Source organism: Coralliovum pocilloporae (assembly GCF_030845175.1).
Lineage (GTDB): Bacteria > Pseudomonadota > Alphaproteobacteria > Rhizobiales > Cohaesibacteraceae > Coralliovum > Coralliovum pocilloporae.
Window position 1 is genome coordinate 3,722,664 of record NZ_CP132542.1, and the last position, 57,671, is coordinate 3,780,334.

Below are 57,671 nucleotides of genomic sequence, written 5' to 3' on the forward strand. Positions count from 1 at the left end.
CCAGCCAAACGGAACAACCAACAAGGCGCTCTCAACCTGGAAGGCCCTGACATCGCCGCAACCGGTGGAACGGAGCGGTGTCCCCGATACGGGGGTCTGACCAGCCTGTCCATGATGAACCCGTAGGGCGGGGCGATTTTAAAGCTCGGCTTTGTTGAAGGTCTTCGAAAACCTGCCAGGTTTCCTTCAGATCTTCGCCACGCCGAACAGAAAATCTCCCCCGCAGTATGAATGAAATTAATGGGTCCTGACCCGAGCTTTGATGAGATAATGAACACTACAGTCATTGCCGCTAAAAACCTGTCATTGACCTTCCAGACCAACGATGGACCGGTCCATGCGCTCAGCGATGTGTCCCTGGACATAGAGCAAGGCGATTTCGTCAGCTTTATCGGCCCGTCCGGATGCGGGAAGACGACCTTTTTGCGTGTTATGGCTGACCTTGAGCAGCCCACGGACGGCTCGATTACGGTCAATGGTGTCTCGCCTCATGATGCGCGCCTGGCGCGGGCTTATGGCTATGTGTTTCAGGCGGCGGGCCTTTATCCCTGGCGCACGATTGGCGGCAATATCCGCCTGCCGCTGGAGATTATGGGCTACAGCAAGTCCGACCAGAAAGACCGGGTGCGTAAAACACTGGAAATGGTGGACCTGGCCGGGTTTGAGAACAAGTTCCCCTGGCAATTGTCCGGCGGCATGCAGCAACGGGCATCAATTGCCAGGGCGCTGGCTTTTGATGCCGATATCCTCTTGATGGATGAGCCGTTCGGCGCGCTTGATGAAATTGTTCGCGATCACCTGAATCAGAAACTGCTGGAGCTGTGGAGCAAGACCGGCAAGACCATCGGCTTTGTGACCCATTCGATTCCCGAGGCTGTGTTTCTGTCCACCAAGATTGTTGTGATGTCGCCGCGTCCCGGCCGTGTCACAGATGTCATTGAGAGCCCGCTGCCCCGGGAGCGCCCGCTGGATATCCGGGATACGCCCGAGTTTCTGGAAGTCTCACACCGTGTGCGAGAAGGACTGCGGGAAGGGCATTCCTATGACTGAGATCAGGCCTATGACTGAGATCAGGTGTGCACTCAGACAGCGGAGCAGGTGCCATGCGTAGTGTGATGCCTGTCTTGACGGTTCTCTTGATCCTGCTGGGCGTCTGGTGGGCCGCCGTTGCGCCCATGAATATCCGCCCTGCTCTGGACATCGCCGAGCGCAGCGGCAGTGTTGTCACCCCGGAAGGCTCGGTTGCCCGGCGCGATGTGTCTGTCTGGGTTCTGATGTTTCAGAATGCGTCCCATATGGCGGGCAGCTATGACCTGAAACGCCCGCGTCTGCCGACGCCTGCCCAAGTGGGGCAGGAGCTATGGAAAACGACGGGAGCGATGATCCTCAAAGGGCGGGCCTGGTCGAAACGGTCGCTGATCTACCACGCATGGATTACGTTGCAATCAACCCTCTGGGGATTTTTATTGGGCGCAAGCTTTGGCATTTTATGCGCCATAGCCATTGTCTACATCCGGGTCTTTGACCTTAGCGTGATGCCCTGGGCCATCATCAGCCAGACAATACCCATTGTTGCGCTCGCGCCGATGATCATCGTGGTGTCAAACCAGATCGGTATCGAAGGGCGCGGTGTGCCAAAGGCCATCATATCCGCCTATCTGTGTTATTTCCCGGTGCTTGTGAGCATGGTGAAGGGGCTGCGCTCTCCGTCATCCTCAGAGCTGGATCTGCTGAAAACCTATAATGCAAGCGGGCTGCAGAGCTTTCATATGCTGCGCCTGCCAGCCAGCGTGCCCTATCTGTTTACGGCGTTCAAAGTAGGCATTGCCGCCGCACTTGTTGGCACCATCGTTGGCGAATTGCCGACAGGGGCCATCAGCGGTCTGGGCGCGCGCATTCTGATTGGTGACCAGTTCGGCAATCCCATGGCCATCTGGGCTGCGCTGTTTGCCGCTGCGATCCTGGCGGGTGTTCTGGTCTCACTTGTTGATGCAACACAACGGCTGACGCTGCGAAAAATGGGGTTCCGATCATGATCTGGCTCGTGAGCGCTGTTCTGTTCTGGGTCGTCATGCTGGCGCTCAACACCTGGCTTGCCAATTCAAAATTGTCCGGCACACGGGCCGTCCGGATCTGTGTGCCTCTGATTTTTGGCATGACCCTGCTTGTGCTGTGGGAAGGTCTGGTACGCGGGCTTGAGATATCCCAGGTTATTCTGCCTGCGCCCAGTCTGATTGCGCAGACCTTTGCAACCTCAGTTGACACATTGTGGGTCGACTTCCATCAGACGGTTCTGAAGGGTGCCTTGCGCGGGTTCATTATCGGGGCGCTTGCAGCCTTTGCGACCGCTATTCTGATAGACCGCAGTGCATTCCTGACCCGGGGACTTCTGCCGATCGGGAATTTTGTCGCCGCGCTGCCCATTGTCGGAATAGCACCCATTCTGGTGAACTGGTTTGGTTTCGACTGGCATTCGAAGGCTGCGGTTGTGGTTGTGATGGTGTTCTTTCCCATCCTGGTCAACACGGTGCAGGGCCTGCGTGAAACCGATGCGATGCAGCGGGATCTGATGCGGACTTATGCAGCGGACTATTTCCAGACCCTGATCAAGCTTCGCCTTCCCGCAGCAATGCCGTTTGTTTTCAACGGCCTTAAAATTGCGACGACGCTTGCGCTTATTGGTGCCATTGTTGCGGAGTATTTTGGCTCGCCTACCCGGGGTATGGGGTTCCGGATTTCTACAGGCGTAGGCAGCCTGTCAATTGACCTGGTCTGGGCCGAGATCGCGGTTTCAGCACTGGTTGGATCCGTCTTCTATGGCGTGATCAGTATTTTCGAAAAGCGGGTTACCTTTTGGCACCCGTCACAAAGAAGCTGATATACAGCTCGATACATAACTGAAATGGAGGAAGGACAATGCGAAGCATCAAGACGACAGTGGGGGCCCTGGCACTGTCCCTGTTTGCAGGGACAGCCTCGGCGGCGGATGACGTAACGCTTCAGCTCAAATGGGTGACCCAGGCTCAGTTTGCCGGTTACTACGTGGCGCTGGAGAACGGGTTTTATAAAGACGAAGACCTGAACGTCACCATCAAGCCGGGCGGGCCGGATATCGCCCCGACCCAGGTGTTGGCGGGTGGAGGCGCCGACGTGACGGTTGAATGGATGCCGGCTGCCTTGTCAGCGCGCGAGAAGGGCCTGTCGATGGTGAACATCGCACAACCGTTCAAAAGCTCCGGCATGATGCTCACATGCCGCAAGGATGCAGGGGTGGCATCCACAGACGACTTTGCGGGCAAGACGCTCGGGGTCTGGTTCTTCGGAAACGAGTTCCCGTTCCTGAGCTGGATGTCCCAGCTGGGCCTCGGCACCGACGGTGGCGATAAGGGCGTGGAAGTTCTCAAACAAGGCTTCAACGTTGACCCGATCCTGAATGGTCAGGCGGCCTGTGTATCCACCATGACCTATAACGAATACTGGCAGGTCATCGATGCGGGGCTGACGCCTGATGATCTGGTGACCTTCAAGTATGAGGACCAGGGTGTTGCGACGCTGGAGGACGGTCTCTACGTTCTTGAGGAAAATCTGAAGGATGCCAAATTCTCAGACCGCATGGTCCGCTTTGTCCGTGCATCCATGAAGGGATGGAAATGGGCAGAGGAAAATCCCGAGAAGGCGGCTCTGATCGTTCTGGAATATGATGAGACCGGTGCGCAGACCGAAGCCCACCAGACCCGTATGATGGGCGAGATTGCCAAGCTGACCGCGGGCTCCAATGGTGCACTTGACCCGGCTGATTACGAACGGACAGTTTCGTCCCTGCTGGCGGGTGGCTCTGACCCGGTTATCAGCAAGAAGCCGACCGGTGCCTGGACCCACACCATTACAGACGCGGCCCTCAAGTAAGGGCGTCGTGTGACCGATCCCGGCGGCATGAGCTGCTGCCGGGATTTCTGCTCTCAGGACGATAAAAAAGGTAGAGTGCTATGGATATTGCTCCCAACAACATTGAATCCATTGTTGAAGCCGACCGTGCCCATGTCTGGCATCATCTGACGCAGCATAAGCCTTTTTTTGAGAGCGCTGATCCGCGCATCATGATTGAAGGCAAGGGTCTGCGTATCTGGGACGGCAACGGCCGTGAGCATCTGGATGCGGTGTCCGGAGGCGTCTGGACGGTCAATGTTGGTTATGGCCGTGAGCGGATCGCCAAAGCCATTTATGACCAGGTGTTGAAAATGCCCTTCTTTGGCGGTGTTGTCGGCACGATCCCGGGGGCACAATTCGCCGAGCAATTGCTTGAAAAGATGCCCGGTATGGACCGCATCTACTACTGTAATGCAGGCTCGGAGGCCAACGAGAAAGCCTTCAAGATGGTGCGCCAGATTGCCCACAAGCGATATGGCGGCAGGAAACACAAGATCCTCTACCGTGACCGCGACTATCACGGTACGACCATCGCCTGCCTGTCTGCAGGCGGGCAGAAGGAACGCAATGCGCAATACGGCCCCTTCACACCGGGCTTTGTGGAAGTGCCCCATTGCCTTGAATACCGGGCGCAGGTGGAGACCGAGAATTACGGCGAATGGGCTGCAGACCAGATCGAACAGGTTATCCTGCGGGAGGGGCCGGATACGGTTGGCGCTCTCTGTCTTGAACCGGTGACAGCAGGCGGCGGGGTGATTGCTCCGCCCGAGGGCTACTGGCCGCGGGTTCAGGAAATCTGCGACAAGTACAACATACTGCTTCACATTGATGAGGTAGTTTGCGGTGTGGGACGCACAGGCACCTGGTTCGGCTACCAGCATTACGGGGTCCGGCCCGATTTTGTGACGATGGCCAAGGGCGTTGCATCAGGTTATGCCGCCATTGCCTGTATGGTCACCACAGATGAGGTCTTTGACATGTTCAAGGACGATTCTGATGATCCGCTGAACTATTTCCGCGATATTTCCACCTTCGGAGGCTGTACGGCAGGCCCGGCGGCCGCGCTTGAGAACATGGCCATTATTGAGGAGGAAAACCTGCTCGATAACACCAACGCCATGGGAGCCCGGCTCATTGCAAACCTGCAGGAGCTGCAGAACCGCCATCGCGTGATTGGTGATGTGCGCGGCAAGGGGCTGTTCTGCGGTGCCGAGCTTGTTGCTGACCGTCAGACCAAGGAACCGCTTGCGGAAAAACAGGTTCAGGCTGTGGTTGCCCATTGCATGGGGCAGGGCGTGATCATTGGTGCGACGAACCGGTCGCTGCCAGGCATGAACAACACCTTGTGCTTCAGCCCGCCGCTTATTGCGTCTGAAAGCGATATCGATGAAATCACCACAGCCGTTGATAAGGCCCTGACAGCCGTCCTGGGATAACAGCCAGCTGTGCCGGGACAGCAGCGCTTCAAGGCGGAAGCGGGATTGCTCTATCACCGTGACGTGGCCTTGAAGCGCGCTGTCCGGGACCTTCTGCGATCCGGGCCGGTTTCTTGATTTTTGCATTTAGGTTTCATATATTAATTTTGTGAAACAGAAATGCAAAATGAAGAAAAGTTCAGTCGCAGAGACCATCGCGGTCTCAAGCGCGACGCAATCCATTGCGCATTTCAATCGGGTGGGTAACGCCCACCGATGCCCTTGTGCTGACCTTGCAATTGTTGGTCTGGTGCCAGGCCCGGTGCGTGCTCAGGAGTGGAAAACAAACAGATGAGCACGATGTTGAAAACGGTCCCGAGATTTCTCAACGAGCTGAATACCGAAGGTGGGCTCAAGGGAACAGATATTGCCAATATCACTGAGGTTTCCAAAGCGACGGTTTCCCGCTGGAAAGCCGGAGATATCAAGCCACAACCCCGCAATGAGCTCATTCTGTCCGATCTGCATTATGTTGTCGGTCGTTTGCGGGATTTCTACGAGTCTGACGAAATTAGAACCTGGCTCTACGCACGCCATCCCCAGTTAAGCGGAGAGCGAGCCATTGACCTGATTCATGAGGATCGAACGGTCGACGTCCTGAATGTCATCGACCGTCTCGAGAATGAGGTCTTCCTGTAAGATATGGTTCGCATCCGGAAGCGCCGTGACAACACCCTGATTGATGCAATTGAGGCAATCAGTCCGCTGCCGTTTTCAGGTTCGGTCTGGCGGGTCACCAGAGAAGGACGTGATCCGACCCAGTGTTCCAGATCCGGCGGTCGGTGGGATGATGGGACGTTTGATGTTCTCTACACGTCAGCTGAACGGCTCGGTGCGATCAGTGAAATGAAGTTCCACATCATGCGTGGGCAACCGGTGATACCGTCGCGGGTGGCTTACAAATTGTATGAGATTGATGTGGCGCTTGATAGAACGCTGCAGCTTCTTGATCTGGCTGCACTCAAGTCCATTGGCCTTGATATAACCCGATATGGCCAGCTCTCCTACGACGACAAGGGTGCCGAATACCCGCGGTCGCAGGACATAGCCGAGGTGGCCCATTTTCTGGATTATGACGGGCTTGTGGTGCCGTGTGCCCGATATGACTGTTCCAACGTTGTTGTGTTCTGTGATCGTGTCCTGCCTGAAACGCTGACCGTGACAGCAGACCATGGGCCTGTGAATTTGGCCCGTGAACTGACCCGCGAACTGAAATGAGGTTTGATCGGGACTTTCCGGTATGGTTGCCCTGATTGACGTTTCTGACTGGCGCCCCATGTGGCTTTGCAGGTAGCCCGGAGATTGTCCACAGGGACAGACCGGATGCCTGCAGAAATGATATTGCTCAATTTGAGGTGATAATCTGCTATGTTAGAGTGATCCGGCAGAGACTGGATACACTTGGGACGTGTTTGTTGCTGCGATGGACAATCTACATCGGCAGATATTGAAACAGTGAAGTGGAGGGGGAAAATGTCAAACAAACTCCTGGTGGGCTATGATGGGAGTGACGTTTCCAGACGTGCACTCGACCTTGCCCTGACGCAAGCAAAGCTGACGGGGGCGTCTCTGATGATCGCTCACGTTCTGGAATGGTCTCCATATTCCTTCCTGACACAGGAAGAGATCGAAGAACGGCATAAACGGCGGAATGACGAGCTCGAACGGGCCCATACAGTCGTTCTGAATCCTGTTCTGGATGCTGTCAAAGAGTCCGGGGTTGCCGTTGATGGAGTGGTCAAGTACGGGCAGATTGCTGATGTAATCTGCAAGCTCGCCGAAGAAGAAGGCGCCAGCCAGATTTATATTGGCCGGCATGGTCAGGGAAGTCTGTCCGTCCGTGTCTTCGGATCGGTTGCCGGCAAGCTCGCGCAGACAGCGCCTGTGGCCTGCACCATCGTTCCATAACACCATCAGCTGAAGCGAGTTGCTGAAAGTCTGCCCGATTTTCAGCGGGGCGTTCGCATAAAAACAAGGGTTTAAGGCACTGTTGGCGTTTCAGGGCCGGCGTTCTGGTCAAAGGCCCGGTGCTTTAAGAGGGGAGAGAAATCATGTTTCGGAGAATTTCGCTTGTCGCGCTTGCTCTGACAGTTCTCAGTCTGGCCGGTGTTCCGGCTTTTGCTCAATCACTGGATGAGCGTGTCAACGAGGTCTTTTCCAGCTCTACCGGCTGGTTTGTGAGCCTTATCTTCAGCCCGTTTCCCGGGACTTCCTTTCCGTGGATTGTGGGCTGGCTGGTTGTCGCCGCGACTGTGTTTACGCTCTATTTCGCGTTTATTCAGTTTCGCGCGTTCCGACATTCCATCTCACTGGTCAAGGGCGATTATTCAGACCCGAATGATGCCGGTGAAGTCAGCCATTTCCAGGCGCTGGCAACTGCTCTTTCAGGCACGGTCGGGCTTGGTAACATTGCCGGTGTCGCCGTCGCGGTGGGTATCGGCGGCCCCGGTGCCACCTTCTGGATGATCCTGGCCGGTCTTATGGGCATGGCATCCAAGTTCACCGAATGTACGCTCGGCGTGAAATACCGCAATGAATATGAAGACGGGACCGTATCCGGCGGACCGATGTATTACCTCTCAAAGGGGTTCCGGGAGAGGGGCCTTCCGGGCGGCGGTGTTCTGGCTGTGCTGTTCTCGATCTTCTGTATTCTCGGGGCGCTTGGTGGCGGGAACATGTTCCAGGCCAACCAGGCTCACCAGCAGATTGCCGGTATCGTTGGTGATTATCCGGGCTGGATTACCGGTCTGGTTTTCGCGGGCGTTGTTTTTGCAGTGATCGTTGGCGGTCTGAAATCCATTGCCCGCGTTACGGAAAAAGTCGTGCCATTCATGGGCGTTCTCTACGTGCTGACGGCTCTGGTTATCATCGCCATCAATTACGACAAGATCGGCTGGGCTTTCGGTCAGATCTTCGCTGGTGCCTTTACCGGCCTCGGTGTTGCCGGTGGCATGGTCGGTGCTCTGATTCAGGGCTTTAAACGCGCTGCATTCTCCAATGAGGCAGGTGTCGGTTCTGCGGCGATTGCGCACTCTGCGGTGCGGACGAAAGAGCCGATCACGGAAGGGTTCGTCTCGCTTCTCGAGCCGTTCATCGATACCGTCGTGATCTGCACCATGACCGCTCTGGTAATCATCATCACCCAGCAGCTCATCATTGACCCGGCAACAGGCAATTATGTGCTGAATGATGCAGGTTCCGCCATTGCCACGGTTGATGGCAATACAGGTGTCAGCCTCACATCGGCGGCCTTTGGCTCAGCGTTCGGGTTCTTCCCGTTCATTCTGGCGATTGCGGTGGTTCTGTTTGCCTTCTCGACAATGATCAGCTGGTCCTATTACGGCCTGAAGGCCTGGACATATCTGGTCGGCGAGGGGCACACGAAAGAGCTGGTGTTCAAAGTCATCTTCTGCATTTTCGTGGTCATCGGGGCCGCGGCCAATCTCGGCCCGGTCATTGACTTCTCAGATGCGGCGATCTTTGCCATGGCGGTCGTGAACGTCTTCGGTCTCTACTTCCTCATGCCGATCGTCAAGCGTGAGCTGGACAGTTACTGGAACCGTCTGAAGTCCGGTGAAATCAAGAAATTTGATTAGACCCCGCTCCAGAAAACAGTTTCCTTGAAACGGAATCGACCGGTGCCTCTGTGCACCGGTCTTTTTTGTGAGCCACGGCCTGCAAGACCCGGGAGAACATCAGAGGCTCAGGTCAGGGTGTAATCCAGACGGGTGAAAGCGATCAGAGGCTGCTTTCTGCTCGGCAACAGGCCTGAGAAGACCTGCATGTCAAAACTCAGGAAGGCTGTCTGTCCGGTCTCTGGCGTATGGGTCGAGAACCAGTCTGTCACGGCCGACTGGGTGTCGGTGACAACGGATGAGGAATAGCTGAACAGCGGGCGGTAGAACATGGGCACAAGCGAGACAATATCCTCAGCCCCAAGCGGTCCGCTGTCCGGAGCCAGCCTGTAGCCATACCGTCCGATCAGTTTTTCCTCCGTGCGGGCGCTGGTCGGCGGTGAACCCAGGATGGCGGTAAAGATGGTTGTCAGGCTGCTTGAGAGCTGTGTTGAGGAACCGCTGCCGAACAGAATGGACTTGTCCCACCGGAGCCCCGGAACCGACAGGTTGCTGAAGGTGAGCGCCGGTGTCTGGTAGACAAAGGCGGATGCGGTTTCCTTGCCCGGCACCAGGTTCTGGTTCCGCAGAATGGAAAGGCTGGCGCGGGCATTCTGATAGGTGGTGACATCCAGATCATCATACCAGATCACATAGATGCGCTTGCCTTCGTCCGGAACAGGTTCCTGGAAGCTGTAGAAGATATAATCTGGTGTGGGGGTGCCGAGCGTCTCCCGCTTCAGTGGTTTCAGCACACCCTTGGCATCATAATAGCCAAGAGACGGAACATGGCTGGCTGGTCCCCAGCTTGCCGTGCCAGCCTCGCGGATAAGCACCAGAGCATCCAGCAGCAGTTCGCCATTGGCACCGGATTTGGTGCGCTTCTGCATGCGGAAAGTGTAGCTCGATTCAGGCACCAGATTGTCGCCATTGCCACCGGAGAAGGTTCCGTTCTGCACAAAGCCCCAGTTGGTGGAGACTTTCGTTGCCAGATCAGCCATGGCCAGAACGGCTGATTTGGCCGGTGTGGTGGTGGAACCGTCACCGGGGCTGGTCAGCAATGTTGTCAGGTCTGTCTTGATGGCTGCCGCATTTGTGGAGAATTCCGCCAGTGCGTCGAACGGGTCCTTGACCACGGCCAGCATGTCGGCATGCGGCGCTTCCGTGAAGTTGATGCCGATGGTGATCCGGGCTGTATCCTGGGCGGCAAGCTGCATTTCCATCGCCGCATAATAGGACCAGGCCTTGGCCTTCCGGATACGCTCGTTGAGTGAATCAGATGGCTTGATATCCAATGGTTTGTAGGTGGCCTGGGCCCGCTGATTGGCCAGGCGCGGCGTGATCGGATAGGCCCTGAGCGGGATCGGAATATCGAGCTGGCCGATGGATGTGTCGATGTCTGCCCCGCCGATCTGTGACGGGGTGGAGGGGAGCGGGTTGACGAAGGTCAGCCATTTCGACGTCTCATAGCCGTCCACATATTGTGCGGGCTCAACGGCATATTCGAGCGCGGTAATATCAAAGGACAGATTGAGGAACAGACGTCGGTAATGGGCACGGTTGCGGGTGCTGAGCAGGGTCGTCAAAGCCTTGCTGCTGGAGGCAAGATCGATCTTGCCTGCGGTCAGGCTGTATTCCGGCACCCAGCGGGCGGTATGAAGCGTGACGTCGACCGCAAGAACCGCCTGCTCGGCAATCAGGCCCGACAGGACCTCCACGGTCAGGGACTGGCTGGCCGCCAGGCCTGACAGGCTTGAGGTTGCCGGTGTGATGGTAACGGACGTACCGCGCAGATAGACTGTGCCGGTCAGCAGACCATCCACATCCATATTGGCAAGTGCCAGATAGCGAAGGCTGACGTCGAGCGCATTGGCCATGGAGGTGAGGGTGGAGCCGAAGACGGTCTTTGCAGTATAGCCGTCGACTGTAAGCGATGTGCCATCCCGGAACAGGGGTTTTGTATCCTTGAAGGCCGTGGCGAACTGAGCCGCCGTTGCAGCAAGCGTCGTCATGCCGATGGCCAGGGTATCATGGGCGGCAATGTGCCACTGCTTGTTGTTGAGGTTTAGGGTCTGGCCGGTTTCAAGGATGTTCGGGGTTGCGGCCAGTAGCTCGATAACTCCCTCAAGGGAAATGCTGAACTCGGTGGCCAGGCTCTGCAATGTTGTGGTTGTCGAGAGGCTGTGCCCTGGGGCGTTGATCTGGCCGCTCAGTCGGTGGCCGCCTTTATCTGATCCCGTTGTGGCGAAATCCGCTTCAACAGTTGCGGGCACCTGGATCACCGCGTCCGTCTGATAGCCCTGGGAGAGGTTGGCCCGTAGCTGCTGCTCTATGGCCGACCGGGCCGCCTGTGCGTCAATGGCTGCTCCGGATTGCTCGATGGGGGTAAGCTGCCCGGCGATTGCTGTGGCAAGTACCCCCTTGGCTGTTGTCAGCGCATTGAATGTGTCTGATCCCGCTGCCGCCTTCGTGATTTCGTAAGCGGGGCTCGCATAGGCCGGAGACAGAAGCAGGTCCAGTGTGGCGAGGAAATCGACGACCCAGTCCATCACGTCGATGGACTGAAAGACGGTGGCGGACGCATCCTGGCTGAAGGGCGGGTTCTGCCCGGACTGATAAGTCCTTATGGATGCCTCGCGGGAGATCAGCGACGTGGCCAGTGGCGGCAGGGCCAGATAACCCGGGGCTGGCGTGTTCTCACCCAGCTTCACCTTGCGGATGGTCTTGACGGATGACGGCTGGCCTGACGCACCGAAATGAACCGCATATTGCCGCTGGTTGCCGCGATTGGCCAGCGCCGTATCGGTCGGGCCGGTGCTGCACCACAGCGCTCCGCCATAGGCGGTTCCAAGAGCTGTAGCAAAGTCAGTGAGGCTGGCCGGAACGCCTTTTGATTTTGGCGGTATAGGACTGGTGGATGTCCCGACCTCTGTGATCTGCGTGAAATTGGTATCGATCTCGTTTGCGGGCCGCGTCAGGATGACCGAGGTCTGCAATTGCGAGATAACCGAGGTCACTGCGGGGGACGCGGGCAGGGCCCCGCCGAAGCTGAGTGCGGGCGCAGGCAGAAGCACTTTGGCAGACGGGTTCACAATGGCCTGGCCCAGCAGAGCGGTGAGGAAGGCATCATAGTCCATCGCCTGACCAAGTGTGGCATTCACCAGCGCAAGGCTGTTGGCCAGCGTCTGAGATGGTCCGACGGTAAATGTGTGGTTCGATATCGTATAATTCGCGCCCTGTTTCAGGAAGCCGTCAAGCGCGCCATTGGCCTTCGCCAGCCGGATGGCATCGGACTGGGATGCGGTCAGGAAGGCTGTTGCCAATGTTGTGAGACTGAGAGCGGAACCTGATCCGGCCTGGCTGGCCAGCGGGGCCGGGCACACCATCTGGCTGCCCTCCTGCATCAGTCCGGTCTGGGCCTGGATGGCAGAAACAAGCTGGGCCAATGTGGGTGTGCTGGTCGGGAAGCGGGGCAGCAGGGATGCAAGCGAATCCTCAGCCGTGGTGGTGACATTGCCTGAGCCGGAAACCGTGATGGTCTGTCCGGGGATGAACAGGCCACCAATGGTCTCCACCTGACCGGCCAGAGCGTCGGCGGTGACCCCGAATTTGCTGGCAATGCCACCAAAAGTCATGCCCGACTGGATGCCATAGGGCACAGCTGCAAGCGCACCTGCATCCAGAAGCGCGGGCAGGATCAGAAGGCTGTCTGTGGTCATGGTGCTGGTGAGATTGGCGGCGGTGAAATCCGCAAGGGTTACACCACCGGCCTGAGCCAGATAACCGCGCAGGCTTTCCCCGGCTGGCACCGTCTCACTGCTGCTGCCGGTCTGCATGCGGCTGTCCTGGGTCATCATGCCCGGCAGATCGCCATTGAGACTGATGAAGGTTGCCGTATTGCCGCCGAAGAGGTCGGTCACCACCTGGCTGATGGTCTGGTCCTTGTCTGTAACCCGCCGGTCCACCGCATAGGTGGCAGGAGTGTGGGCAGGATTGAAGAGATCAACGATCAGCTTGTTGCTGACGGCGATTTCCTCAATCGTGGTGGTGACGCCCTGATTGGCAAAATCACTCACAAGAGACGTAAAGGTCGCGTTTTGGCTGGTTACGGATTTGGTGCCGACGAACAGGGTCAGACCATCGCTGATCAGCCCGGTCACATCCTTGTTGGCCCGGCCCAGATCCCCGAGAGAGCATTTCGAGGCCGCAGCATAATCACTGAGCGTCTTGCCCTGCGAGAGGGTGCCGGTGGTTGCCGGAATGGCCAGATCGGTTCCGGACGGGATGACGGTCACATCCGTATTGTGCCACTGGCTCAGCAGCGTGGCGGCGGAGACATTCACCCGTGTGGCAAACGCGTTCAGGGTTTCGTTGTGCTTGACCTGCTCGAACCTGGGCAGGGTAATGCTTGAGGCAAAGAGGCTGGAAATCGGCCGGTCGATATTGTCCTTGAGGAAGGCTGCTGCGGGCACACTGTAGGTGTTGGTGACCACCTGCAGACTCTGCCCGGAGGTGACCTTGTGGGTCTTGATCGTCAGGCCCGCAATCTGGCTCGTGAACACATAGGCCGTCGACAGATAACCGATGAGCGGAGCCAGGGGCGGGGTCAGGTTGGCGGATGACAGGCTGGTCTTGATCGCCACACCCATGCCCGGTTGTCTGAGCTGATAGAAGGCGGACTTGAATTTCACCGCATGCGCACTTGCCGAACGAAGAGCCTTCTCGGACGAGAGGTCCGGCCCGGGCAGATAGGAATTGATCTGCAGGGCACCCTCGATCATCAACTTGGCGCTGGGGCTTGTGCCGCTGAATGTATAGTCCCATGTGGTGCCCGGCCAGTCGCTCAACCCGGTCAGCCGGTCCGTATAGCGATCCGGCACACTAACGCCGGACAGCGGGTCGGAGATCACCGCCTTGTTGCCGAAAATATCATGGGCCAGGAAACTGAGAGACGCCATGGATGTGGAGGAAACGCCTGTATAGGGGTCGTCGGTCACGGCTGGCAGCCACGGATTGCTCTGGGCGGTCCGGGCCGACGGGTTGGCACGCGGATAGAGACTGATTGTCTGGCTGTAGGTGACCTTGTCGCCGGTCCCGTGCGTATCGCCTGCCGTTGGCGCAGGGCCTTGCGGAATGGCTTCATTGCTGGCTGTGAACCCACCGCCACTGCCAAGCTTGTAGCCGATCAGCCCGTACAGCATGCCGGAAAGATCAGCTGCGGTCGGATTGGTGACGGACGACGGGTCGGTCCGTTCGATAGAGAACCCGCCAGTGCCCGGCGGGATGGTGGCCAGCCGTGTGGTGGGGGCATTGGCTCCGGTCTGTTCCCCAAAGACCTGGGATGAGGCCGCATCCACATTGTCACCCACAATCGCCACATTGTTGAAGGACATCAGCGGCCCGCCGGATGTGTTGCTCGAGCTCTGGCTGTGGAGCAGACAGACCACCTGGATGGTGCCCTGTCCGTTTTCATCAAATACGAAGTCGGGCAGGCCCGCGCCATCGGCGTCGTAGCTCAGATAGAACCCGCCTTCCACCACAACGGAAGCCTCCCAGAGCAGCATCAGAAAATCACCTGCTGCGCTGACCGCCGCACTGTAGGTCTCGGGTGTTACCGCCAGAGCATCTGCTTCCAGCTCTGCCTGACTGCCAACGGTCGGGTTGCGGGTGGTGGTCGACAGATTGGTTTTCAGCAGAACGGTCTTTGACGCACTGACCGCATCTGAGGCATAACCCTTCGGTGTCGAGCTGGTGGCGTTGGGCGGATAAAGAAGAAAGAGATTGCCGGTGTCGGTTGCTGAAGCACCGAGATAGGTCCAGAGCTGATAGAGCCGGTCTGTATGGGAGGCATCAGTGCCCTTGCAGAGATAGAGCCCGTCAATCCAGTCACCCTGCGCGGGGCTGTCGCCCGCCGCAGCGCCTGACGTATTGTCGGACGCGCCCGGATTGGTCACCCGGTGCAGGGCAACAGGAATCTGAATGGCCCAGGCATAGGATTTGAGCGCTGAACCCTCATCATCAGGCGGAGCATTCAGGGCCGTCACCCGGAGGTCGAACGGCAGGTTGCCGCCTGCATCGGTCAGCTGCTGAAGGTTTGATGGCAGAGGCCAGAGGCTGGGCTCACCCGGCGCATGATCCGCATTGCCTGCCGCTGCCGGCAGTGTCGGCCGGACGCCCGCCTGCCAGTGCTGAGTGACCTGGAAATTATAGTGGACCTTGGTGTCTTCGTAATTGCTGAGGACCTGGGGGGCGCTGGCATTCAGTGTCACGGTTTTGGATGGCAGTGAATTGCCGAATGTGGCGTGATCAATGGTCAGCGTGATATCGGTCAGGGTTCCCGTTGCCAGCAACTGGCCTGCCCGGATGGTCTCAAGGTTCTGCAGGCCCGGATTGTGAGCCAGAAGCTCCTCTGCGACTGTGGCGTTGGGCTGAGTGTTGACGGTCGCTGCGGAAAAGCTGATCCAGTCGGCTGAGGAATGGCTGAGTGTCACATCAACCGGCGTGGTTGACGGATCCGTCCAGCCTGTTTGTTGTCCGGTGAGATCAACAATGCCGTAGAGCGAGCCGGTGAAATCCCCGGCCAGCACCTGAGCTGGTGTCAGGCCGGTGAATGTGGTGTCATCAGGGGCGGGCACGCGCAGGCCATGGGCGAGGAAGTTCGACACCTGCATGGCCACCGTATTGAGCTGGCCTGTTGTCTTCAGGGCCGTGACGAACTGGTCCACCGGCAGAGCAGGCACATCGCGGATGGTCAGCCCTGCATTGCCTTCGAACAGGCCGGTCAGATTCTCAAGGATCGGCACCAGATCCGCAATCGCCAGATCATAGGCATCAGAAAGGGTCTGAAGTGTCTGGTCCTTCGGCAGTTTTGCGGTAAACGGCGCAACCCAGGCGGCGTGCAGCGGCGTCAGGACGTCCTCAGTCAGATTGTTGGTGATGAGATCGTTCAGGGCGAGCCCCGGGAAGGTGGTGCCCGCCAGCATGTCCAGCGTATCGGTTGAGGTGATCGTGTGGTCCATCGCCGGAATGGTGACAGGGCTTGTCACCGCCGGATTGGTGGCATTGTCCATGGCCTGGAAGCGGGCAAATGTGGCCGCGATGGTGGCCAGCGTGTCACCCGTGTGCACCGTATAGGTGCTGCTTGCCGGGGTGGAGTTCAGATAGGCGGTCGGAATGGACAAGGGCGCGCTGGATGGGGACAGGGTGTCCCAGTTCACATTCGGATTGAGCGTGGAAATCGCCTGCTCGTACCAGTCGAGATTGGGGGCGCCCGTAACCCCTTCATTGCGCACCTTGAAGAAGGCGGTGATGAAATGCTGGGTATCTCCGGCCACCGGCTGATAGGTGAAGGCGGGGATCTTCAGCTTTGTGCCCTCGCGGAGGAAGCCCTGGACGCTCTTGTTGGCAGTGCCGATCTGCAGACCGGTGAGCGGATGAGCCGGGTCCACAAACGGAATGGCTGTGGCCACTTCGTTCAGTGTCTGGCCGGACCGGACCTGATAGGCCAGACGCGGCATGGCGATCTGGAGATCTTCCGCCAGCTTCACCCCCGTATTGTCTTCGGCAATCGACAGGGCGGTCACGCCGACAGGGATATTGACATCCAGACTGTCACCGCGTGCGGCCAGCGGGTTCATGTCCGCCAGTGTCTGCGGGTGATGACCAGTAAAGAGGGCGAGGTCGGCCAGCGTCTGGCCGCGGGACAGCCGGGCTCTGGCTGTCAGGGTCGGGAACCCGCCTGCAAGGGTCTTGAGACTTGGCCCGTTCGTCTGGGGATAGGTGTAAGGGTAGTTCTGTAAAAGGGCGACAGCATTCTGCAAGGCCGCCTGGGTCAGAAGCAGGAAATACTCGCTGAAAATCAGCTCGGCCAGACTGGCGGTGCCGCCCGCACCGGCCCCGCTGCCTGATTGTGTGCTGCCCGAGACCGATGGTGCGTCAGCCACGCTCTGGGTGGCATTGGTCATCAGCTGTTTGAAGTAGGCCGCGAGATTGGTGGCATAGGCCGTTGATGTGGGATTGTGGCTGGCAAAATCGATGTTGGTGGTCACCGTACCCTGTACGAGCCTTGCCGAGATTTCCGGACAGACCGGCACGAATGTTCCGCTGGATGCGGCAATTGTGCCGGGCTGGGTGCCCTGCGGATAGGCGATGATGTCCAGATGCAGGCTGTCACTCATGAAGGATGAGAGATTGCTGTAGGCGAAGGTTCGCTGCTGGAAATCAGGGTCGGAAGTTTCTTTCAGCAGATCCTCAAGCTGCAGCAGGCTGAGCGGATCGGTGCCGGTCTTACCGGCCCCCGCCTGGGCCGCCCAGCGGAAAAAGGCCTCCACCATGGATGCCAGAGGCGGGTCGCCGCTTGCGTCCAGATGATGCACGTGATCAAGGCTGTGCGCCCCACTCTGAACATGGCCGTGAGCCTGCGGGTTCACCGCATTTTCTGCAATGAAGCCGAGCACGATCTCGGTCTGGTTGCCATTGCTGGCCCCTGTGTGACCATAGAGGCTTGCCGGATCGGCAACAGTGAACATGGGCAGGAACTGGACCCGCGCCGTCTTGTGCTGGCCTGCACCGAACACAGGCACCGGCGTCCAGGTATCCGCGCTTGGGGCGTTGAACGCCATCTCCGGCATCAGCAGGGATGTGCGCATATGCTTGATCTGGTGCAGGCTGCGATGATCGGGATGCTGCATCAGGCCTGGCAGATAGTGGCGGGCATGGCGCAGGCGCGTCAGCCTCAGGCGCGGCTTCTGGCTGCGCTGTTGCCTCAGCCGCGGTGTATGGTGGTCGCTATGGCCAAGACTGACAAAGGCAATTGCGTCCCGGTTTTCGTGATGGGACGCGAGGCGCTCGTTCTGGGTGCCGACAATCCATGGCGTGGCTGTGGCGCTGCCGATTTTGAAGCTCTCCTCAATCGTCAGACTGAAGCTGAAATGGACCGTGACGAACAGCACCTTGACGCTGGCTTTGGCGGTGACCTCGACTTTTAGTTCCACATCGGATGGCTTGTGGGCTTCCAGAACCAGCGTGACGCTGGCTCTGGCCACAATGCTGACGGACGCCTTGATAACGACGAAGTCCACCGAACCATAGAGCGTCCCGACGATACCTGCGGTGCCCTGGACCCAGAAATAGAAGCCCGGATCTGAAGCTTTGTCATAGGGGTTGAATGGTGCAAAGACGCCTTCGAAAATGCCGTAGACTTCCACCTTCAGCCCGGCTTTCAGCGGCCCGGCCTGGAAGTCCTTGCCAAGGCCGACAGACAGCCCGACACCGGCCTCGATCACCGGGTCGAACTCGCCATTGGTGATCAGCGGCACCCGGTCTGATGTGGCTCCGGTCAGATAGGCGAAATAGAGCCCGCCCTCGCCGATGAACGGGAAGACCTCGACCGCAAAGGCGATGGAGAAATCCTGATTGTGCGGGAAGCCCAGATCGACGCGGAAATTGCCATTGGTAAAGATATCCACGTGAATAATGCCGAGCGTGACGCTGACTTCGCCGAATTCCAGATGGCGGAACATGTCCGGCACGCGCAGATCGACCGACAATTCTCCGATATCGTCCGAGATCTTCCTGTAGAGCAGCTCAAACCGCAGGCCGTTGAGTGCTCCGCCCCGTTCACCGGAAACCTTGATCAGCGCCCCGTAGATTGTGGGGTCGAAGAACACTGCTGACAGGGACAGGGTGTCGAGAACGGTGGCGTCCAGTCCGAACATCCATGTGCTGTTGCCGCTGTATCGGAGGCTGGCGGCCTTGGGGTCCGTCAGCGGATTGCCGCCACCGGTGACCGGCTGCATGGATGCTTTCAGTGCCGTTATCACCTTCTCGACTGTATCAAGCTCGCTTGCAGGTACCGACAGGGCAATATGCTGGCCCATGCCCACATAACGGAGGTCGATCAGTTTTGGCCCCTTGCCGGGAACCTCCGGTGCCTCGTCATTCAGCACATCCCAGCTGAGCGGGTCATCATTGGTGCCGAAGGGCTGACCGAGAAACTGGCCGTAAAGCTGTACATAGACTTTCCCCTCGCCATTGACGCTCTTGTAGAGGAGGCCGATCTTGTCGAACTTGGCAAAGGTCAGGTCCAGGTTGAGGCGATAGTCCACCTCCACATCCGATGTGGTGAGATTGACCACCAGCTCCAGGTTCTTGAAGTTGATCTGGTAGAGAATATCCCACGGAGCGGACAGGGTGCGATGCTCGCCGGGCAGGGCCAGATTGATGAGATATTCGATGATCTCGCCAAAGGACAGGTCACCCAGCCGGATGGTCAGGAAGGTGTTCTTGGTGGTGCCCTTGACCACCTTCTGGGTGACGGTGGCCTGAATGCCCCGCTGCTTGTACCAGATGCCGAAGCTGAGAGCCGAATTGTCGGGGGCGAACTGATAGGCGGCTGAAATCAGCAGATTGAACAGCGAGAATGTGCCTTTCACCTCGCCGGAAATGACCCATTCATTACTGGCCTGGCTCACGTCAAGAGAGACCGGCAGAGCGGTGATGTCCTCATAGGTGAGCGCCTGCGGAGCCGAGTGGTGAGGCTGGTGCTGGATGGTCCCTGGCGGTTGGTGAGGTCGAGACAGGCGCGGGTTCTGCTGCTGGCCTTTTGTGCCTGTCAGCGACAGGGAGGCGGTCAGCTTGAAGGTCGGGCTGTTCTGGTCGTTGAAGATCTTGAAATCCCAGGCCAGTGACATGCTGCCGTCAAAAGTGTAGCGGAGCGGATTGTTGCTTTTGTCTGTCGCCAGCGTCGCCTGCAACTTGTCGACCACCAGATCTGGCACGCCGTAAGACCTGCCGGGGATCGGGCCGTTCGGATACATGAGTGCAGTCAGCAGCTTGGTGATGCTCAGCGAGCTGCCCCGAACAAGGCCGCCCGCAAACCCCCAGCCGTAGTCATTGCCGGGTGAGGTGCCGGTGAAATAGAACTTGGCCTGATCGATATGGGTAAAGGCGGTCAGCGAGCCCTGCAGCAACTGGCCGTCATAGTCGATATCAAAACTGATGCCATCAAAGCCGAGGTCAATCAGGGCCCCGCCATTGGCCTGTCCGAGGCTGATGCTCCAGTCAGTGAAGATATCGGTGCCGAAGCCGAAGGCACCGGTGTGGATGTTGACCGACATGTCCAGCCGGGTGATTTCCATGTCGATGGGCGGTGTGTAGGTCTTGCCTGTGAGTTTCTGCATGACAGAGGCCATCAGCGCGGCCATGGAGACGGTCATGTCTGGCTCCAGGCTGGCCGTCAGGTCAAGCCGGGGAATGCCCAGCGCGGCCACCATCTGCACTTCCTCAACAATGGAGAAATGCGTGTAGAGTTCACCGTTTGCCTGCGGCGCAAGCCCGTCGATGAACTGGATGCTCATGAAAGCACCGACCTCGGAGACGGTGAGAATGTCATTGGGCAGAAGCGGCCAGGAGCCCACATTCATGGCCACGTCGAACGTCAGATTGCTGACGGTGGGCAGACCGGAGCCATCGGAGACATAGAGCGTCATCGACAATTGCTTCAGCTCAAGCGAGACTGCTGCAGGCACGGCGGCCGGAACCAGGGCCCCGAGATTGATACCACCGGTAAGGCTGTTGAGGTCTGACCAGGAGGACAGCGGCACAGAGGCTCCGGTGGTGGCCAGTGTGTATGAATCGCTTTGCGGCAGAAGCGACAGGGTGAAGGCCAGCGGTGCGCCACTGCCAAAGGCGAGACTGGCCGTCAGATGGGCCGAGGCAAAGGGGCGCTTGGTGGTGGTCTTGCCCGGATTGTTCGGGTCGTAATAGGGCAGCTCCTTGTATTCGCTCGTGAGGTTGGCCCCGAACTGAAGTTTCAGCCCGGCAAGGGTGATTGGTGTGCTCCCCGCGGGACCAAGACTGACTTCCGGCATGTCGCCTGCGGTCAGGTTGACTGGTCCGGCCACTGTCTGGCTGTCTTCTGTCACCAGCAGCGGCTGGGCCATGGCCAGTGCGCCTGTCAGTTTCAGTCGCCCTTTGAAATTGATGCCGGGTGTTGTCACCAGCGGATAATCGGTGACAGTCACAGCCGTGCTGGTGAGCAGGAAGAAGGAGGACTGGAACTTGACCTCTGCAAGACTTGTCGGCCCGAGCCCTGCAAGGCTCTCGGTCAGCGTCCAGCCGCCCGCGCTTGCAGGCACATCGGCACTGAGGACGAGCTGGGGATTGCCGTTTGCATCCACCGAGAAATTGGCCGTGACCGACAAGACGGTCTGTGTGCCGCCACCGGACCAGGGAAACAGCGTCGCGCTGCCCTGATAGCGGATGATGTTGGCCGTTGGCGGGGCGGGGAAGGTCTGGACACTGGTCAGTGACAGGGTTGCGCCTGCCAGCGTATCGGTCAACAGGCGATGGATATCGGTCCAGCCGGTAATGGATGTGGCGGGTATGGTCAGCGTCTTGCCGGATGTGTTCTGGAACGGCTGAAGGGCGGTGTAGAGTTGCTGGATATCCATCTCTCACCTCACACCGGTATTGTCGCGACAAGCGGCAGATGGTCGCTGACAAATATGTGGTAATATTCCGCTGCCCGGCGGGCATCGGTCACAGCGCCTGCACCAAACTGGGCCCGGGTGGTGGCCCAGTTGACAAACGTGCCGCCCCAGGCCCCGGATATGATTGGTGACCATTGATAGACAAACCCGCCGCCGTGATTGCGCTTGCGGTGGCGTTTTTCCGGTCCGGTCACGGCAGCAAACCGGGTGTCGGGTGCCGCAACGGCCCCGGCCACATGAGCCATGAAAGCGTCTGTGGCGGTGAGGCAGCCTGCATAGGCAGCCCCGCCGGCACCAGTCAGCACCGTGGGCAGGTTGATCCGCTGGGCCGTGATAACCTGGGGAGCGGTCCGTGGGAAAAAGGCCAGGTCAATCTTGTGGCGGAGATAGTCATTGGGGTCGGCTGAGATGATGGGCGTGTCATGGGCGGCGCCGGTCATCAGCTGGACTGTGGTGCGCCGGGCTGTGTCTGCTGCGGTGTGATCAGGTGCCTGGGTCGTCTGCGCGCCACCGGTAAATTGCTGGGCATGATTGGCATTCATATAAGCGTAGTCACCGGGCCAGTCTGCCTGATCGACCGAATGGTTGAAATCACCGCCGAAAACAAACTTGGTTAGTGGAACAGTTGTGGCAGCAGTGGGAACACCAGCCGCCAGCCCGTTGGTTGCATAAACCTCGCGCGCCAGGCCTGACATGAAAGCTCCCCAGGAGGCCCGTGTCGCATTGCTCGGGGCATGGTAGGCCGCAACGGGGCAGAGTGTGTCGTGACCGTCATTCAGTTTCAGCACCACATAGGCCGGACGGCGGGACTTGTGCCACTGGACCCCCAGCACATCATAGGTCGAGGTGGGCGGATAGTTCAGCTTTGGCCAGTGATCCATCAGACCATAGACCCCGTGAGCATCGGCCTGATATGGAAAATTGTTGGCAGGAAGATAGCCGCCGGTTGCGCCGAACTTCTCAGGTCCGCCGCCAAGGGTGTTGTTGTCTGTGGGTCTGCCAAAGAGAGAAATATTCAGCGGTGAATTCCCGGCTGGAACCGTGCCGCTGGCAATCTGGTTCAGCCCCTGAAGCATGTCAAAGCGGGCGGCCTGGTTGTCGCGCCAGACCACCGCATAGCCTTCCGTCCGGGCTCCGGTCATGAAGATCAGATCATCCTCTGAGGTCACGGTGTCAGTATCACTGTGGGCAACCGCACAGGCGCACCAGCTCACTTTCCAGTCCTTGCTTCCGGCAGGAAGCGGATGGTTGAGCTTGTTTCTGAGATCAGTCAGGGCGGCCTGAGGAGTGGAGGACACCTCCTGAATAAGCAGGACATCAATGTTGTTCTGCTGGATGAAGGCGGTAATGAAGGCATTGCGCATGGCATTGCTGGCTGAGCCCGGCAGGCCATTATATTTGGGGCTGCTTGATCCGTAATTCTGGATATTCCAGATGCAGACGACAACATTGGGCATCAGGTGTCATCCTTCTTTGCATAGGCCGCATACCACCCGAGAGCACCGCGATCGGTGGCGATATTCTGGGTGGCCGCATCCGGATTGCCGAACAGGGCGATGGTGTTCTGGCCGGGTGGGAACTTCCAGCCGAGAAAACGCAGATAGAAATTGCGGAACCGGAGCACATAGGCCGGATCAGGTGGCGTGTTCAAAGCACCGTCGGCACTCAGGTCGATGGCCTGAAAACCAAGATCAATGACCCCCTGAAGGGGCAGAAGGGATCTAGCGGATTCAACACCCGGCAGTTTCAAGCCGATATTGATGTCAGACCCGGTTGGTGTCGGCGACCAGGCCGCAAGAATTTCAGCGCTGAGGGCGGATGAGGATGACAGGGCTCCGAGTGTTCCCAGATCCACGTTCAGCACGAGCCCGTACCAGTCTCCGCTAAAGCCCGGCTGGGCCAGCGGTGTTTCCAGCGCCATATAACCCAGATCGGCCGGTTTGGTGCTGGCCGGGTTGTAAGTAAGCCCGCCAATCTGCAACGGGAACCGCTGGAAGAAGCTTGTGGGTCGTGTCTTGCTGGCTCCTGCATCAAAAGCAATCGCATCAAGATTGAAGACAAAGGTCCGGGTGGAGGGAGTGGCGACCGGGAAGCTCATATCGATCGAGAGCCCGGAAAAGGTCAGATAGCCATCCTCGATCTGGGCTCCGTTGCGGCTGTAGGTGGGGCCAAAGGAAAAGGCGTCAAAGGCCGGAAAATCGGCAAACCGCAACTTCCCCTGCAGCAGGAAACGGGTCTGTGTTGTGGTGCTTGTGGCAGCGTCCGCTGTCTCGGTGACAAACTGCGCCTGATCGAATTCAGTGCTGATCAGCACGGTTGTATTGGTATCCCCACCCTTGCCGACGGTGCTGTCGGTGAACACATCCGCATGGCTGGAGGTGAAGGAATAGTGGCCGGAAGCCCCCTGACGCTGATAGCTGCCATCCAGAATGATGTTGTTGTAATGATCACTGCCCTGCAGGGTGACCAGAGCGCCGAACAGCCGGTTGATGAACAGCTCGATCCGCCCGGCGAAATTGGCGATGGCTGAATTCTCGAACAGCACCTGCAGGAGCAGGACTTTGAAATCAAAATCGCTGCTGATATGGGCGATATCCTTGGGCTGGTCATAATTGATGAGGCCGAAAATCGAGCTTTTCGACTGGCTCAGGGTCCGGTGACTGGTGTCGACCGATATGGGTGTTACCGAGATCCCGACGTGATGGGCGAGGAAGAGGTCCGGCGAGATCCCTGCAGCCAGCCCGGACAGTTCAGGCGGCACAGAACTGAAGGGCACATTGGCATTGAGAAACAGAATGCCGGTCCAGCCGGGATTGTTCAGCACATTGGTGACGAAATCATAGAACGGGCTTTCGGTCTTCTTTGCCGCAACATCATCGGTTGCGGTCTTGAAAGCCTGGTTGAGGATCGTCCGGGTATCGGCGAGTGAGCCGTTGGTCTTGCCCACATCCGGCCAGGCCCAGGACTCCGTGTTCTGGGCAAAGTCATACAGACTGCCCGATGTGAACTTGAAGATCATCACTGTCGGATAAGTATGGTTGTCTGCCCAGAGCGCGGGAGACAGCCTGAACCGCCAGCTTTCAATGTCGAGCTGGAAATAGGCCGCGTATTTCGTCACTGTCGGGATATACTGGGCGTTCGTCCCGGTCAGAATACCCTGCAGCATGGTGGTGAACGCGGCTTTTGAGGTTTGCGGTGCGCGCGCCGACTGGGATGACAGCAGAGAAATCACCGCTGCCGGGATGGCTTCTGCACCGGTCAGCCGGGTGAGGTCACCCAGTACATCCTGGGTAATCCAGTAATTCAGGTCCACATTGTTCTGGAGCAGGGTACCGTCTGCTGCGACAAGAAAGAGCTGATTGCTCTGCAACGCCTGGCGAAAGGTGTCGCTGGGGGTATTGAAGGCAAGCTGTGGCAATTGCGCTCCCGCTTGCTCCGGGCTCAGCAGCAGAGCTGTCATGGTGGTGCTGTTGAAGCGGGCCTTGATGCCTTGTGGTGTCACGGCATCATAGTCTCCGGCAGCAAGAACGGTGCAATCGGTCTGGATATCCGCCAGCGCCATGGCAGAGGCTCTCGGGTGGTTGTTCAGCCCGTCGGTGATGCGGGTGCGCCGTAGCGGGCTGAGAATCTGGGCCTCAAGCGCCTGCATCAGAGAGAGGTCGCTGGCGCGGGCACCGCGATAGGGCAGGAGCGGGTAGAACGCATCTGCATTGGCACCGAGTGTGCTTGTCACCAGTTCCAGAAACGTCAGATAGGGCAAGAGCGCCGAATTGTTCTGGTTGTCCGGCCGGATGGCAAAGAAGGAGCTGTCATCGGGCTGGGCATAATAGGCCGCCTGTCCGGATGCGGGAGATGCGATCAGCGCATATGGTGCGGTTGCCCTGTTGGTGAGTTGCGGTGTCTGTAAGGCATTCTGTACGCCACCGCCGAGCTGGTTCTGACCGGCGGCTGTATCCGGCGCGGGCGGGAAATCCGGCGCGAAGGCCAACTGGTCCGGTGTAAACGTGACCGGTACGGACTGGCCGGACGAAAAGCCGAAATACTCAATCCCCGAAACCCCGCCGGTCAGCCGCGCGGCGGGCATGCCGCTTGCGCCTGGCGGCGTTCCGATGGTCATCAGATAGGGGCCTATAGGACCAAGATAGAGCGGGTCATCCCCATCAAGCCCGGCAGTGGTATCCGGTCGTTTGTGAAAGGCAAATCCGGCATCAAGCCCGGTCGTCGCGTCGTGGCCATTAGGGGTCAGGCTGACGCCGTAACCAAGCTGGGTGGTGTAGTGGCAGACCTGGGCGGAGACGTTGCCCCGGTAGACGAGAGATGTCCGCTTCGCATCAAGAAGCCCTGCCGGATCACACCGGAAGGTGACGCCTATTGTGGAGGCCGGTGGTGTGGCGAAGATCGGGTAGTGGAGCGACAGAAGCCGCGATTTCTGAGGATCGGACTGGTCGGGAACACCAAACCGCAGGCTGATATCCAGGAGGGCATAATCATTGGTGCTGCCATCAAGAACCAGGGATCCGTTCAGCAGGAATGTGCCGGCAGTGGCCCCGTTGACTGAGAGAACCGTGGCTCCGTTACTCTGGGGGCTGAGTGGCCACGCGGCTTTTTCTGTTACAAGCTGGAAAGCCGGATTGACCGAGCCTGATATGCTGAACCCGTCTGAAGTGGGGGTGATGGTCTGGCCGCCTGATACGCTGAAGCGGTAAGCTCCGAGGGGGAAGACGGTCGGCCGGTTGAGTGTACCGCTGGCCTGACCGCTCTGTTGGGTGACGTAGAGCGCCCTCGGTTCCCAGGTGTCCCGTGCGGTGGAAGGTCCGGACGCGGATTTCAGCCAGAAGAACCGGGCATCCGCTCCAAGGCTGGCCACAAGTGAGAGAATTGTCTCGACCAGTTTCGGCTCGTCTGCGCTGGTTGGTTTCTGCGCAATCGAGACATAGTAACCGGGATAGGTCTGCCAGGATTGCGGCAGGGTCAGGCTGGCCGGTGCGCCGGTCGTTGTTGGATAGAGAACCAGCCCGAAAGCGCCCGAAGAGGACCAGACACCACCGTCGAGCCAGTAAAGGCTCGGGCTTCCGGTCGACTGTGAAAACTGGGGTGCTGGCACGGTGCTGGTCTTTCCGCTAGGGGGCTACGGTCTGGCTGCCTTTCAGTGAAATCTGGTCGCCGCCGACCACCGGCATATCCAGCGGCCAGTAGAGCGGCGTGAGATTGCCGAGGTCGCTGTTCGTCAGATTGATCGGATCAAGGGACAGGCTGGGTGCAATATCGGGATAGGCGAAGAGGTTGGCGCTGGCCCGAGTCATGGCAATCTGGTCGCCGCCATTGCCGCCGAAATAGGGCGCCAGTCCCTGAGCGCTCAGCAGTTGCCGGACTGTGGTGCCGAGCGGCACCCAGCGCTGTTCCGACTGTATGGCAATGTTGATGAGCGGTGTAATGGCTGAGCGGCCCCTGAAATAGGTGAGGAAATAGTCGTTGCTGTTGGGGAAGGTGCCGGAGGTCGCATAGGCCTGGGTGATTGTGTCGAGCTTCTTCCAGGTGGCTGCGCCCGCAAGAGCCACATTGCTCTCTGCCGAGTTGGAGCCGGTGCTGCCTGATGAGAGGAAATCCGCTGGATAGAACAGCCGGTAATAGGCCTGCCGGTTCTGCCCGTCGAAGAAGTCAATGGCACCGGCGGCAACGGGTGTCTTGTCGGTGCCGGTGCCGCTGCCGGGATACATCAGCGACAGGAAGGTATCGACCGAGAGGCTCCGGTTTGGTCCGGCTGCCAGTGTGCTGGCACCGGATTGCGGGATGGCCGAGGCAAGATCCATGATCTCCGTACCCGTTGCCACATATCCGTTCTTCTCGTTTGTGCCGCCAACGGGCGACTGATAGACCGCATTGGACACCTGCAGGCGGGTGCCCGGGGTCAGGTCGGCAACGCGCAGACTGTTGTCGTGCCAGAGGCCATAGCGATAGTAGAGCACTTCCTCGAAAGTCTGTGGCATGGCCTCGGCAATCATCTGCCGGAGAAGGGCAATAGCCCAGGGGAAGACGCCTGTATCCTCCACATCGTTCAGGAAACCGATATAGCTGGTCCGGAGCGAGGTTCTGACACCGTTTGAGCCGAGCGTTGTCCAGGCATCGGTGCCGATGGTGAGCTTGTAGGGCAGAGCCGAGCCGGATGGGGACGGGGAAAGTTTGAACGCATTGGCGGATGTGGATGACACTGTTGGGTTTGCAGACCCTGTAAACGGCTTTGGCAGATAGAGCTCGATGACATTGCCGGAGACGTCATTGAGGGTCTGGTACGTGCCTGAGCGGAACAGATAGGGCGGGTCACCGGCTGCCTTGACGCCGGTGCCATAGCCATATCCTGCCAGCACAGGCTTCTGTGCCGTGCCGGGCTGACCCGTTACCGTGGCCGCTGATCCGTTCTGCCCCGATGCGGCCCTGATGCTGACGGCAACGTTTGCCCCGAACGGATAGGAAATGCTCGACGTGGTGATCGCGGTTGATGCGCTGTTTGCGCCGGATACATAGGTGTCGGGTATGGCGGGTGAACCGCCGGCGACCGAGACCACATAGCCGCCGGTGCCGGGCCCGGGTTTCGGTTGCCACGCCACATGCAGCTTGCTGCCATCATAGGCGGCACTGGTCAGGGTCGGGATGGATGATGGCACCGCCATATCCGCAGAACCCGGGGTCAGGCTGTGTGGGCCGATGCCGGTTATCCGTGCCGTCACAGCAGCACCGTCGGGTATGCCCACATCAATGGTAAAGGGCTGGGCAAACGGGTTGGCCGTGGCCACAAAGCTCTTCCGGGCCAGAAGGCCGCCATCCGCAAAAACATCTAGCCAGTAGATGTTGCCCTGAGAGACCGCGCCCACATCGGCATGAAGGGACAGGGTTTTGCCGTCATAGCTGCCGCTCGACACGCTGGCCTGTGCCAGAATGCTCACGGACCGTGCCGGGCCCGTACAATGGGCATTTTTGGGTGTGATAGTGAGCGTCCCGGCTTCGAGAAACTCAGCCGGAGTGGGCCCGCTATAGCGTGTTCCGTCGACGGTGACACTGGCCGTGTGGCTGGCAGACGTGGTGGCTTTCAGCTCATAGGTCTCTATCGCGGCCGTATCATCCGCCGTCCAGGCGAGATCCATGCCGCTGGTGCCGAGTTCCGCGCTCAACAGGGCTGGAGTCTGAAGGATCAGCTCGGCAGCGCCTGAAAGCGGCCCGGCTGCTATCTTGTCGGCGCTGATCAGCCGTGCCTGCAGGCCGTATTTCTGGGTCTTGTCACTGGGTGTGGTGAAGCTGACGCCGGTTGCGGTGGCCCCTGACGGAGTATCCACCACCGTGCCATCAATGGTCAGCAGGGCTTCCACCGTGCCGCTGCCGGCTGTGGTCCAGGTGGCCGTGACCGTGCTTGCGGTGACGGTTGCCAGCCCCATGGTGATGACATCGGTAATCAGGTCAACGGCTGTGCTGGCCGCACTGTTGCGCAGGGCAGATGTGCCGGTAACGGTGACCGCCGCCCCTGCGGCATCTGCCTTGGCCAGCGGTATGGAGAGAACCGTTTCCGACCCGGTCGTAACGGTCAGCTTGTTGGTGCTGCCATGGGCAACTTTCACCAGATAACCGTCAAGATAGGGAAGGCTCGCCGCCGACCAGGCAAGATGCAGCTGTTCGCCATCATAGACGACGGACTTGAGCACCGGTGCCGCAAGGGTGGGCAATGTTACGGAATGGCTGGCGGATATTGTTCCCTGAATGATGCCGATTGTCGGGCGGGCAGTTACCGACCAGGTCTTGGACAGATCCAGATTGCACGGAATGCGGACGGGCATGCTTGGCCCTGCGGTGAAATGTTGCGGCGTCGTGCCATCCGTCACGGTGATGGCGTAGCCGTCCGCTGCGGTCTCAGAGGCAAAGGCAAGGTCGAGGGTCAGGATTTCGCCGTCATAGTCCGCCGCGCTGACCGTTGGCGTGGCAAGCGGTATGGAAACCGGAGAGGATGCCGGACCGGTGCTGGTCTTTGAGTTGGTGCTGGTCACCATTCTGGCTTCAATGGCATAGACGCTGTCTGCTGCCGGGCTGATATTGGACCAGGTCACTGTGGCGGGAGCCGCACTCAGGGTTTGCGGTGTGCCTGCAACGCCATTTGTGTAGAGCGTCGCCACCAGCTGATTGCTTGTGGAGAGGGCGGATGGTGTGGCGAATGTTGCGGCAATCGAGCTTTTCTGGCTGGCAGATGTGACAGACACGGAAACCGGTTCGGGAGCCAGAGCGCCAAGGGCAATGGATGTGCCATTGGCCCCGACGAAGCTGTCATAGATGGTCCGGGCCGCAAGTGACGGGCTGGCGACGGTGCTGATGTCGCCTGTTACCAGAGCCCCGCCAGTCGCACCGCCCATGGCGGACATCACAACAGACGTGCCGGACAGCAGCATCAGCTCATAGCGTGGCAGGGTGACAATGGTTCCTGCCGGAACGGTGGGGGCGGTCCAGGTCGCTTCGGCGCGGTTGCCGTCAAAACTGATGGCGGACAGGGTTGGAGCATGGGCCGGGATGATCTGCGGCGGGCTGGGCGGGCCGATGGAATAGGGGCTGGCAAAGCCGCCTGTACTGGTGCCTGTGATTGGCTGGATGGGGGAGATCCGGACCGCGAAACTGTCTGTGGCAAGGGAAGCGCTGACGCTGGCATTGGCATCTGACCCCAGATAATAGTCTCCGGTCAGGGCGTTTTTGGTGAGGTTGATAAGCTGCAGATAAATCCCGCCGATCTGTGAACCACTCGGAATATCCCAGGAGAAGTCAAAACCTGATGAGGTGACCGTCAGTTCCCGGACGCGTGCCTGCTGGGTGATGACAGGCGCTGACGCGATATTGGCCGGGTTGGACCAGTCGAGATCCTGCGGTTTTTTGCCGGAGGCCGCGAACTGGACCTGCATGGTATAGGACAGGGTTGATGCCAGCGGACGCGGATTGAGCACGCGGACCGCGTTGGCTGTCGCACCGGTTCCATAGGCTATGGGTGTCTCGTTTTCCAGAAGCTGGGCATAAGCCACGTCACCGGCTGGAACGCCGGTGCCGGTCAGTGAGGCGATAACGCCCGTTTCCGTAAAGCCCATCGGTCGTGGCGCGAACGGGTCCACATAGACCACAGAGACGAATGTGTTGGCAGCGTTCAGCAGGGTTACGAGAACCGTCTGCCTTGGTGTCAGCGCAGCAACAAGCTCCTGTTCTTTATCCATGGATCACCCGTTTCAAAGAAGGGGAGGGAGCCCTGATCAGACAAACAGAAAAGAGATGGTCATGAAGACATCCGAAGCTCAGCCTGCTTCCCTCCAGAGACCCGGAAAATTCCGGGTCTGAACAGGGTGAACTCCGGGACCCGGCACCTAGTATGATGTGCCGTATTTGGCGTTGTCTTCATGGATCATCCGGAGTGTGCTGGCATAATCCTGATGCCATTCCTCGGACAGGCGCGGCAGCATGTAATCAAGAGAATGGGTGTTGGCGTGCCGTGCTGTTTCCATGCTCTCGAAATCGCCGACCGCAATGCCGTTGACGAAGAAGGTGCCAACGGTTCCACCCAGACCGGCTCTCCGGTCATGCTCATCAACCAGCTTCAGATTGCAGAAGACCCCGTCATAGTCCGAGGGCTGACAGAAGACGACACTGTCCACGCCTTCTTCGGTGATCACCGGCATGCCCTGCTTGAGGTCGCAGGCGTGAACCAGTCCGTTGGGTGTCATGACCGGGTGACCGCCGGTCAGAATGACGTTGAAGCCGCTTCTGGTATGCAGCTCCAGCACCGCATCCAGCGGGTTGTCGCTTCCGGCAACCTTGTGCAGGCCACGTGTTGTCGCCTCCACACCAAGCCCGCCGCCATGGGCGGTTCTGACACGCTTTGTGTTATCCACCTGTTCAAGCGGGCTGTGTGACCCGTCTTCCAGCGTCACCGCCGCATCGGCTGCGACGCAATGCCACCAGAATTTCAGATTGGCGATCTGCACACAGTTCACCGATGGCTGTTCCGGCCAGTCATAGCTGCAGACATTGAAGGTGAATGTAGGCGCAGCGATATTGTTCACCGGAATGACGAACTGGAAGAAGAAGGCCGACACCGTGTCCCGGGCTGCTGCCAGTGGCTGATACTGAAGCGACGTGCTGTCATCATTGGCGTTAAACGGATAGCTCCAGCTCACCACATTGGTTGAGGTGTTGCCGGTCACCTGACTGGTGATGGACTGGCTGGACTCATGCTGTGAATAGGATTTGCCGGTTACCGAATACAGCCTGGTTGTCAGGCCGAGCCCCTGGGTGAAATTGCCGGTGTTCGGGTCCACATGGTTCAGCGGCTGCTGGGTGTTGACATTGCCGACAAAGGGCACAAGCAGGATAGGAGTATTGTTGGTATCCTGCGGATAGAAGTAGTCCAGGTCCACGCCGGTCTGCTGCCGCCCCAGGCCGATTTCAATATAGCCGTTGCCGGTATGGATGATCTTGGGTGCATCAATCGTGGCCGGGACGGTCTGGACATTGAGAGCGGCAGGCTGGACATTGCTCACCAGAGCGAATTGTGGTGCTGCACCGGATTCTGGAACCGTATGGCTGAAGCCGATTGTCCGCACATTGGCCGGAGCCGGTTTTGCCGAAGCGGTGCGGGTTGCTGCAGGGGTCAGGCCACCGCCAACCCGGTTGCCATAGCCCTGGGCCAGGATTTCGCCCGTATCCGGATCCATCGCCAGTGCAAGGCTGCCGGACATCAGGGAGCCGTCAGCATGATGGTGCCAGACGCGGGCTGTGGCCCTGCCACAAGTGTCTGCGCCGGAATCGACAATGTGCAACTGCTGGGCGGTGTCGCTGTTTGGCTTGGATGACGCGCCATCTTCCACATGCTGGAAAAGTCGCGGATGGGTCTTCTCAGTTTTTCCACTGAGGTTCAGCAAACGTTTGATAACGGCCTTGTGTATGGGTATGGCCGGATTGAGTATTATCGGTGAATTGTCATCAAGCTCATTGGACAGACTGAGTAATTCATGCGTGTCTTCATTTTTGCAATCAGACATAATTGCCCCCTCCCGTAAAGAAAATTTCTTAATTCGAGGCGGAGCTTATTATTTTTTCTTATATTAGAGGTAGCGTAAGGGATTTTTATGACATTTAAAAGTAGTATAAATTACATTTGTCCCCTGGTTCTGGCGCGCCTGTGCATCCATCACATGATCTGTTTATTGCAACCTTATGGAGAATCAGAAAGAATCGCCTTAGGGTCAAGACTCATTGCTGGCGCCTATTCTGTTTATCAGGAAAGGGCAGATTGGGCGCAAACAAGAGCGCAGGACAGGTGGACCCTATTCAAGCTGTTGTTTGTGGCCAGGCTGCGCTTCCCTGATGAACCCGACGGGCGGGGTCATTTTACCGCCCGGCTTTGTTGGAGATCCTTGAAAACCGGAAGGTTTCCTGCGAACCTCCGCCGCGCCGGACGAAAAAATGACTATCGCAGAATGGGCGTGAGCAATGAGTCTTGACCCTAGGCAGACAGGCTCTGATCTGCCCGACGGTCTAGAAAATCAGCCACCGGACCGGAGAACAGATCCGGCTGCTCAATCAGCCCCAGATGCTGGAGGTCGGGCACGATGATGATCTCTGACCTGGCGATCTCGCCGGCAATAGCGTGGCTCATGGCGGGCGTGCTGCCGGTATCATGGGCTGATGTCATCACAAGTGCCGGTACAGAGAGCGGTGGCTGCGGGCGGATAAGCTCAAGAACACCTCTCGCCAGAACCTGCCGGTGCAGGGCGTAATTCTCCGGGTGATTGGCCAGCACCACAGCGCGTATCCGGTCGACTTCATCGCCATGGTCACGCCGGAACCTGTCTGTGAACCAGCGTGCCAGGGTCACATCAATATTGGCACCGGGGCCGCCTGCATCGCTGGCTGCAGCCCGCTCTTCCACCAGACGCTGCGCTTCAGGGTCCCGTTCGTGTGGCGAGTTCAGGATGGCAAGGGCCGACACCCGATCAGGATGGTCAATGGCTACCCGCCGGTTGATCATGCCACCGAGGGAGAAGCCCACAAGGGCCGCCTTGCCGATGCCCAGCTCATCCATCAGGGCAATCAGCTGGTCAGACAGGACGGTGAGGCTGGGAGTGTGCCGGGGTAGGGCGCTCTCCCCATGCCCGCAGAGATCATAGGTCAAGACCCGGAAGCGGTGTGCCAGGGCTGGTGCGATGGCCCCCCAGGTGCTTGAACGGCTCAGGCCCAGGCCATGGATCAGCACCACAACAGGCGCATCATCCGGGCCCTGGATGTCATAGGCTGTACCCTCGGCTGAAACCGGCATGCTTCCTCTCTTTGCTTTGTTGGCGCACGTTGTTTGCCGCCCAACCGGACCTCACCCTAAGATGACAAAGCAGGATGCATTTGGAAATTGAATAATCTTGCGGAGCTTATGCAGGAAAATCGATTGATGAATCTCTCGGCTCTAACAAACCTCGCGCTAAAGCGGGAACCCTAAAGCTTCAGTGTATCGGCCCGGCCAAGGATGTTCTTCACATCGAAAATCACCGCACCGTCCCTCGTAAAGCGGTCGATCTCCTCCCGATACTCATCGATGAACACCTGATGGCCAACGGCGACAATGATTCCGTCATAGGTGTCATCCTCGAAAGGGGCGGAGGTCAGCTCGAGATCATATTCGGCCCGGACCTCGTCTGCCTTGAGCCAGGGGTCGAACACATCCACCTGAACCCCGTATTCCTTCAGCTCCGTTATCACGTCCACCACGCGGGTGTTTCTGAGGTCGGGGCAGTTCTCCTTGAAGGTCAGCCCCATCACCAGAATGCGCGAGCCGTTGACCTGGATTTTTCGGCACAGCATGGCCTTGATCATCTGGCTGGCCACATAGGGGCCCATGCTGTCATTGATCCGCCGCCCGGCCAGAATGATTTCCGGATGGTAGCCCACAGCCTGGGCCTTGTGGGTGAGGTAATAGGGATCAACGCCGATGCAGTGCCCGCCTACAAGACCGGGCCGGAACGGCAGGAAATTCCACTTGGTCCCGGCGGCCTCGAGAACGGCAGCCGTATCAATGCCGAGCCGGTTGAAGATGATGGCCAGTTCATTGACCAGCGCGATATTGAGATCCCGCTGGGTGTTCTCGATCACCTTGGCGGCCTCGGCAATGCGGATGGATGCAGCCCTGAAGGTGCCTGCGGTGATGATGCTGCCATAGACCTCATCAACCAGTTCGGCAATCTCCGGGGTGGAGCCCGAGGTGATTTTCAGGATTGACGGCAGGCGATGGGTCTTGTCGCCGGGATTAATCCGCTCGGGGCTGTAGCCGACAAAGAAATCCTCGTTGAAAACAAGGCCGGATTCCCGGGCGAGAACCGGCACGCAGTCCTCTTCGGTGGCGCCTGGGTAGACCGTGCTTTCATAGACGACAATATCGCCCGGCTTGAGCAGGGCACCCACCGTGCGGGAGGCCGAGAGAAGTGGTGCGAGATCCGGACGCTTGTGCTGATCAATAGGCGTCGGAATGGTCATGATGTAGAAGCTGCAATCCGCCAGATCGGCCGGATTGTCTGTAAAGGTCAGCCCAGCGGCCGCCGCAAACTCTCCATCCTCCACCTCAAGGGTTGAATCATGACCCTGCTTCAGCTCTTCGATGCGGGTTTTATTGATGTCAAACCCGATGACCGGACGTGTTTTGCCAAACTCCACCGCCAGCGGCAGGCCCACATAGCCAAGGCCGATAATGGCAATCTTCAGGTCGTCAGATGTCTTGTGCGCCGGGCTGGAAGTCATGTCACACCTGTCTATTTGCCGTAATAATCCCGGAACCAGCTTACGAAGCGGGCAATGCCCTCCCGGTAACCGGTCTCCGGGCGATAGCCGGTCAGGCTCTGCAGCAGGTCGGCATTGGCCCATGTGGCGGCCACATCGCCGGGCTGCATGGGCATGTAGTTGCGGATGGCCCTGATGCCGAGTTCATCCTCCAGCGCCTCGATGAAATCCAGCAGTCTGACCTTGTCGGAATTGCCGATATTCAGCACCCGGAACGGAGCCACCGGTGACAGGCTGTCACCCTCTGCTACCTGCCCGTCTTCCGGGCGTTCGGGAATGGCATCCATCAGCAGCCGGATGCCGCGGACCAGATCATCCACATAGGTGAAATCGCGATACATGTCGCCATTGTTGTAAATATCGATGGGGCGGCCATCGAGAATGGCATCGGCGAACTTGAACAGCGCCATGTCCGGGCGACCCCATGGGCCATAAACCGTGAAGAAGCGGAACATGCTGATCGGTATGTTCCAGAGATGGGCATAGGAATGGCCCATATTCTCATTGGCCTTCTTGGTGGCGGCATAGAGACTGAGGGGCGTTTCGGTCTTTTCCGTCTCGCTGAACGGCATGTCCTCATTGGCCCCGTAAACCGATGAGCTTGAGGCCATCAGAAGATGGTCGACCTGAAGGCGGCGGGCGGCTTCCATAATGTTGAAGGTGCCAACCAGATTGGTATCGATATAGGCGCGCGGGTTCTCAAGGCTGTAGCGCACACCAGCCTGGGCCGCCAGATGGATAATGATATCGGGCTCGAACCCATCCAGTGCCGCATCAAGCCGGGCCTGGTCTTCCAGCAGACCCTCCGTGGCCGCAAAGCGTTCATTCTGCTGCAGCATGGCGTGCCGCCGCTGTTTCAGGCGCACGTCATAATAATCGGTCATGCCGTCATAGCCATGCACGCTGTAGCCTTCGGACAGAAGCAGACGAGCCAGGTGGAAGCCGATAAACCCGGCTGTGCCTGTAATAAAAACACGTTTCAAGACAAGGTTCCTGTGCCGAAGGACAGTGGAGCACGACCGTGATCCGGATCTGAGACTATCTATGTTCGCAAGCCCCGACAGTCAATACAAGCCATTGGGCAAGCTATAGGGTCTGCAAAGAGTCTTGACCCTAACAAAGACCGGAGACGCTTCGGCCCGTGTTGGTATAAGCTCCCGTCATGATCAAGCGTGCTGATTCCAGAAGGGCCGATTCGAAGGGGCCGGGCTTGTGGGCTGATGACGGGTTGCCCGCTGTCTCCGCTTTTCCCGCCTTTCCTTCTTGGGCCCGGCTTGCAGCGGCACCCTCGTCCGAGCCTCAGCGGCTTCTTGACCATGTGCGCGCCCGAAAGACTGAAGTGATGCTGGCTGCAGGCGCGGGCCTCGGGGCGCTGTCGGGTCTGGCCGGTCAGGTTGACACGGCCTTTCCCGGCGACCTCTGGCGCAAGCGGCAGGCTCTGGCGACAGCGGTTCAGGTGCTGAAGAGATCCCGCAGCCGGGCGGATGAAGCCACCCTTCGCGATGCCCTGTTGTTGACCCGGCCCGGAGATGATCCTGGCCCCGCAGGGCAGGTCTATACGCTCTGCCGGTCCTTTGCGGAACGCCGGATGCTGCGCCCCAGCGCCCAGGAAGAGCTGCTGGACAGGCTCCCCATGCCCGAGAAAGAGCGGCAGGCCATTGGTGCGGCTTTGATGGCCGCTCTGGATGATGGGGCGGATGAGGGTGCCTTGGCAGCTGCGGCCCGTGTCTGTGCCACAATCTTTGCGGCAAGCCCGCACCGGCCTGCCCTAGCTCTGGGCCTGGCTGATGCAACATTGGCCCGGCATCTGCGCTGGCATGCGCCGGTGCCGCTGCTTGGCTGCGCGCTGCCATCGTCGGCGCTGTCCGGTTTCCTGTCCGAACCGCCGGATCACTGGTTGTTGCTGTGTGCCTGGGCTTATGCCCGTGCGGCCGCAGAAGCCTGTGATCTTGGTGCAGATCTTCATCGGCGGGCCAGCCGTGCCCGGGCTGCGGCCTCCAAAATCCGCACAAGGGGCGCAGAGCGGGCGTTTGGGCTGATCCTGTCTGAGGATGCGGTGCAACCGGCGTCTGATTTCTGTCGCCAGACCGGGCTGACGGACCGTGCGGCGCGGCGCTTCTGCATACGGCTTGAAGAACTCGGTGCCCTGCGCGAGTTGACCGGCCGGGCGACCTTCCGGCTTTACGGGTTGTAGTGATGGCAGGGCGTCAGACAAAGCAGCATCTGCTCGACCGGGAGCTTGACCACCTGCCCGATGACCTTCGCTGGCGGGAATGGATGGGCCGGGTGGAGGCCGTGCTGTTTGCCGCGCCTGAACCGGTGAAGCGGGACGCGCTCAGCCGCCTTGTGGGGCGGGCCTGCAATCTTGATCTGCTGATCGGTGATATTCGTGAAGCCCTGAAGGACAGGCCCTATGATCTGGTGGAGAGTGCCGGGGGCTGGCAGTTCCAGACCCGCAGGCGCTACGGGGATGTGATCCGGGCTGCGTCCGGTGTGCCCGACCCGATCTCCTCCCTGTCAGAGCGGGATATGGCCGTTCTCACCGCGATTGCCTATCAGCAGCCGGTGACCCGTGCCGAGCTTGGAGAGATTTTCGGCGTTGAGATTGGCCGGGAAACCCTGAACCGCCTCAGCCGCCACCGGTTGATCGCACCGGGACCGCGCAGCCCGAGCGCCGGTGCCCCCTATACCTATGTCACCACAGATGCCTTCCTCACCCGTTTCACGCTGGCAACGATTGATGATCTGCCGGATCTGGACCTTGAAATGGCTCAGGAGCCGGATGAGGTTTAGAGCGTGCTTCTGAAAAGTTGACAGACTTTTCAGGTAAAAGCTCGCATCAGAATAAAGCCCGGCAGGTTCTGAGGGTGTGGAGGTTCCCTACCTTCGCCCCATCCCCAGACTGTCACCCCGGCCAAGCGCAGCGCAGAGCCGGGGTCCAGAGGCGACAGGCTCTGAGTATGTGACGTCTTCTTCGCTGGATACCGCCCAAGTGCATTCCTGAAAAATGATAGACTTTTCAGATAAAAGCACTGCTGCCAATTCAGGTTAAAGGGTGCAGGTGACGATCTCGGCTGGTGGCATAGGGAGAAGACAAGAGCCTGATTTTGAACGGACCTGTCAGCCTTTGCCTTCCACCAGATAGGCCTCATCGAACCAGTGTTCTTCCAGATTGGGGCCGTCGCCTATCCGGTCGATGACGATGAAGCGTCCCGGGGCACCCATGGGGGCGAGGACGCCGTGCCAGACGCCGCGATGGAGGTTGATGGACTGGCCGGGCTGGCTGAGAAAGGCCTGCAGATTCGTCGGGCGGCCATCGCTGTCAGCCGAGGCGACGACCACCAGCATAGGCACACCATCCAGCGGAACAAAGGCCTGGCTGCCGTCAGGGTGCCGCTCCACCATGTCTACAATGTGCGGAAAAGCGCGCGCCTTTGCATCAAACAGGCTGATCCCGGCGCGACCATCGGAGAAGTCCAGCAGGGCCCGGTCATGATGCCGTCCGCACATGCCCTGATTGATCAGCTTGTCCGGCGCGCCATCCACTTCAATCACCTCGCCATAAGGGGCAAACATTTCGGCGGTCAGGGGGGCAAGCGGCAGGGTTTTCGGCATTGGGTTGTCCTTTACAGCGTGCTTCTGAAAAGTTGGCAGACTTTTCAGACAAAAGCTCGCGCAGATATAAGGCCCACTAGGGCAGCAGGTCTTTCAGGCGGAATTCGGCGATCCGTTCAACCTGGCGGCAGGCTTCGGAAAATTCTGTCTGTCGGTCATTGTCGATACGGCGATGGAAGGCTTCAAGGATAGAGGCCTTGGTGTGATCACGTACCGCGATGATGAAGGGGAAGCCGTGTTTGTCCACATAGTGGGTGTTCAGCGTCTGGAAGGTGCTGCGTTCCTCATCTGTCAGCATATCCAGACCGGCCCCGGCCTGTTCAGATGTGCTTTCGGCAGTGAGACGGCCTGCGGCTGCCAGCTTCCCGGCGAGATCCGGATGGGCATTGAGCACGCCGAGCCGCTCTTCATCGGACGCGCTGCGGAACATGCGGCAAAGAGCATTGTGAATGCCTGCGGCGCAGTCATGGGCCGGGCCAAGTTCCAGAGCAAAGGCGCGTTCGGCAATCCACGGGGAATGCTCAAAGATTGAGCCATAGGCTTCAACAAAGGCCTCCCGGCTCATCCGGCTGGGCCGGTCGAAAGTCTGAGGCGGATGTGTCGTCTTCCAATGCTCGGCAATATCGATGCGACGCGGACACCAGACCCCTTCAAAGCCGGAGATATAGTCGAGAAACCGCTTCAGCCCGGCAATCTTGCCCGGTCGGCCAATCAGACGGCAATGAAGGCCGATGCTCATCATTTTCGGCTGTCCGGCTTCGCCTTCCGCATAAAGCGTGTCGAACGCGTCGCGCAGATAGGCGGAGAAATCTTCTCCTGTAACCCAGCCCGGTGAGGCGGCAAACCGCATATCATTGGCTTCAAGTGTATAGGGGATAATCAGCTGGTCCCGGCCATCCACCTCAAGCCAGTAGGGCAGGTCGTCGTCATAGGTGTCCGAGATATAGTCAAACCCGCCATGGTCTGCCACAAGCCGCACGGTATTGACGGAACAGCGGCCGGTATACCAGCCGCGCGGGCGTGAGCCTGTCACTTCCTCGTGCAGGCGTACGGCCTCGGCGATCGCTGCGCGCTCATCGGCCTCAGCCATATCCTTGTGGTCGATCCATTTAAGCCCGTGGGAAGCGATTTCCCACCCGGCGCTTTTCATCGCTGCCACCTGTTCGGGACTGCGGGCCAGAGCACTTGCGACCCCGTAAATGGTGAGCGGAATATCATGGCCGGTAAACAGCCGATGGAGCCGCCAGAACCCGGCGCGCGCGCCATAATCATAGATGGATTCCATATTCCAGTGGCGCTGGCCCTGCCAGGGTTGCGCGCCCGGAATATCAGACAGAAACGCCTCTGACGCCCCATCCCCGTGCAGAAGGCAGTTCTCGCCGCCTTCCTCGTAGTTCAGTACGAACTGCACCGCTATCCGTGCTCCGCCCGGCCATTGGGCATGGGGCGGATTGGGGCCATGGCCGCGCATATTGCGGGGATATCGTGTCGGGCCTGATGTCTCTGGAGGGGTCACTGGCGCATCTCCGGTGTATTATTCATTATGCCGTTATAGCAAAAGAATGATTGTGGTTTTTCTCAAATCTCAAAAAGGTTCTTCTTGTGATAGGGTGCTGTACCGGATGACAAAAGGCGTCATAAAGGCACGATCCCTTATCCGCATCTGCATGATCCCAAGAGGCAACAATGACAGGCTATCTGACGACCCATGTTCTTGACACAGCGCGCGGCTGCCCGGCAGAGGGCCTTGAAATCGCGCTTTACCGGATAAGTGATAACGAGCAGGTGCATCTGAAAACACTTGTGACCAATGCGGATGGCCGGACGGATGAACAGATCCTGCCCGCTGGGGATTTCGTCACCGGTACCTATGAGCTGGTCTTTCACGCTGGCGCCTATCTGGATGCAACAGGCACCCCGCCGGAAGATCCGCGGTTCCTCGACCTCATCCCCATCCGCTTCGGCATGAGCGAAGAAAGCCACTACCACGTACCGCTGCTGCTGTCGCCGTTTGGCTATTCAACCTACCGGGGGAGTTGAGGGGCGTTCGATCAGGTGGCCTAATAAAGACTGGATATGCTCTAACCCGCTGCTGAGATGCGTCCGGTGCGCTGGCCGGTGAAGAAATCCGGATAGCGATGTCTCAGGTCGTGCTGCACGGTGCCAAGACCCGTCGGGCGGCCGAGATAGAAGCCCTGGGCGTTGGTGCAGCCGAAGCCGGTGAAGAGTGTATACTGGGTTTCGGTCTCAATGCCCTCAACCGTGACGCAGGCCCCGAGCTGGGCGGCCATCTGGATGACCAGATTCACAACATTGCGGACATTGTCGGATTCTTCTGCTGCGACCACAAAAGAACGGTCGATCTTGATTTCATCCCATGAAAACTTGCTGAGATAGGACAGGCCTGAATAGCCGGTTCCGAAGTCATCAAGGGAAATCTTGACGCCCAGTGCCTGCAGGCTTTCAAGAATGGGCCGGGTATGGCCGAAATCGGAAATCAGCATGGTTTCGGTGACTTCCAGCTTCAGCCGTTCTGCGGCCAGGCCGCTCTGTCTCAGGACCTCGCTGACACAGTCCACAATGTCATCCTTGAGAATCTGTGCGATGGACAGATTAACGGAGATGTAGAGGTGGTCAGGCCACTGGGCTGCATTCCGACAGGCCGAGAGCAGGACAAATTCACCCAGCTCGACAATCAGACCGGAGGTTTCTGCAAGCGGAATGAACTCTCCCGGGCTGATCGGGCCAAGCTCAGGGTGGGTCCAGCGCGCCAGCACTTCATAGCCGATGCAGTCACCGGTGGTCATGCTGAATTGCGGCTGATAGGCGAGATGAATCTGCCCTGTCGAGATTGCGATCTTGAGATCACTCTCGATCATTTCCCGACGCTTCAGCCGGATACGCAGATCATCATGATAGGCTACCACACGGTTCTTGCCCGTCAGTTTTGCATCCGTCAGGGCCAGGTCGGCATTCATCAACAGACTGAAGCCTGGAATCTCGGCATGGCGTGATTCCGCAATGCCGATGGACATGCCAAGCTCGACCGTGCCGAAATTCGTCTCCAGCGGACCGCGAAAGCCATCCAGAACGGTGCTGGCAAACTGCTCGAAATCCCAGGCCACATTGTCGACCACAAGCAGGACCAGAAATTCGTCACCCCCAACACGGGCAACCACACAATCCTCTCCGAAAGGCTCAACAACGGCCATCAGCTGGTTTGCAACTGCCTCAAGGGCGGCATCACCCGCTGCATGACCCAGAGTGTCATTGACGCTCTTGAAGCCGTCGAGGTCGATCGCCAGAACGCAGACCTTGCCGTGATGGGTTTCGCGGGTGGCAAGCTGGTTCAGCGTCTCGTCAATCACCATACGGTTGGCAAGGCCGGTTACCTGGTCATGTCGAGCAAGAAAAGAATACCGGTCCGCGTTTGACTGGGCCAGAGCGCTGGCGGTTTTCAGTGACCGGTTCTGGCGGATGGTGATGAGAAGGAGAAGACTGCCAAAAACGAGAAGTGCGCGGATCAGCCAGGTCTGGAACATCTGCGAGTTTTCCAGCCTTTGCCGGATGCTGGTTGCCTTTGTCAGACTCTTTTCATAAGCCGTTGCACCAATGCTATGGAATATTCTGGACAACCTGTAGGCAGCGGTCAGAAGCCCTTCGGCATCAAGAGGTTGCCCGGGATCTGCGAACAGCGCATCGACCTTGGCAATTTCAGCCCGTGCATTGGCCAGAGACCGGGTGAGGGCGGGGTCAGCTGCAACAAGTTTGCTAAAGTCACCGTTTGACCATGTCTCAAGACGGCTTTTGACGATAGCAATCTGGATTCTGGCCCGTGTGTGATCTGTCGGGGCCCGCGAGACAGCATACTGACCGATTGAAGCGCGGAGTTTCTCAATCTCGATCCGGCCATTTGATGCGCTCCAGGACACATCGAGGCGTTTGGCATGTTCCAGAGAGAAATTGGCGTCTTTGATAACCACCCAGTGGATGCCCACGGCAATCGCCAGAACCGCTACACAAGCAGCCAGATAACCTTGCAAGGGGAGTGATGTCAGCCTCAGCATTGCGCCTGGTTCATTTTGCCTCAATGGATCGGGTCTGCCAGACGGAACGCGAATGGTAGGCCTCGACCTGCAGGTCAGGATTGTCATCAAACGGGTAGATCATGAAGAGCGGACCCTTGTCCTCAATACGCATGTAAGTGCCGTTGAGCTTGTAAGCCAGAACGGGGCCAAACGCGGCGGCATCGGACACCGGAATAAGGGCGCTGTAGTCATTCAGCGCGATAACCCGGATATCGCCGCTGGTGATGCCGGTATCATCCAGAAGATCCTTCAGCAGAACGCCCTCGAAATGCACCAGTCCGCTGTGCCAGGGCGTATGGGTTTTCACCTCGTGCCTTTGGAAGGTCTCCAGGTCTTTCAGGGTATAATGCTTCTCGGTGCCATCTGCCGTCTTGCCACTGATGGTCAGGATGATGTCCTGCGCATGGGCCAGTGTTGCCGGCGCTAAACTCATAACCAGCATAATTATTATTTTTATTGCAAGTCTGGACAGTCCTGTCACGGAGCCCCCTCCAAGAATTATTAGTAACTTTACGTAATCATAGTGAAGCCGTTTTGTTAAGATTTGATTGAGTTTACCACACGTTTGAGCCCGCCTTTCATGGGTCTGAGCCTTAGGGTTCTGAACCCCTAAAACAAAGGTGCATAGCGCCAGTTATCGGCGTCAGGTGTTACCTCATCGGGGTCATAGTCTGCATCTCTGAGCCGACGCGCAACAGGAAGATTATCCTCTGCTGCCTCATCGATCAGGCGACGGCCTTTCTCTTGGTCCTGCTTTGTGCCATAGCCGCGCAGAAGGGCGAGGCCGTAATTGAACTTGCCGACCGGGTCGCCTGCGGCCGCTGCCTGCCTGTCCCAGTCTGTGGCGGCATCAGGATTGTAGTCTCCGCCAAGGCCGTTATTGTCCAGCTGCGCCATCCAGGTCATGGCTCCGGTATAACCGGCATCCGCACAGGTCTCGAACACTTCCCGGGCCATCTGGTGGCGACCGCTCTTGGTGATCAGATACCCGGCGGCGCAGGAGGACATGTCGGTCTGGCCACGGCGGATATTCTCCATCACCCGTGCCATGCTCATTTCTTCGGGATTGAGTGTCCCGCCCGGATCAGTCTGGCTGGTCGGGTCCGCAAGGGCAGGCGCCGCCAAAAGGCTCAGAAACAGTGTGACCCTAATCAGCATTCCGGTGTCCTCCTCACCTTCGGCATTTCCGAATCATACCAGAAACAGAGAAGAGACGCACCCGGACCGCTTGCATTGTGGTGATTTGCAGCTTTATCGCACGTCAGGCGGGCGGAAGCTGAGGCCGTGGGCTTTGAAGATCTGTTCTATCCGACCATCCTGAAGAGCTGCATAGATGGCATCATCCACCGCATAGGCCAGGGGCCTGTAGGCGAAATGAACGGCCACGCCTGATGTCCAGGAGCCAACCGCAAATCCCGGTAGTGGAGGCGTGTGAACCGCAAGCCCGTCTTTCAGCCCGGCCTCCAGTTGGGCCAGCGGCCCCATGGCGGCCTTTGTTTCCTCTTCGGCCAGGGCTTTCATCGCCTCGGCCACGGTCGGGTAGCGTTTGACATTCTGCCCAAGCTGGCCGCCGGGAAAAGAGGAGAGATAGAAATCGGCAATGGAATCGTTCTCCACCGCCACTGTGTCATAGCGGAAATAGGCAGGCACCGGGGCGTCGTCCGGATAGGCCTTTTCGCTATAGGCAATGGCCACCTGCTCCACGTGATACTGCCCGGTGAACACCACCTGTTCCACCCGGCAGGCAAATTCGCTGTCATAGGGCACATGCAGCATGACATTGGCGACGGCTCCGCCGACAATCGGGCCTTTCCACACCCAGTTTCTCAGATCAGCCTCAAGATTTTCTCCAGCCGAGACAAGAGTAAACCGTGCTTCGACCCCGAGTTCCTCGGCGATCAGGCGGCCAATTTCAATATCGACACCCTTGATCTTACCGGCTTCCTCGTAGGACCAGGGCCGGAAATCCTCATAGGCTGCAAAGGTGATGAAGCCCCGGTCGTGGATGGTGTCCAGATCCTGGCCTACAATATCCCGCGAGGCATTCTGCGGCTTGGGCTGGGGCACATAATCCTTGCAGCGGGCCAGCGCCGTATCTGTTACGCCGATCAACAGCAGGAGAGAGACACAGGGTCCGGCGAGAGCCTTCAGCATGAGTGATGCAATCCTTTCAGCCCCCAAAGGTCAAAAGACGATGTCAGCAAAGACTGGATATGTTCTATCCAGTTGTTTGAAAGCATATTCTTATCCGAAAACCGCGTACACTTTTCGGGAATATGCTCTAGAGCCCATCCACTCTATGTTGGTTCACTTGACCAGTTTTCCTTGTTTGCTGACAAGGCGAGCAGTCTGTGGTGATCTGGTTGATCATAAAGACTGCTCAACGCCGCTCAGCGGGCAAGGAAAGCTGGCCTTCGGTGGGGTGATATGGTCCATCGTCGTCGTCAAAGACCTTGCACGATCTACCAGATCGAGCTGCGTTCTTTTCCTAGCCGAATAAACCATATCGCCTCCATCAAGTGATTCAACATAGAGTGGATGGGCTCTAATTCGCTGCCGACAGGCCGATGGTAAGCACTTCCGCGGCCTTTGCAAAGTCCGGCTTGGCGGAGGCCAGAATATTGGCGGCCCTGAAGGCAACACTGTCTGCAACAGGCGCGCCGGATTCCGTCTCAATGCCATCGGCAATGCCTGACAGCTCGGACTGAAGGGCTGTGGCATCGCCATCACCGCCTGTGGCCATGGCTTTCAGCTGGTCACGGATTTCGAGCAGGCGCGGGGTTACGCTGTCGAGCGCACCATCACCGGGGCGGGTTTCGATATAGGTACGGATTGCCCAGGCGGCTTTCTGACCCAGGAGTTCGCCAAAGGCCGGCATCTTGGTAATGCCGTTCTGGGTATAGCCATGCTGGAACCGCTCCACATACCATTCGTCGCCGTCCAGCTCTGCTTCCAGATAGCGGAGATCAGGAGCAAGACCACCGGAGACCACACCGAGCCCATGGCAACGGGCGCAATTCTGGTTATAACCGCTATCGCCGATCTCGATGGCCCTGGTCCAGACATCTGCACTCTGGCCGCGATAGGGGTTCTCCTCCAGCCATTCCTCACCCACATCCGGCAAGGCATCCGTGTTAACCGGCTGCGGTGCCACATCACCATGCCCGTGTACCAGCGATGGCGTCATGGCAGTGGCGATGATCACGCCCAGGACTGACAGAATTGTTCTGTTCATTGGTGTTGTCTCCTTCCCGTTCCCTGGAACTATTCTTAAAGGAGAGGGGTGGCGGAGGGCTACGGGACTTTGGTTTGAACAGGCTTCAACCCTGTTGCGACCTTGGTCCAATGGCAGGCGTCTGAGGCCACCCGTAAGCTTTTGAAAATCGTAAAGAGGTGCATATCTTTGGGAGGATATATGCGCAGTCTCATCAGCTTTCTGGCTGGTTTTGTGCTTCTGTCACAGGCCGCAATGGCGGAAATCGCCGTGCCGATGGTCTATCTCAAGCAGCAGGTGGACCTGCCGCCAACCCTGTCCAATCTTGACCCGGTGCCGGATGACCTGGGCGAGAGCGGAGCCCGGCTGGGGCTCGCGGACAATCTCACCACCGGCGGCTTTCTGGGGCATCAATACAGCCTCGAGACCGTGTATGTGCCGGTGGGTGGTGATGTGCTTGCTGCAGCCCGTGAGGCCCTTGCCCGCTCATCCTTTCTTGTTCTGGATGCGCCGGACGTCGTGCTGACAGCCATTGCCGATTTGCCTGAAGCAAAGACTGCGCTGTTGTTCAACGCATCAAGCGCCAGCAATGTCTTGAGAGGGGAGGCCTGCCGGGCCAATCTGTTTCACACTCTGCCATCCTATCAGATGCGCAGTGATGCCCTGATGCAGTTTGCCCGTGCCAGACGCTGGGATAGTCTGGCACTGATTGCAGGCGCGCATTCGGGAGACAAGGCCTTTGCCGAAGCGCTACGCAAGAGTGCGGTCAAGTTCGGCCTCGATATCGACGCAGAAAAGACCTGGCTGTTTGACGCGGATATGCGCCGCAATGCGGCTCAGGAAGTGCCTCTGTTCACCCAGGATCTGGGCGATTATGACCTGTTGCTGATTGCCGATGAGCTGCACGATTTTGGCCGCTATGTGGCCTATAACACCTGGCGTCCGCGCCCGATTGCCGGCTCTGAGGGCCTGCGTCCCGTGACCTGGGCCCCGGTGGTGGAGCAATGGGGTGCAGCCCAGCTTCAGAGCCGGTTCCGCAAACAGGCAGACCGGCCCATGCAATCACGGGATTATGCGGCCTGGGCTGCGGTGCGGGTGATTGGCGAAGCGGTGACGCGCACCAATGGGGCCGAGCCTGAGGCGCTACGGGCGTTCATTCTGTCAGACCAGTTCGAGCTTGCGGGTTTCAAGGGACGGCCCCTGAGCTTCCGGACCTGGAATGGTCAGCTGCGCCAGCCCATTCCGCTGGTGACCGAGCGGGCGCTTGCGGCCCAGGCCCCGCTTGAAGGCTATCTGCATGAGCATAACGAGCTCGATACACTCGGCATCGACAAGCCGGAAAGCGCCTGCCGGGCGTTTCAGTAACAAGACGGGAAGGGAGAGAACCATGGCTTTGTCGCGTCTGCTCACAGCAACGGCCCTTGTGGCCCTGATGAGCGCTCCTGTAGCGCAGGCTGCCGAAATCTGGGTGACCAATGAGAAGGATGACACAATCAGCGTCATCGATATCGCCACTCTGGAGGTGACCCGCACCATCCCCACCGGCGAGCGGCCGCGGGGTATCACCTTCAGCAAGGATTTCAGTCGCGTCTATATCTGCGCTTCAGACAGCGACACCGTGCAGGTGATGGACCCGGAGACGGGCAAAATTCTCCATGAGTTGCCGTCAGGGGAAGACCCCGAGCAGTTTGTGCTGCATCCCAATGACCGGCATCTCTATATCGCCAATGAAGATGATGCGGTGACAACCGTGGTGGACACGGAAACCCGCACGGTGATTGCCCAGATCAATGTGGGTATTGAGCCTGAGGGCATGGCCGTGTCGCCGGATGGCAGGATTGCCATCACCACATCTGAAACCACCAATATGGCTCACTGGATAGACACCGAAACCCGCAAGTTGTTTGCCAATACGCTGGTGGATTCCCGTCCCCGCCACGCGGAATTTGCCGCAGGCGGCAAGGAGCTGTGGGTGAGCTCAGAAATCGGCGGCACCATCACCGTGTTCGAGACCGAAACCCAGGCCGAGAAGGGCAAGATCCGCTTCGAGGTGAAGGGCGTGCATCCGGACCGGGTCCAGCCCGTGGGCTTTGAGTTTACCGCTGACGAGAAGACCGTTTTCGTCGCGCTCGGGCCATCCAACCATGTGGCGGTGGTGAATGCCGAGACCCTTGAGGTTGAGGACTATATTCTGGTGGGGCGCCGGGTCTGGCACATGGCCTTTTCGCCCGACAAATCCATGCTGTTCACCACCAATGGCGTCTCCGGTGATGTGACGGTTATCGATGTGGCCAAGCGCGAAGCCATCAAGTCAATCAAGGTGGGTCGTTTCCCATGGGGCGCGGCGCTGAGACCATAAGCATTCAAAACAACAAAACCAATTGTTCAGGAGGAACCCATGTTGAAATCCCTGGTGCTGGCACTGGCCTTCAGCCTCACGCTGCCCGCTCTTGCAAGTGCTGCTGCTGATGATGACGATGACGACCCGCAATTTGGTCTGGCCGGGCTTCTGTCTGCATCCAACAAGGAAGATCTGCCGCCGGTGATCCTGTCTGCGGGCGTGCCCCTGTCGGACAAGCCCTGGGTGCTCAAGTCCGGCACCTATTACGAGTTTGAAATCCAGGGCGATGGCAGTCAGGAACTGGCCCTGGTGGGACCGGAGTTCTTCCGGGCCATCTGGATTGACGAAATCGTGGTGGAGGGCCTCGAAATCCGTCCGCTCGGCCTCGACAGTATCGAGTTTGATGAGGCGGGCGAGATGGAAATCGGTTTCATCGCCCTCAAGCCTGGGTCATACTATATGAAGGTGCCGGGCTCTACCGGCGAAACACAACGGCTTGAGATTACCATTCAGTGACAGGACTATGCGTCCACAATCTCTCCTATGCCTATGGATCGAAGCAGGCGCTTGATGATGTCAGCTTCGCGGTCCAGCCCGGGCAGTTCTGCGCGCTTCTCGGCCCCAATGGTGCCGGGAAGTCGACGCTTTATTCCCTGCTGACACGTCTGTTCACCAGCCCCGACGGGCGGATCGAGATTGCCGGTATCAGCCTTGATGATGCGCCGCGTGAGGCGCTTCGGCGCATGGGGATTGTCTTCCAGCAGCCGACCCTGGATCTGGACCTCACCGTCCGGCACAATCTGACCTATTTTGCCGCGCTGCATGGCCTCTCGGGCAGGCGGGCTGAAACCCGTATTGATGCGGTGCTTGACCGGCTGGCCATGGGGGGCCGGGCCCGTGAAGTGGTGCGCCGGTTGAATGGCGGTCACAGGCGCAGGCTGGAAATTGCCCGCAGTCTTATCCATGAACCCGATATCCTGTTGCTGGACGAACCGACCGTGGGGCTGGATGCGGCCACCCGCCGGGCCATTACCGATCATGTGCATGATCTGTCCGAGGCAGACGGGCTGACAGTGCTCTGGGCCACTCACCTGACCGATGAAATCCGGGATACGGACCAGGTGCTGATCCTGCATCAGGGCAGGGTGCTGCGGGATGGGGTGGCCGGTACCCTGCGCGGGGACAGTTCTCTGGCTGACATGTTCCTGACCCTGACCGGAGAGGCCGGATGAGCGCTTATCTGATTGTGCTCCGGGCCATCATCCTGAGGGAGGCATTCCGCTTTGTGGGCCAGCGCAGCCGGTTCATCGCGGCCCTTGTGCGCCCGTTGCTCTGGCTTGTGGTTTTTGCCGCAGGATTTCGGGCGGCGCTGGGCCTGTCGATCACGCCGCCCTATCAGACCTACACCACCTATGAGGTCTATATCGTGCCGGGCCTCTGCGGCATGATCCTGCTGTTCAACAGCATGCAGAGCTCCCTGTCGCTGGTCTATGACCGGGAAATGGGGTCAATGCGCCTGCTGCTCACAAGCCCCATGCCGCGCTGGTGGCTGCTGGTCTGCCGGTTGCTGGCCAGCACGGTGATTTCTATCCTGCAGGTTTATACCTTTCTGGCCATTGTGGCGCTCTATGGCATCCGGTTTGACCCGCTCGGCTATCTCGCCATCCTGCCCGCGCTGCTGATTGCCGGGCCAATGCTGGGTGCCCTGGGACTGGCACTGTCGTCCACCATTCGCCAGCTTGAGAATTTCGCCGGGGTGATGAATTTCGTCATCTTCCCGATGTTTTTCTTATCCAGCGCGCTCTATCCCTTGTGGAAGATGGCCGAAAGCTCTGAGCTGCTGCATGATATCTGTGCAGTCAATCCTTTCACCCACGCCGTCGAGCTGATCCGCTTCGCGCTCTATCTCCAGTTCAACGGCCCGGCGCTCGGCTGGACTATCCTCGCCACAGCCCTGCTGCTGGCCTTAGCCCTCTGGGGCTACGACCCCACCCGCGGCATGCGACGATGAGGGGAAGGAGATCCTCCGACTTCCCCCAAGGATACTTTGTGGGCGTGGTGTGACTACAAAGTATCTTGAGAGCATCTGGAATGCGGAATTTGTTTGCTTGTAGAATGAAGCGTAGATAAACTGTTGATTGCGCAACTAGGTTGATAGCCTCGGGTCCAGAAATGATGCGGTGTGAAGAAACGGATTCAATCCAATGGGTTGGTCTTGAGGGTGATGGTGACGAGGCCGATTTGGCTGAGGATCTAGAGACCGTTTTTGATATTAAGATCTCCAACGAAGAATACGCTCACGTAACGACTCTTGGTGAGGCGTACGATATTATCTGTGAGAAACTTGCTAAAAGGGAGGGGCCTCAAACTAGGTGCTGTACTGCTATGGCATTTTACAGATTGAGCCGAGCTCTCGGCAAGACAGCAAAACAGCACCCTGCAATGAGACTGACCGTTCCTGAAACGAGTAATCCGAAAGATTTCAAGGAGATCCTCGAAAGAGAGACTGGTTTCAAGCTTGATTTCTTGATCAGAAACAGCCTGTGGGTTGATGTTCTTGATATCTTACGATGTACGACCTGGCTTGCTGCACCGATTCTGTTATCAGGCGTTGCAGCGGGCTTGGCAGGCATTTTGATTTTTGCCGCCTCATATTATCTTTGGAGAGTTGCAAGTTATCTCGATAAGGGTGTGTGGGTCTTTGAAGGGACTATAGGAGATTTGGCAAGAAGGACTTCTGACGCTCACATTGGTCAACTCATATCAAGGGGAGGTCAATGGAAAAAAGAAGACATCTGGCGGATTATGACGGGAATTGTATGTGATCATACCGGATATCCAAAAGACCGAATGAAGCCGGAGATGACATTCTTCTGATCGTGTCGATAGAGCTTTTGAGTGTGATTGAAACAGAGAGCTTTGATCTCTGATAAACAGGCATTCTGATTGAGACCTGCGTGGTTAATCCTTTCACCCACGCCGTCGAGCTGATCCGCTTCGCGCTCTATCTCCAGTTCAACGGCCCGGCGCTGGGCTGGACCACCCTCGCCACAGCCCTGCTGTTGGCCTTAGCCCTCTGGGGCTACGACCCCACCCGCGGCATGCGACGATGAGGGTGCTGGAAACAAACGTCGTACTTTGAAATTTGTTTCTGCGCGAGCGCTTATCTGAAAAGCCTATCGACGTTTCAGAAGTGCATTACAGGTTCCATAATGTAAATTATCAGACTCCATCATATCGCCGTCACAGTGCTGTTGCCCTCGCCTCTGGTAAACGCTCCAAGCCTGCTAACAACAAATATCCTGAAGAAAGGCGCTGATGTGGCTCGGTAGCTGGTACAGAGTTGCTGGATTTGTCGTATAAGTTGAAATTTATCCTCATGTATGCTTGGTGAGGCCATGCTCAGATACAAACATTTGCTGCCGGAGAAAGACATTTCAATTCTGGATGAAAAGCTTTCATACAAATGCGTCTTGCTTTCTGAAATGAAAGCAACTGCATCTTATCGTAACAGTTTATGCCGCCAATTGATCAATAGCGGATGTAAATATTTTATGGCTTGGGGGACAGAATGCGAGACTTGGCATGATAGTATGGATACAGCAGTTCTTGAAAAATCCAATTATGATGAAGTTCCTGCCGATGAAATGGTGATAACCACATGGCACGACGGTGAATCAATCGTAGACGTACTACGGTTTGCAAAAATTGATGCGTGTAAATCCTATACAGATGAACCACTTAACGAGCTGCTGGTTCTGGATACCTCAGAGCAAAATCGAAAGGCCGTTGTTCAAGAGTATTTTGAAAATACCCGTTAGATTTACTCAGAAATTTACAGTTAAAAAATGTCTACTCACACTCTAAGTCGAGAGCCATCGAGGGTGTCGCATTTGGGGTTTGCAGAGACACATCAAAGACCCGGCGGAGGAAATCGGTCTGGGCTTTGGCTGCCTGGTTGAAGAGTGCGCCTGGATGCCAGAGCAGGCCGAAATGGCCGCCGTCGATTTCTATCAGCTCTTTTTCGCCGGGGATCCTGTCGAAGACGGCGCGTTGCAGGTCGGGGTTGCAGTGGATCATTTCGTCATCGCGCCCGATCATCATCTGGACCGGCATGGTGAGATGGGGCGCGGTGATGAGCGGAGAGCACGGCACCGGCGTTGCCGGGATGACGCGGGTCACCCTGTTCTGCCAGCCGCTGCCGTGCCGCCCCCCATATTCGATGAACCAGCGGAAGGCCTGGATGGGTGTCAGGATGGACGGATTGTTGAGCTGATCCGGCGAGACCACCGGCATCGGGCCCGTGGTCTGGTCCGGTCCACCGCTGACATCTCCGTCTGAAAAGAGAGCGCTCATGACGTCAAAAGCAGACCCGTCTACCGGCCCCTCCGGCCAGTCAGCACCGCAGACCGGTATCTGGGCAATGATGGCGGCGACGTTGTCGATCAGAGCACCTGCAATCAGGGCCAGACCGGCCGTGTAGCTGTCGCCCCACAGAACGACGGGTGTCTCCGGAGGATGGGTCTGCCGCAGAAAAGCCACCGCATCGCGATAGCCGCGTGCCTGAATCCAGGGGTTGATTTCCTGTCTTGGTTCGCCGCCGCTCTGGCCGAAATTCCTGTTGTCATAGAGCAGAACATCAAAACCGGCGCTGAAGATCGCTTCTGCATAAGCATCGATGACCATGGTGATGGTGGCGCTTGTGCCGTGGCACATGACCACGATCGGCCTTCCCGTCCGGCCATGGCTGTAATGGTACCCGGCGAGCATTGCGCCTTCTGATGGGAAATGGATTGCTGTTCTCATGGTTTATCCGCCCTTTGCCTACGTCCGGTATCAGACCGTATTCCGATGCCGGATGCATGAGGCGGATGTCCCGACAGGGCGCGGATCTGACGGGATGGGCGGGACATGTGTCCCGCCTCGCGGGATGGGGGGGCTTATACCAACGGAATGAATTCCTGACGCATTTGACCGGGCTTTCTTCGTGTTTTGGCAAGAAGCGTTCGTCGATGTGGTGCGGGGTACCATAAGACGGGCGCGCCGCTGTCCAAAACGCGAAGAAAGCCGGCCTTCGGTGACGACAAATCGCCCGCTGAACTGCGTTGCTTCTCTTGACCAATACCCCGCATTGCCCTTCGAGAAACGCCTTGTCAGCAGACGATTTGATATCATCAAATGGGTCAGGAATTCATTCCGTTGGTATTACAAGGTTGGAGATCCAGCAGGAAATCAGGCAGACAGGAGGCTGACAATCAGCTCGGACCGGGAGCGGACGCCTGTTTTGTCATAGATGATGGAAACCTGGTTCCGGACGGTTTTCTCGCTCTTCCCCAGAGTATCGGCAATGTCTGAATTGCTGAGCCCGCGCGCGATCAGTTCTGCGACGGCGGTTTCTGCCCTAGTCAGGCCAAACGTGTCATCGATACAGGTGCCGTTGCTGGTGCTGGTGTCGGTGTCGGGTCCTGCAAGGAAGGCCCGCACCCGTGAACAGAACATTACCCAGGCCGGTTCGTGGTCGAGCAGAATATGGTTGGCACTGTCAAGCGGCACAAATTCGGCCCGGGGCATGGCGGCGGCCAGCCTGCGGCCTTCATCAAAGGGGATCCGCGCATCGTGTCGCGCGTGGAAGACAAGGGTTGGTAGGCTGAGTTTGCGGGCCTCTTCCAGCACATCAATCCGGTGCAGCACCTTGAGCGTTTCAACGGCTGTTTCGGGCGATGAGGTCTCGCGCTCCAGATCCTGCCACCATTTGTGCTGTCTGGCGGTTCCGTCGGGAATAAACAGGTTGGTGAACACCTGATTGAAGGCCGGAACATCCCGCCCCCAGCCAAGCCTTGCCAGGTTCAACAGGGTCTCGGCCTCAAGCGCTTCATTCCCGTCTGTAATCCGGGCCAGAAGCCCCTGCGCATAGGCCCCGATCAGCACAAGGCGTTCGACCTTGTTGGGATGGCGCAGGGCATAGGCGATGGCCAGAGCGGCGCCCTGGGACATGCCAAGCAAGGTGAAAGGCTCATCGAGCGTGGCGGCCACCGCTTCCAGATCAGACAGCCAGGCCTCGAAACTGATTGTGTCCACGGATCGGTCAGACAGGCCACAGCCCCTCAAGTCATAGCGAATGAACCGGTGGCTGCGCGAGAATTCAGCCAGCCAGTGCTGCCAGACCGGGCTGTCGGGGTCGCGGGAAACGTGGCTCAGCCAGGTTGCGGCCTTCAGGATGACAGGCCCCCTGCCCATCCCCGCAACCGCTATCTGCGTGCCATCCTCTGTGGTGACAAACGAGATATCCTGCGGCGGCAATGCTGCTTCTGACGTCATAAGGTGAGCCTAGGATCAAAACTCATTGCTCGCATCCATTCTGTTTATCAGGGAAGGGCGCGATCAATGAGTTTTGATCCTAGGCCGGGCTGCCGACGAGATCAACACCGGTCAGGTATTCAAATACAGCGATCCGCCAAGCGTTTGTGATTTGTTAACCATAACTTTATTCCGCTAAGAGTAGGATCCGACGAGAAACGGTATTCAGGTAAGCGAAAAGTGTGGCGTGTAGAAGAAGATCGAGACATGTTTGAAAGGGGTTTCTGGCCATCCTGCCGATGTCCACGGCTTTGCCTCTGCTGTTGACCAGTGCTCACGCGCAATGTGTCTCTGTTGGTGATACAGCCACCTGCTGTCATCCCGGACAAGCGTAGCGCAGATCCGGGAACCAGAGGCGGCAGGTTCTGAGTGTGGGGCTTCTTTCCGGCTGGATGCCGGATCAAGCGCGTTCCTGAAAAGTTGCAGACTTTTCAGACAAGAATACGCGACAGAACAAAGCCCGGGATGACACGGAGAGTGTGGCGCGCTCTGTGCCTCTGCTCCGCCTCCCTGCCTCTGCGCCACCCACAAACTGTCATCCCGCACGTGATGCGGGATCCAGAGCGGCCTTACCTCAGACACAGGCCTTTGCCTCACCCCTTGGGCAGAGCCTCAAGCTCTCGGCCTTCAATCTCACCACCGTCGGTCAGCTGGCGGATGCGGAAGAGGCCGTCGCTGGTCTTGTAGACAATGCCGACCAGCGCGTCATCGGGCAGCATATGGACCCCCAGATTGCGCGCCGTTCGGAAGGCAGCCTCATCCTCTTTCTGCCATTGGGCCTCCATCCGGCGGATCCGGTAGTTCAGCACCAGCGCCAGAGCGGCAATAAAGGTAAGAGAGGGCATCAGCACCCAGGCCATCTTGATCCAGTCCGGCATGGACTGGAGCGTGTCGAACATATCGAACAGGAAAGACCCGTTATTCTCCATCGTCACAACCCCGCTTGCGTTTCATGGAACCGCCAGAGAGAAACGAGAGGGGACAAGAACCCGACGCTCCCCCTCAAGGGGCACGTCTTCTCATATCTCTGGCGGACGGGGAGTTAGTAAACCGTATCGAGACGGTCGCACTGGCTTTTAAGCCGGACCCGAAGACCCAACTCTCTATGGCCAGTGCCTCCCCGCCCATAGAAACGTCGTGACGAATCGTCATGTGACGGTATCACATGAGTGAGGAGACACCATTATACGGCTGATGTCAGCCGCTCGATAAGGGGTTACTAAGCCCCAGGGCCGTATATGCCCGACCCTGATGCAACTATAGAGTGATTTGTCGGTTGTGGGCAAGGGGGATGTGGGGATAGTGGCCTCGCTAGTTATTTAGGCTGGTGGTTCGAAGGAGATTGGAACAAGCCCGACGACTAAAATGGGCGGAAACCGGACCTTCGCTGCAGGAGCCACAAAAAAGTACCGAAAGGGTGAAAGCAGATATTCAACAGACAGCGTTTTTAATGGCACCAAACTAATTGCCTTAAGCGATGATATCATTCTTCTGGAAAATCAAACGAGCACAGTATGTCATCGCGTATTGGTTGACAGTGCTTGCAAATGATTCAAGATTTGGTTGATTTCATTTTGCTACTTGCCCGGGAAGTAAGATTTGCCTGACAAACTTGAAGCACTCTTGAACGGCCTGAGGTTAGAATCCTCTAGCCCTGTCGCCAACGTGGAAGTTAGGCAAGACGTAGACCAAATCTATAAGTTGTTCGACCTAGAGCGCACGATACGGTTTTTTGGGCAGCGATATTGGGAAAGTGAAAGCCGCTTCGAGAGTGCAAGACCCGGATTGTTGCAATTAGAAAATGTCGCGGCGCATTCTTTTCAGGTTGCCAATACTGTTATGCTTTTGGGAGGTCGGTTTCCAAATCTCGACGTTAGTAGAGCAATCGAATTAGCCATCGTTCACGACCAACTTGAGATGATTACCGGGGACAAAGACCCAGTAGGGAGATATGGTGACGGTTCAGATACTCACGCATTCGGTGTGTCCGAACGGGAGGCAAAAACTGCCGAAGAAGAAGCAGCACTTACTGACTTTGTGAGTAATCTAGCTCCGAGCGCTGCTGGTTGCTACTACGATCTGATCTCTGAGGTGACTGCCGAGAAAACGATCGAAGCAAAATTTGTCAAAGCCGTCGATAAGCTACAAGCTTTGGCTTTTGTTAGGGTCAAAAAGGTTGGCGATATCGGCCCCTCTCATCTTTCTTTCACTATCAGATATTCACGAGAAGGAGCTAAGAAATTTCCTGAATTGCAACAATATTTTAGCTTGATTTTGAAGGATCTCTTAACTGATGTAGAACAAGTTTTTCCTGCGAGTTTTCACTCCTATTGCCAGATTGCTAGCGACATTTTGGATGGCGATTTTGTTCCACCACGAGACCAGTTGATGCGAGTTGCTCTGATTGGTAAGTCTGGTGTGGGTAAGTCGACCGTGGCTAAGCTGCTAAACTACCACGTGGGAGCAGAAAGGGTTTCTTCTGGTGCGATATGCCGGCAGATCGCAAAACTGCTTTTTGGCAATGACGACAAGTCTACTACTCAAACACTTGATGATGTCCTAACAAAGATTGATTCATCAATCTTTTTGAATGCTGCACTGCTTACCGCGCCAGTAGGGCGTTCGATATGTTTAGATTCTCTACGGTTTAAGTCTGATTACGAAATAGCTAGGAAACGTGGTTTCACGATCGTAAGGGTGATCGCATCTGATGACG

40 protein-coding genes (2 of these 40 cut by a window edge) are annotated in these 57,671 nt (G+C 58.0%); 22 read left to right on the plus strand and 18 right to left on the minus strand.

The genetic code is table 11. The features are described from left to right. The 10 genes from hydA to RA157_RS16945 form a co-directional block, all read left to right on the plus strand. Positions 1-100: the 3' end of a dihydropyrimidinase gene (hydA, locus tag RA157_RS16900; protein ID WP_350334286.1), read on the plus strand. It extends 1,355 nt beyond the left edge of the window; 100 of the gene's 1,455 nt are visible here — the last part of the coding sequence; its start codon lies off the left edge, out of view; its stop codon occupies positions 98-100. Positions 101-270: 170 nt separating this feature from the next. Next, complete coding sequence (locus tag RA157_RS16905) at positions 271-1,050, plus strand: ABC transporter ATP-binding protein (protein ID WP_350334287.1); 780 nt, start codon at positions 271-273, stop codon at positions 1,048-1,050. 53 nt (positions 1,051-1,103) lie between these two features. Continuing rightward, complete coding sequence (locus RA157_RS16910; protein ID WP_350334288.1) at positions 1,104-2,036, plus strand: ABC transporter permease; 933 nt, start codon at positions 1,104-1,106, stop codon at positions 2,034-2,036. After that, positions 2,033-2,878, plus strand: coding sequence for an ABC transporter permease (locus RA157_RS16915; protein ID WP_434058455.1), 846 nt, complete (start codon positions 2,033-2,035; stop codon positions 2,876-2,878). Before RA157_RS16910 ends, RA157_RS16915 begins: the two co-directional genes overlap by 4 nt. A gap of 38 nt (positions 2,879-2,916) precedes the next feature. After that, a complete protein-coding gene (locus tag RA157_RS16920) occupies positions 2,917-3,906 on the plus strand; it encodes an ABC transporter substrate-binding protein (protein ID WP_350334289.1) in 990 nt (329 codons plus the stop codon). An 80-nt stretch (positions 3,907-3,986) separates the two neighbouring features. After that, positions 3,987-5,363, plus strand: a complete 1,377-nt coding sequence (locus RA157_RS16925; RefSeq protein WP_350334290.1) for an aminotransferase family protein — start codon at positions 3,987-3,989, stop codon at positions 5,361-5,363. Positions 5,364-5,693: 330 nt separating this feature from the next. Then, positions 5,694-6,041: an antitoxin Xre/MbcA/ParS toxin-binding domain-containing protein gene (locus tag RA157_RS16930; protein WP_350334291.1), complete on the plus strand. Its 348-nt coding sequence runs from the start codon at positions 5,694-5,696 to the stop codon at positions 6,039-6,041. Positions 6,042-6,044: 3 nt separating this feature from the next. Then, entirely contained in the window at positions 6,045-6,620 is a 576-nt protein-coding gene (locus RA157_RS16935; RefSeq protein ID WP_350334292.1) for an RES family NAD+ phosphorylase, read from the plus strand. A gap of 255 nt (positions 6,621-6,875) precedes the next feature. Next, positions 6,876-7,310, plus strand: coding sequence for a universal stress protein (locus tag RA157_RS16940; protein ID WP_350334293.1), 435 nt, complete (start codon positions 6,876-6,878; stop codon positions 7,308-7,310). A gap of 143 nt (positions 7,311-7,453) precedes the next feature. Beyond that, positions 7,454-8,998: an alanine/glycine:cation symporter family protein gene (locus tag RA157_RS16945; RefSeq protein WP_350334294.1), complete on the plus strand. Its 1,545-nt coding sequence runs from the start codon at positions 7,454-7,456 to the stop codon at positions 8,996-8,998. Between the two features lie 107 nt (positions 8,999-9,105). On the opposite strand, the gene RA157_RS16950 is transcribed toward RA157_RS16945, so the two are convergent. From RA157_RS16950 to RA157_RS16985, 8 genes are all read right to left on the minus strand, one after another. Beyond that, positions 9,106-21,468: a hypothetical protein gene (locus tag RA157_RS16950; protein ID WP_350334295.1), complete on the minus strand. Its 12,363-nt coding sequence runs from the start codon at positions 21,466-21,468 to the stop codon at positions 9,106-9,108. Positions 21,469-21,476: 8 nt separating this feature from the next. Further along, positions 21,477-22,964, minus strand: a complete 1,488-nt coding sequence (locus tag RA157_RS16955; protein ID WP_350334296.1) for an endonuclease/exonuclease/phosphatase family protein — start codon at positions 22,962-22,964, stop codon at positions 21,477-21,479. Next, positions 22,964-26,611: a hypothetical protein gene (locus tag RA157_RS16960; protein ID WP_350334297.1), complete on the minus strand. Its 3,648-nt coding sequence runs from the start codon at positions 26,609-26,611 to the stop codon at positions 22,964-22,966. The genes RA157_RS16955 and RA157_RS16960 overlap by 1 nt, the downstream gene beginning before the upstream one ends. A 16-nt stretch (positions 26,612-26,627) precedes the next feature. Then, positions 26,628-30,737: a hypothetical protein gene (locus tag RA157_RS16965; RefSeq protein WP_350334298.1), complete on the minus strand. Its 4,110-nt coding sequence runs from the start codon at positions 30,735-30,737 to the stop codon at positions 26,628-26,630. 147 nt (positions 30,738-30,884) lie between these two features. Next, complete coding sequence (locus tag RA157_RS16970; RefSeq protein ID WP_350334299.1) at positions 30,885-32,558, minus strand: Hint domain-containing protein; 1,674 nt, start codon at positions 32,556-32,558, stop codon at positions 30,885-30,887. A 464-nt stretch (positions 32,559-33,022) separates the two neighbouring features. Next, positions 33,023-33,835: an alpha/beta fold hydrolase gene (locus tag RA157_RS16975; RefSeq protein ID WP_350334300.1), complete on the minus strand. Its 813-nt coding sequence runs from the start codon at positions 33,833-33,835 to the stop codon at positions 33,023-33,025. Between the two features lie 170 nt (positions 33,836-34,005). Continuing rightward, positions 34,006-35,301 carry a Vi polysaccharide biosynthesis UDP-N-acetylglucosamine C-6 dehydrogenase TviB gene (gene tviB / locus RA157_RS16980; protein ID WP_350334301.1) on the minus strand — a complete coding sequence of 432 codons (1,296 nt, stop codon included), beginning with the start codon at positions 35,299-35,301 and terminating at the stop codon, positions 34,006-34,008. Between the two features lie 11 nt (positions 35,302-35,312). Beyond that, positions 35,313-36,323: a GDP-mannose 4,6-dehydratase gene (locus RA157_RS16985; RefSeq protein ID WP_350334302.1), complete on the minus strand. Its 1,011-nt coding sequence runs from the start codon at positions 36,321-36,323 to the stop codon at positions 35,313-35,315. Between the two features lie 179 nt (positions 36,324-36,502). Between RA157_RS16985 and RA157_RS16990 the strand changes: the two genes are divergently transcribed. After that, complete coding sequence (locus RA157_RS16990) at positions 36,503-37,534, plus strand: DUF1403 family protein (RefSeq protein WP_350334303.1); 1,032 nt, start codon at positions 36,503-36,505, stop codon at positions 37,532-37,534. A gap of 2 nt (positions 37,535-37,536) precedes the next feature. Then, on the plus strand, positions 37,537-38,133 hold the full coding sequence (gene scpB / locus RA157_RS16995) for an SMC-Scp complex subunit ScpB (RefSeq protein WP_350334304.1): 597 nt from the start codon (positions 37,537-37,539) through the stop codon (positions 38,131-38,133). Between the two features lie 327 nt (positions 38,134-38,460). On the opposite strand, the gene RA157_RS17000 is transcribed toward scpB, so the two are convergent. Both RA157_RS17000 and puuE read right to left on the minus strand, forming a co-directional pair. Further along, positions 38,461-38,955 carry an ureidoglycolate lyase gene (locus RA157_RS17000; protein ID WP_350334305.1) on the minus strand — a complete coding sequence of 165 codons (495 nt, stop codon included), beginning with the start codon at positions 38,953-38,955 and terminating at the stop codon, positions 38,461-38,463. Positions 38,956-39,031: 76 nt separating this feature from the next. Further along, the gene (puuE, locus tag RA157_RS17005) at positions 39,032-40,426 is read right to left on the minus strand and encodes an allantoinase PuuE (protein ID WP_350336237.1); all 1,395 of its coding nucleotides are present in this window, start codon (positions 40,424-40,426) and stop codon (positions 39,032-39,034) included. A 215-nt stretch (positions 40,427-40,641) separates the two neighbouring features. Here puuE and uraH point away from each other — a divergent pair, with 215 nt between their 5' ends. Further along, complete coding sequence (uraH, locus tag RA157_RS17010; RefSeq protein ID WP_350334306.1) at positions 40,642-40,995, plus strand: hydroxyisourate hydrolase; 354 nt, start codon at positions 40,642-40,644, stop codon at positions 40,993-40,995. Between the two features lie 41 nt (positions 40,996-41,036). Here the strand turns inward: uraH and RA157_RS17015 are convergent, their stop codons facing one another. The 5 genes from RA157_RS17015 to pedF all read right to left on the minus strand — a co-directional run bounded on the left by RA157_RS17015 (position 41,037) and on the right by pedF (position 46,278). After that, on the minus strand, positions 41,037-43,022 hold the full coding sequence (locus RA157_RS17015) for a putative bifunctional diguanylate cyclase/phosphodiesterase (protein ID WP_350334307.1): 1,986 nt from the start codon (positions 43,020-43,022) through the stop codon (positions 41,037-41,039). Positions 43,023-43,032: 10 nt separating this feature from the next. Further along, the gene (locus RA157_RS17020; RefSeq protein ID WP_350334308.1) at positions 43,033-43,476 is read right to left on the minus strand and encodes a putative pterin-binding protein; all 444 of its coding nucleotides are present in this window, start codon (positions 43,474-43,476) and stop codon (positions 43,033-43,035) included. Between the two features lie 176 nt (positions 43,477-43,652). Next, a complete protein-coding gene (locus RA157_RS17025; protein ID WP_350334309.1) occupies positions 43,653-44,201 on the minus strand; it encodes a tetratricopeptide repeat protein in 549 nt (182 codons plus the stop codon). Positions 44,202-44,294: 93 nt separating this feature from the next. Then, on the minus strand, positions 44,295-45,197 hold the full coding sequence (locus tag RA157_RS17030) for a substrate-binding periplasmic protein (protein WP_350334310.1): 903 nt from the start codon (positions 45,195-45,197) through the stop codon (positions 44,295-44,297). Between the two features lie 391 nt (positions 45,198-45,588). Further along, entirely contained in the window at positions 45,589-46,278 is a 690-nt protein-coding gene (gene pedF, locus RA157_RS17035) for a cytochrome c-550 PedF (protein WP_350334311.1), read from the minus strand. Between the two features lie 180 nt (positions 46,279-46,458). On the opposite strand from pedF, the gene RA157_RS17040 reads away from it, so the two are divergent. The 8 genes from RA157_RS17040 to RA157_RS17075 all read left to right on the plus strand — a co-directional run bounded on the left by RA157_RS17040 (position 46,459) and on the right by RA157_RS17075 (position 52,419). Beyond that, positions 46,459-47,622 (plus strand): ABC transporter substrate-binding protein, encoded by a 1,164-nt coding sequence (locus tag RA157_RS17040; RefSeq protein WP_350334312.1) that lies wholly within the window; start codon positions 46,459-46,461, stop codon positions 47,620-47,622. Between the two features lie 22 nt (positions 47,623-47,644). Beyond that, positions 47,645-48,616: a YVTN family beta-propeller repeat protein gene (locus RA157_RS17045; RefSeq protein ID WP_350334313.1), complete on the plus strand. Its 972-nt coding sequence runs from the start codon at positions 47,645-47,647 to the stop codon at positions 48,614-48,616. Positions 48,617-48,655: 39 nt separating this feature from the next. Then, positions 48,656-49,114: a hypothetical protein gene (locus RA157_RS17050; RefSeq protein ID WP_350334314.1), complete on the plus strand. Its 459-nt coding sequence runs from the start codon at positions 48,656-48,658 to the stop codon at positions 49,112-49,114. Further along, positions 49,111-49,830: an ABC transporter ATP-binding protein gene (locus tag RA157_RS17055; protein ID WP_350334315.1), complete on the plus strand. Its 720-nt coding sequence runs from the start codon at positions 49,111-49,113 to the stop codon at positions 49,828-49,830. Before RA157_RS17050 ends, RA157_RS17055 begins: the two co-directional genes overlap by 4 nt. After that, the gene (locus RA157_RS17060) at positions 49,827-50,609 is read left to right on the plus strand and encodes an ABC transporter permease (protein ID WP_350334316.1); all 783 of its coding nucleotides are present in this window, start codon (positions 49,827-49,829) and stop codon (positions 50,607-50,609) included. Before RA157_RS17055 ends, RA157_RS17060 begins: the two co-directional genes overlap by 4 nt. 161 nt (positions 50,610-50,770) lie before the next feature. Next, the gene (locus RA157_RS17065) at positions 50,771-51,475 is read left to right on the plus strand and encodes a hypothetical protein (RefSeq protein ID WP_350334317.1); all 705 of its coding nucleotides are present in this window, start codon (positions 50,771-50,773) and stop codon (positions 51,473-51,475) included. Between the two features lie 80 nt (positions 51,476-51,555). Beyond that, entirely contained in the window at positions 51,556-51,711 is a 156-nt protein-coding gene (locus tag RA157_RS17070; protein ID WP_350334318.1) for a hypothetical protein, read from the plus strand. 285 nt (positions 51,712-51,996) lie between these two features. After that, positions 51,997-52,419 carry a DUF7684 family protein gene (locus RA157_RS17075; protein ID WP_350334319.1) on the plus strand — a complete coding sequence of 141 codons (423 nt, stop codon included), beginning with the start codon at positions 51,997-51,999 and terminating at the stop codon, positions 52,417-52,419. A 31-nt stretch (positions 52,420-52,450) separates the two neighbouring features. Here the strand turns inward: RA157_RS17075 and RA157_RS17080 are convergent, their stop codons facing one another. From RA157_RS17080 to RA157_RS17090, 3 genes are all read right to left on the minus strand, one after another. Next, on the minus strand, positions 52,451-53,404 hold the full coding sequence (locus RA157_RS17080; RefSeq protein ID WP_350334320.1) for an alpha/beta hydrolase: 954 nt from the start codon (positions 53,402-53,404) through the stop codon (positions 52,451-52,453). 426 nt (positions 53,405-53,830) lie between these two features. Next, the gene (locus RA157_RS17085) at positions 53,831-54,916 is read right to left on the minus strand and encodes an alpha/beta fold hydrolase (RefSeq protein WP_350334321.1); all 1,086 of its coding nucleotides are present in this window, start codon (positions 54,914-54,916) and stop codon (positions 53,831-53,833) included. Positions 54,917-55,548: 632 nt separating this feature from the next. Continuing rightward, positions 55,549-55,884: a hypothetical protein gene (locus RA157_RS17090; RefSeq protein WP_350334322.1), complete on the minus strand. Its 336-nt coding sequence runs from the start codon at positions 55,882-55,884 to the stop codon at positions 55,549-55,551. Positions 55,885-56,554: 670 nt separating this feature from the next. Here RA157_RS17090 and RA157_RS17095 point away from each other — a divergent pair. Continuing rightward, positions 56,555-57,671, plus strand: the 5' portion of a protein-coding gene (locus tag RA157_RS17095; protein WP_350334323.1) for an HD domain-containing protein. It continues 167 nt past the right edge of the window; the window shows 1,117 of its 1,284 coding nt (coding positions 1-1,117); it begins with the start codon at positions 56,555-56,557; its stop codon lies off the right edge, out of view.

Bases quoted from the DNA above. Each gene is read 5' to 3' on its own strand.
- RA157_RS16925 (WP_350334290.1), top strand. From the start codon at position 3,987: ATGGATATTGCTCCCAACAACATTGAATCCATTGTTGAAGCCGACCGT.
- RA157_RS16970 (WP_350334299.1), bottom strand. From the start codon at position 32,558: ATGTCTGATTGCAAAAATGAAGACACGCATGAATTACTCAGTCTGTCC.
- RA157_RS16955 (WP_350334296.1), bottom strand. From the start codon at position 22,964: ATGCCCAATGTTGTCGTCTGCATCTGGAATATCCAGAATTACGGATCA.
- RA157_RS17085 (WP_350334321.1), bottom strand. From the start codon at position 54,916: ATGACGTCAGAAGCAGCATTGCCGCCGCAGGATATCTCGTTTGTCACC.
- RA157_RS17025 (WP_350334309.1), bottom strand. From the start codon at position 44,201: ATGCTGATTAGGGTCACACTGTTTCTGAGCCTTTTGGCGGCGCCTGCC.
- RA157_RS17090 (WP_350334322.1), bottom strand. From the start codon at position 55,884: ATGGAGAATAACGGGTCTTTCCTGTTCGATATGTTCGACACGCTCCAG.
- puuE (WP_350336237.1), bottom strand. From the start codon at position 40,426: ATGCGCGGCCATGGCCCCAATCCGCCCCATGCCCAATGGCCGGGCGGA.
- RA157_RS16940 (WP_350334293.1), top strand. From the start codon at position 6,876: ATGTCAAACAAACTCCTGGTGGGCTATGATGGGAGTGACGTTTCCAGA.
- RA157_RS16975 (WP_350334300.1), bottom strand. From the start codon at position 33,835: ATGCCGGTTTCAGCCGAGGGTACAGCCTATGACATCCAGGGCCCGGAT.
- RA157_RS16945 (WP_350334294.1), top strand. From the start codon at position 7,454: ATGTTTCGGAGAATTTCGCTTGTCGCGCTTGCTCTGACAGTTCTCAGT.
- RA157_RS16950 (WP_350334295.1), bottom strand. From the start codon at position 21,468: ATGGATATCCAGCAACTCTACACCGCCCTTCAGCCGTTCCAGAACACA.
- RA157_RS16910 (WP_350334288.1), top strand. From the start codon at position 1,104: ATGCGTAGTGTGATGCCTGTCTTGACGGTTCTCTTGATCCTGCTGGGC.
- uraH (WP_350334306.1), top strand. From the start codon at position 40,642: ATGACAGGCTATCTGACGACCCATGTTCTTGACACAGCGCGCGGCTGC.
- RA157_RS17015 (WP_350334307.1), bottom strand. From the start codon at position 43,022: ATGCTGAGGCTGACATCACTCCCCTTGCAAGGTTATCTGGCTGCTTGT.
- scpB (WP_350334304.1), top strand. From the start codon at position 37,537: ATGGCAGGGCGTCAGACAAAGCAGCATCTGCTCGACCGGGAGCTTGAC.
- tviB (WP_350334301.1), bottom strand. From the start codon at position 35,301: ATGACTTCCAGCCCGGCGCACAAGACATCTGACGACCTGAAGATTGCC.
- RA157_RS17030 (WP_350334310.1), bottom strand. From the start codon at position 45,197: ATGCTGAAGGCTCTCGCCGGACCCTGTGTCTCTCTCCTGCTGTTGATC.
- RA157_RS17060 (WP_350334316.1), top strand. From the start codon at position 49,827: ATGAGCGCTTATCTGATTGTGCTCCGGGCCATCATCCTGAGGGAGGCA.
- RA157_RS16990 (WP_350334303.1), top strand. From the start codon at position 36,503: ATGATCAAGCGTGCTGATTCCAGAAGGGCCGATTCGAAGGGGCCGGGC.
- RA157_RS17000 (WP_350334305.1), bottom strand. From the start codon at position 38,955: ATGCCGAAAACCCTGCCGCTTGCCCCCCTGACCGCCGAAATGTTTGCC.
- RA157_RS17050 (WP_350334314.1), top strand. From the start codon at position 48,656: ATGTTGAAATCCCTGGTGCTGGCACTGGCCTTCAGCCTCACGCTGCCC.
- RA157_RS17045 (WP_350334313.1), top strand. From the start codon at position 47,645: ATGGCTTTGTCGCGTCTGCTCACAGCAACGGCCCTTGTGGCCCTGATG.
- RA157_RS16915 (WP_434058455.1), top strand. From the start codon at position 2,033: ATGATCTGGCTCGTGAGCGCTGTTCTGTTCTGGGTCGTCATGCTGGCG.
- RA157_RS16920 (WP_350334289.1), top strand. From the start codon at position 2,917: ATGCGAAGCATCAAGACGACAGTGGGGGCCCTGGCACTGTCCCTGTTT.
- RA157_RS16930 (WP_350334291.1), top strand. From the start codon at position 5,694: ATGAGCACGATGTTGAAAACGGTCCCGAGATTTCTCAACGAGCTGAAT.
- RA157_RS17040 (WP_350334312.1), top strand. From the start codon at position 46,459: ATGCGCAGTCTCATCAGCTTTCTGGCTGGTTTTGTGCTTCTGTCACAG.
- RA157_RS17065 (WP_350334317.1), top strand. From the start codon at position 50,771: ATGATGCGGTGTGAAGAAACGGATTCAATCCAATGGGTTGGTCTTGAG.
- RA157_RS17075 (WP_350334319.1), top strand. From the start codon at position 51,997: ATGCTCAGATACAAACATTTGCTGCCGGAGAAAGACATTTCAATTCTG.
- RA157_RS17080 (WP_350334320.1), bottom strand. From the start codon at position 53,404: ATGAGAACAGCAATCCATTTCCCATCAGAAGGCGCAATGCTCGCCGGG.
- RA157_RS16935 (WP_350334292.1), top strand. From the start codon at position 6,045: ATGGTTCGCATCCGGAAGCGCCGTGACAACACCCTGATTGATGCAATT.
- RA157_RS16965 (WP_350334298.1), bottom strand. From the start codon at position 30,737: ATGGATAAAGAACAGGAGCTTGTTGCTGCGCTGACACCAAGGCAGACG.
- RA157_RS16905 (WP_350334287.1), top strand. From the start codon at position 271: ATGAACACTACAGTCATTGCCGCTAAAAACCTGTCATTGACCTTCCAG.
- pedF (WP_350334311.1), bottom strand. From the start codon at position 46,278: ATGAACAGAACAATTCTGTCAGTCCTGGGCGTGATCATCGCCACTGCC.
- RA157_RS17020 (WP_350334308.1), bottom strand. From the start codon at position 43,476: ATGAGTTTAGCGCCGGCAACACTGGCCCATGCGCAGGACATCATCCTG.